Genomic DNA, 54,984 nt, shown 5'->3' on the forward strand with positions numbered 1-54,984 from the left:
ACCCCGGCGATGACCGCCATGACCGCCGCGACCCTCGACACGCTCTCGGGCGGCCGGTTCCGGCTCGGCCTGGGCGTGTCCGGCCCGCAGGTGTCCGAGGGCTGGCACGGTGTGCGGTTCACCTCGCCGCTGGGCCGCACCCGCGAGTACGCCTCGATCGTGCGGTCGGCGCTGCGGCGCGAACGGCTGAAGTTCGAGGGGGAGCACTTCACGCTGCCGCTGCCGGACGGCCCCGGCAAGGCGCTGCGGCTGACCGTCCGGCCCGCGCGCAAGCACATCCCGCTCTACCTGGCCGCGATCGGCCCGAAGAACCTGGAGCTGACCGGCGAGATCGCCGATGGCTGGCTGCCGGTGTTCTTCTCGCCCGCCCACGCGGGGGAGCAGCTGGCGCAGCTGCGGACCGGCGCCGAGCGGGCCGGCCGGACCCTCGACGGCTTCGACGTCGTCCCGACCGTGCCGCTCGTCCCGGGTGACGACTGGAAGGCGTGCGCGGACGCCGTCCGCGGCTACGCGGCGCTCTACCTCGGCGGCATGGGCAGCCGGGAGAAGAACTTCTACAACCGGCTGGCCGGCCGGATGGGCTTCGAAGCCGAAGCCGCCGACGTGCAGGAGAAGTACCTGGCCGGCGACCGCGCCGGGGCGATGGCGGCGGTGCCGCTGGAGTTCCTCGACGCGACGTCGCTGCTGGGCCCGAAGGAACGGATCGCGGAGAAGATGACCGAATTCGCCGAGGCCGGCGTGACGACCCTGTCGGTGTCGCCGTTCACCCCCGACCCGGCCGGTGCGCTGACCACCGCCGTCGAGGCGCTCGAGCTGGCGGGGGTGGCCTGACGTGGGCTGGTTCGAAGCACTCGTCCTGGGCCTGGTCCAGGGCCTGACCGAGTTCCTCCCGATCTCCTCGAGCGCGCACCTGCGGATCGTCGCGGCGCTCGTCGGCTGGGACGACCCGGGCGCGGCGTTCACCGCCGTCACCCAGATCGGCACCGAGCTGGCGGTGATCATCTACTTCGGCAAGAAGATCGGGAAGATCCTGCAGGCCTGGTTCTTCTCACTGTACAAGCGGGAGTGGCGCCAGGACCCGGACGCCCGGCTGGGCTGGCTGATCATCGTCGGCTCGCTGCCGATCGTGGTGCTCGGCCTGCTGCTGCAGGACCAGATCGACAGCGCGTTCCGCGACCTGCGGATCACCGCCAGCGTGCTCATCGTGTTCGGCCTGATCCTGCTCTACGCCGACCGGACCGGGAAGCAGGAGCGGACGCTGGACCACCTGACGGTCCCGCACGGGCTCGGCTTCGGCTTCGCCCAGGCACTGGCGCTGATCCCGGGCGTCTCCCGCTCGGGCGGCACGACCAGCGCGGGCCTGCTGCTGGGCTACACCCGCGCCGAGGCGGCGGAGTACTCGTTCCTGCTGGCGCTACCCGCGGTGTTCGGCTCGGGTGTGTACAAGCTCAAGGACATCGGCTCGGGCGGCGTGCCGGCCCAGTGGGGCCCGACGATCCTGGCGACGCTGGTCGCGTTCGGGGTCGGGTACGTGGTGATCGCGTGGCTGATGTCCTACATCAAGACGCGCAGCTTCGTGCCGTTCGTGGTCTACCGGCTGGTCCTCGGCGTGCTGCTGTTCGTGCTGATCTTCACCGGTGTGCTCGATCCGAACGCGGGCCCGGTCGGCCACTGATCGCGTCCACGTAGGGTGGGGGCCGTGAGTACGGTCATTCTGCTCCGGCACGGCAAGTCGACGGCCAACGGCTCCGGCATCCTCGCCGGGCGGTCCCCGAAGGTCAGCCTCGACGACACCGGCCGCGCCCAGGCGGAGAAGCTCGTCGAACGGCTCGACGGCGTGCCCCTTTCGGGGCTCGTCGTCTCGCCCATGCTGCGGTGCAAGCAGACCGTCGGCCCGCTCGCCTCCGCGCGCGGTCTGGACAAGGTCGTCGAGCCCGGGCTGTCCGAAGTGGACTACGGTGACTGGACCGGCAAGGAGCTCAAGCACCTGGCGAAGGAGCCGCTCTGGCGGGTCGTGCAGGCGCACGCGTCGGCCGCGGTCTTCCCCGGCGGCGAGGGGCTCGCGGCGATGCAGGCGCGGTCGGTGGCCGCGGTCCGCGCGCACGACCGGCGGATCTCCGCCGAGCACGGCGACCACGCGGTCTGGCTCCTGTGCAGCCACGGCGACGTGATCAAGTCCATCCTCGCCGACGCCCTCGGCCAGCACCTGGACGCGTTCCAGCGGATCGTCGTGGACCCCGCGTCCATCTCGGTCGTGCGCTACACCGAAACGCGGCCGTTCGTCATGCGGGTCAACGACCACGGCGGCGACCTGCGCGGGATCGTGCCGCCGGAGCCCAAGCCGAAGCGGGGCAAGAAGGCCGTTTCGGGCAGTGACGCGGTCGTGGGCGGTACCACCGGCCGGTGAGCCTGGCCACCTCCGGAAAGCGCTGACATCGGCACAGGTGGACCACGTAGGGTGGCGGGACCGAGTGTTGTACCCCCACCAGGAGCCTGCCCCGATGATTTCGCCGGACAACCCGTTCGCCGCACCCAGTGAGCTGCCCTACGCCCTGCCGCCGTTCGACCGGATCGCCGACGAGCACTACCGGCCCGCGTTCGAAGCCGGGCTGGCCGAGCACGCGGCGGAGATCGACCAGATCGCGGCGCAGGACGCCGAGCCGACCTTCGAGAACACCATCGTCGCGCTCGAGCGCGCGGGTGAGCTGCTGAGCCGGGTCGCGAGCGTGTTCTACAACCTTTCCGGCTCCAACAGCACCGACGAAATCCAGGCGATCCAGGCGGAGTTCGCGCCGAAGCTGGCCGCCCACCACGACGCGATCCACCTGAACCCGAAGCTGTTCGCCCGCATCGACGCGCTGCACGCGAAGCGGGACGAGCTCGGCCTGGACTCCGAGTCGCGGCGGCTGCTCGAGCGCCGGCACCTCGACTTCAGCCGTGCGGGCGCCGGGCTGGGCGAGGCCGAGCAGGCCCGCCTGCGCGAGCTGAACGCGCAGCTGTCCACGCTGCAGACGAAGTTCCAGCAGAACCTGCTGAAGGACACCAACGAGCTGGCCGTCGTCATCGACGACCGCGCCGAGCTGGCCGGCTTCGGCGACGGCGCGATCGCCACCGCGGCCGAAGCCGCCTCCGCCCGCGGTGAGGACGGCAAGTACGTCATCCCGCTGACGCTGCCGACGAGCCAGGCGTCGCCGCTGGAGACGTTGACCGACCGCGACGTCCGCGCACGGATCCACGCCGCGTCGATGGCGCGGGGCAACCGCGGCAACGACTTCGACAACAACGCCCTCGTCGCCGAGATCGCGCACCTGCGGGCGGAGCGGGCCGCGCTGCTCGGCTACCCGAACCACGCGGCGTACGTCATCGCCGACGAAACGGCGAAGACCGCCGAGGCCGCGGCCGGCCTGCTGGAGCGGCTGGCGCCCGCCGCCGTCGCGAACGCCCGCACCGAAGCCGCGGAACTGCAGCGGCTGCTGGAAGCCGACGTCCCCGGGGCGACGCTGCGTCCGTCGGACTGGCCGTACTACGCCGCCCAGGTCCGCCGCGAGCGCTTCGACGTCGACACCGAGGCGCTGCGGCCGTACTTCGAAGCCGACCGCGTGTACCTCGACGGCGTCTTCTTCGCCGCCACCAAGCTGTACGGCCTCACCTTCACCGAGCGCACGGACCTGCCGAAGTACCACCCGGAGGTCCGGACCTTCGAGGTGTTCGACGCCGACGGCACGCCGCTCGGGCTGTACCTGCTCGACCTCTACGCCCGGGACGCCAAGCGCGGCGGCGCGTGGATGAACACGTTCGTCGACCAGTCCGGGCTGCTGGACCGCAAGACGGTGGTGGTCAACGTCCTCAACGTCGGCAAGCCGCCGGCGGGGGAGCCGACCCTGCTCACCTTCGACGAGGTCGTCACCGCGTTCCACGAGTTCGGCCACGCGCTGCACGCCCTCGTCTCGGCGGTCCGCTACCCGACGTTCTCCGGCACCAACGTGCCGCGCGACTTCGTCGAATACCCGTCCCAGGTCAACGAGATGTGGATGCTGTGGCCCGAGGTGCTGGCCAACTACGCCAAGCACCACGAGACGGGGGAGGCCCTGCCGCAGGAGCAGGTCGACAAGCTCCTCGCCGCCCAGCAGTACGGCGAAGGCTTCGCCACCACCGAATACCTGGCGGCGTCGCTGCTCGACCAGGCCTGGCACCGCCTCGGCGTCGACGACCGCGTGGAGGAGGTGCAGCGGTTCGAGACGGACGCGCTCGTCAAGGCGGGCGTCGCGGTCGAGGCCATCCCGCCGCGCTACCGCACGACGTACTTCGCCCACGTGTTCAGCGGCGGCTACAGCGCCGGGTACTACTCGTACATCTGGAGCGAAGTCCTCGACGCCGACACGGTTCAGTGGTTCCGGGAGAGCGGGGGACTGACCCGCGACAACGGCGACCACTTCCGCCGCACGTTGTTGGGCCGGGGCGGCAGCATCGACCCGATGGACGCCTTCCGGGCTTTCCGCGGCCGCGACCCCGAGATCGAACCGCTCCTGGCCCGCCGCGGCCTCACCGGAGTCTGATCTCCTCCTCTTAGTGTATAACGACCTATACTGCGGGGCTCGGTTTTCAAAAACCCGAGCCCCGCAGTCGTTATCCCCGCCCGAAAACACAGCCAAGACGGGCGGAGGCGGCTCGACCTGCACGGGCGCGGGTTCCTGCTGGTTCAGCTGGGGCCGCATCACGCACGGGGTGACCCGAAGTTCGTGCGGGGCACGGTGAAGAACCAGTGGACGTGGTGGTTCGACGCGGGGTCGTTCGACCCGGCGTGGTTCGACCGGATCCACAGCATGAGGCTGACGAGTCACTGCTGATCGTCGCGCTCGCGAGTTCGGAGAATGCCCGCTCGGCTAGGAGACCAGCTGCAGCCAGGCTTTCGCGAGGGCGCAGTGACCGGCCGGGGTGGGGTGCACGCCGTCTTCGGACCAGTGTTCCGGTCCGGTTTCCGTGGAGCGACGGTGCTGTGGGGTTTCAAGGTGATCGTCATGCGGTCGACCGTGGCGGTGGCGGCTGGCGGGGGACGCACACGGCGCTGGCATCCCCCGCCCGAGGCGTGTCAGGCGCCCGAAATGATGTGGTCGACGAAGCCGTACGAAAGGGCTTCTTCAGCGTCGAACCAGCGGTCGCGGTCGGCGTCGGCCGTGATGCGTTCGACGCTCTGGCCGGTCTGGCGGGCGGTGATTTCGGCGATGCGGCGCTTCATCTTGCCGAAGACCTCGGCCTGGATGGCGATGTCGGTGGCGGCGCCGCCGATGCCGGCGGAGGGCTGGTGCATGACGATGCGGGTGTTGGGCAGCAGGTAGCGCTTTCCGGGGGTGCCGGAGGAGAGCAGGAACTGGCCCATGGAGGCGACGAAACCGAGGCCGTAGGTGGCGACGTCGGGTTTGACGAGCTGCATGGTGTCGTAGATGGCCATGCCGGCGGTGACGGAGCCGCCGGGGGAGTTGATGTAGAAGGTGATGTCCTTCGCCGGGTCGTCGGCGGCGAGCAGGAGGAGCTGGGCGATGAGGCGGTTGGCGACGTCGTCGTTGACCTCGGAGCCGAGGAAGACGATGCGGTCGCGCAGGAGCTGCTGGTAGACCGAGTCTTCGGGTGGGGTGCTCGGGGCCTGCTGCATGTCGGGTGCGGCGAGAAGGGTCATGGGGTGACGGTAGGGCCGCGGGGCGGGCCGGAGGTGGCGGTTTCGCTGTGAGCGTGCGGAGTTCGCTGCCGGCGATCACGCGAAAGGGCCGCCGTCCACACCGGACGGCGGCCCTTGGTGACTGCGGAGGCTCAGATGAGGCCGAGCTTCTGCACGGTGTCGCGTTCTTCGATGAGCTCGGCGACGGAGGCGTCGATGCGGGCGCGGGAGAAGTCGTCGATCTCGAGGCCCTGGACGATCTCGTACTTGCCGTTCTTGGCGGTGACGGGGAAGGACGAGATGATGCCCTCGGCGACGCCGTAGGAGCCGTCGGAGACGACGCCGGCGGAGGTCCAGTCGCCGTCCGGGGTGCCGTTGACCCAGGTGTAGACGTGGTCGATGGCGGCGGAGGCGGCCGAGGCGGCGGAGGAGAGGCCGCGGGCTTCGATGATGGCGGCGCCGCGCTTGGCGACGGTCGGGATGAAGTCGCTCTCGAGCCAGGCCTGGTCGACCTCGACGGCCTTGCCGCCGACCTCGGCGTGCTGGACCGAGGGGTACTGGGTGGCGGAGTGGTTGCCCCAGATGGCGAGCTTCTTGAGCTCGGTGACGGGGACGCCGAGCTTCTTGGAGAGCTGGGCGAGGGCGCGGTTGTGGTCGAGGCGGGTCATCGCGGTGAAGCGGTCGGCGGGCACGTCGGGGGCGTGCGAGCGGGCGATGAGGGCGTTGGTGTTGGCGGGGTTGCCGACGACGAGGACCTTGATGTCGTCGGCGGCGCCGGCGTTGATGGCTTCGCCCTGGGGCTTGAAGATGCCGCCGTTGGCCTCGAGGAGGTCGCCGCGCTCCATGCCCTTGCTGCGGGGGCGGGCGCCGACGAGGAGGGCGATGTTGGTGCCTTCGAAGGCCTGCTTGGGGTCGTCGAAGATGTCGATGCCGGCCAGGAGGGGAAACGCGCCGTCGTCGAGCTCCATGGCGGTGCCCTCGGCCGCCTTGACCGCCTGCGGGATCTCGAGGAGCCGCAGCTTCACCGGGACGTCCTGGCCGAGGAGCTGACCGGACGCGATGCGGAAGAGCAGCGCGTAGCCGATCTGGCCGGCGGCGCCGGTGACGGTCACGTTGACAGGGGCTTGGGTCATTGCGGTACTCCAGCTTGAGACGACTTTGGCTAGTGCCTTGGAGCCTATCCCTCCTCGTGGTCGCCGGTCGGGTGCGTCCAGTCACTCTCGCGTGGTCGCTTCCGGGGGTCCGGGTGGCGAAGCCCCCGGCCCGGGGCGAAGCCCCGGTTGGCGCAGATCGATCAGGTATCGGAGACGTTGGCGGCGAGGCGGTGGAGGAGGTCGGCGAGCTGGGCGATCTCGGCGTCGGACAGGCCTTTTCGCATGCGTTCGTCGTGGGCGATGGCGGCCGAGGCGAGGCGGAGGAAGAGCTGTTCGCCCTCGGGGGTGAGGGTGACCAGGTGGACGCGGCGGTTCTCGGGGTCGCGACGGCGGGTGACCAGACCGGCGGTTTCCATGCCGTTGAGGTGGTGGGTGAGGGTCGCGCCCTGGACGCCGACGGCGTCGGCGAGTTCGCGCTGGTTGGCGACGGGTCTGGTTTTGAGGGAGATCAGGATCTGCCAGACGGGCTGGGAGCCGCCGGCGGCGGCGAGGGCCTGGTCGAACGCGCGGCCCGCGGTTTTGGCGGTGCGGGCGAGGACGACGCCGATGGGGGCGGTGGCGGGTGCTGGCACGGGGTGGACCTTACCGCAGAGGTCTAAGCGTTTGACATCTAATCATTAGATATCTAACGTTGGCCGCATCGAACCGGAAGGGGGACGCGATGAGCGTCGACGAAGAGATCCACGAGTTCGGCCGGGTTTGGGCGGCCGCGGAGGAGCGCGGGGACACCGAGGTCCTGGCCGGCCTGGTCACCGACGGTTTCCGCCTGGTCGGCCCGCTCGGTTTCGTCCTGGACCGCGACCAGTGGCTGGGGCGCTACGCCGGCGGCGGGCTGGTCACCGACAAGCTGGACTGGACCGACGTCGAGGTCCGCGACTTCGGCGGCACGGCCATCGCGATCGGCGTCCACGAGCAGCTCGCGACCCACCAGGGCAACCCGGCGAACGGCAAGTTCCGCGCCACCCACGTCCTGATCCGCGACGACGACCGGTGGCGCCTGGCCGGCATCCACCTCAGCCCGATCGGCGGTCCGCGGCCGTTCGCGCCGGGAGGGGACGGGCGATGAGCGTCGCACTGAACCACACGATCGTGTGTGCCACCGACCGGGAGAAGTCGGCGGAGTTCCTCGCCGGGATCCTGGGCCGCGCACCGGGCCGCTCGTGCCGGTCCGGCTCGCGAACGGCGTCACGCTGGACTACCTGCGGGTGGACCGCGTGACGAGCCAGCACTACGCGTTCCTGGTAGGCGAGGACGACTTCGACGCCGCGTTGGCGCGGATCGAGCGGGCCGGCGGCCCGGACGGCCACAACCTGGAACTGCTGACGAGGGGGTAGCCGTGCGGCTGAGCATCGGGGTCACGGACTTCTCCTGGCCGGACAAGCTGACCGACGCGCTGGCGGGCATCGCGGTGGCCGCCGAGGACGCCGGGCTCGACACGCTGTGGGTGCCCGACCACCTGCTGCAGGCCGACCCGAACAGCACGCCGGACTCGGCGATGCTGGAGGCCTACACGACACTGGGGTTCCTGGCCGCCCGCACCGGCCGGATCGGGCTGGGGACGATGGTCTCGGCGGTGACGTTCCGGCCGCCGGCGCTGCTGATCAAGGCGGTCACGACGCTCGACGTCCTGTCCGGCGGGCGGGCCCGGTTCGGCATCGGCGCCGGGCACCACGACGGCGAGGCGCGGGCGATGGGCCTGCCGTTCCCGCCGGTGGGCGAGCGCTTCGAGCGGATGGAGGAGACCGTCCGGCTGGCGCTGCGGATGTGGGACGGCGACTCCTCGGCGTTCGAGGGCGCGCACTACCGGCTCGACCGTCCGATCGGGAACCCGCGGCCGGTGCGCCGCCCGCGCGTGCTGATCGGCGGGGCGGGTGAGCGCCGGACCCTGCGGCTCGTGGCGCGGTACGCCGACGCGTGCAACGTGTTCGACGTCCCGGACGGGGGTAAGACCGTTCGGCACAAGCTGGCCGTCCTGGCGCGACACTGCGAAGAGGCCGGGCGGCCGTACGGGGAGGTCGAGAAGACGATCAGCACGCGGCTGTCGCCCGGGGAGTCCGCTGAGTCGTTCGCGCGGCGGTGCGCGGAGTTCGCGGAGTGGGGGATCGAGCACGCGGTGGTGATCACGGCCGGGCCGTGGCGGGCGGCGGACGTGGCGACGCTGGGCCGGGTCGCCGGCTTCCTGGCGGAGTGAAACGATCAAGCCCGGACGTCGCGGGGTGATCGCGGACGGCGGACGGCGGTCCGGCGGTGCGAAATCGTTTTCCGGTCCCCTTTGTTCGTGGCCCGTGAAATGGCGGCTCGAAATTATCGGTATACCGCGTGGCGGGACGGCTACTGCGTGTTGCTCCGTTCAGCGGGGTTTCGGACCATGATCCATTCGCTACCATGGTCGGCGCCCCCGTCCCCATTGGGAATGTATTGGGAAGGATTCCGATGCTTTCTGCGGTCGTTGCTGCCGTTTTGGCGCTGTCCTCTGTGGTCACCACGCATTCGTGGAACACTCCGCCGCCGCCCGACAAAATCGTCATCGACGTCGTGAACGCCATCGGCACGGGCTGTCCGCCGAACACGTCCGCGGTGGCGGTTTCGCAGGACAACACGGCGTTCACCGTGACCTACAGCGCTTACACCGCGCTGGTCGGGGTCGGCGCCGGGCCGCTGGACGCGCGGAAGAACTGCCAGATCGGCCTGCGCGTGCACGTTCCGCAGGGGTTCACCTACGGAATCGCGCAGGCCGACTACCGCGGATTCGCGCACCTGGAACGCGGCGCGACCGGCCTGGAAAGAGCGAACTACTATTTCCAGGGCAATTCTCCGACCGCGTACGTCCAGCATCCGCTGACGGGGCCGTTCGAGGACGACTGGTATTTCACCGATTCGACGGAGGTCGGTGCGATCGTGTTCAAGCCGTGTGGTGAGGAACGCAATCTGAACATCAACACGGAATTGCGGACCGCGGCCGGGACGTCGGATCCGAAGAAGACGACGAGCTACGTCACGATGGACTCGACCGACGGCAGCATCACCACGGTGTACCACTTCGCGTGGCTGCAGTGCCCGTGACCGGGACGCGGTGAACCGGGGCGGCGCGGGCGCGCGCCGCCCCGGTGGTCACTTCTTCGCGGGGGCGCGGGGGTCGGTGGCCTGGAGGTCGAAGACGCCGCCCAGGGAGACGAGTGCTTCGTCGAGGTGGCTGAGGCTGGAGAGGACGGCGCGGGTTTCGGCTTGGTCGACGCGGTCGGACACGGGGGTGCCGTCGTCGCGCACGAGCGTGCCGGGTGTGGGGCCACCCGGTGCGTCGAGTGCTTTGCGGAGGACGTCGATGTTGGCCAGGAGCCGGCCGGTGAACTGGCGGAGGCGGTCGGTGTCGGGGCCGGCGAGCATGCCGGGCTGGGCGCGGGCGGCGACGTGGCGGGCGCGGAAGGCGATGGTTTCGAGCGTGGTGAGGACGTGCCAGCCGTAGTCGCGGCGGGCGCTGCGGAGGTTGACCGGGTGGGTGAGCGGTTCGACGGTGGTGCGGACCTGTTCGACGGCGCGGTCGAGGTCGCGGGAGAGTTCGATGATGTTGACGTTCTCCTCGCCGGCGAGCAGGTCGCGCGCGTGCTCGAGGAACTCTTCCAGTTCGTCCAGGACGGCGCCGATGTCGTCGAGCATGACCGAGCGGGTGCGGACCGGGACGATGACGACGGCGGCGAGGATGCCCGCGGCGGCGCCGACGGCGGTTTCGGCGACGCGGATCCAGAGCACGGCGAGGCTGAAGGTGCCGAGCAGGCTGTAGAGCAGGCCGAGCATGCTGGTGATGAAGAAGGCCATCACGACCTGGGAGACGCGGGCGGTGTAGACCATCCCGAACACGCAGACCAGGATCAGCGAGAGCGTCGCCGGGGTGTTGCCGCCGACCAGGAGCGCGAGCAGGACGCCGCCGACGATGCCGATGAGGGTGCCGCCGAGGCGGCGGACGCCCTTGACGAAGGTGGCGCCGGCGCTGGAGGCGCCGATGAACACGACGAAGACGGTGAGCACGGCCCAGTACCAGCGCTGGTGGGAGACGAGGGTGCCGCCGAGCACGGCGAGCCCGCCGCCGACGACGGCCTGGATGGCGCTGCGGGTGCGGTTGTCGTAGGCGAACGCGGGCGTCGGCTCGTCGTCGTCTTCGTCGTCGAGGGGGTCCACTGTGGACTCGGGCGCGGCGGCGCGCTGGGCGCGGTCGTCGGCCAGGGCGAGCTCGGCGAGGGCCTTGCGGACGCCGTCGCCGGGTGCGGCGTGCTCGTCGATGCGGCTGCCTTCGACGAGCATCCGGCTGTACTCGCCGGTCTGGCTGATCAGCGGGAGCTCGCGCGGGTCGCGTTCCATCAGGGCGCGGAAGCGGGCGAGGCGGGCGATGAGGTCGTCGCGGACGTCCGCGGCGAGCTCGTCGGAGCAGGTGCGCTGGACGGTGATGGCCAGCCACTGGACGGCGAGCTCGACTTCGATGGCGCGGCGGCGCAGCCGGTCGGCGGCGCGGGCGTCGACGACGTCGGGGGAGGCGTCTTCGATGAGCAGGACGCACTCGTGGAGCCGGGCCAGTGCGTGGCGGAGCTGTTTGCGGGTGCGCTCGCTGCCGTTGACGGCGAGGTGGGCCTCGGCGGCCCGCACGACGGCGGCGAGCCGCGCGCGGAAGGCGCGGCGCACGCGCAGGAACTCCGCCTCGGGCTTGTGGCGCAGCAGGACGAACCGGACCACGGCGTTGGCGAGGACGCCGACCCCGAGCGCCATCACCAGCTGCGGCACCTGTGCGAGGTGTGCCTGCAGGAACATCGGGAAGAAGAACAGGAAGAACCCGATCGACCCGAGCGCGGTGCCGCGGGCGCCGAAGCGCTGGGCGTAGACCGCGACGAAGATCAGCAGGACGAACACGATGCTGTCCATCGGCGGTAGCGCGGAGCCGAGGCTGGCGACGGTGATGGACGCGGCCCCGGTGAGGAACGCCAGCACGAGGGTGACGGCCTGGCCGCCGGGGGTGGGGTCGTTGACGGTGAACGCCGTCATCATGGCGGCGATGGCGCCGACCAGCATCACGGTGAGCGGGACGTGCGTGGGCAGCAGCGCGGCCACGGCGAGGACGATGCCGAGCACGGCGGAGCCGGCCAGCCGCAGCCGGACCAGGCCGGGGTCGGCCGCGGCCAGCCGGTCGAGCGCGGCGGTGCGGAAGTGGTTCATCGGGCGAGCAGCTCCCACTGGGCGAGGGTGGTGCGGCGGCCGCGGGTGGCGGTGATCCGCAGCCGGTAGCGCGGGTGGGCCGCCGGGGCGGCGAGCGCGAACGGACGGGTCTGGCGGCGCCAGCGGAACAGCTCGTCCGCGCGTTCGTCCAGGGTGGTCCAGTGCTCGCCGTCGTCGGAGCCTTCGAGGACCCACGCGCTGGGGTCGCCGCGGCGGGTGCCGGAGGTGAGCGTGTACAGCGTGACCTCGCGGGGTTCGCCGGTGACGGTGAACTCGATCGACGGCGTGGCGCTGCCGAAGGTGACCTGGGTGCGGGTGGTGTCGTCGAAGAGCGCGCCGAGGTTCTTGGCGTCCTCGCTGGTGGCGGTGCCGGTGAGGTCGGAGACCGGGTCCGGGTGGGCGGCCGGCGGCGGCGGGGCACCCCAGCCGGCCGGTTCGGTGGCGAGGTCGAAGACCAGCTCGGCGCCGCCGGCGAGGGTGGCGTGGGCGATGGTCGTCGTGTCGTGCGGTTCGCCGTCGACGGTCAGCCCGCGGACGTAGACGGTCTCGTCGGTGTTGCCGGGCGCGCGGACGACGAGCTTCCGCCCCTCGCCCAGGTGCACGGTCGCCTTCTCGAACAGCGGCGACCCGATCGCGTAGCGCGGGCTGCCGACGGCCAGCGGGTAGAACCCGAGGGCGCTGAACACCCACCACGCCGACATCTCGCCGTTGTCCTCGTCGCCGGGGTAGCCCTGGCCGAGCTCGCTGCCCAGGTAGAGCCGTCGCAGCACTTCGCGCACGACGCGCTGGGCCTTCGCGGGCGCGCCGGCGAGGTTGTAGACGTAGGGGATGTGGTGCGAGGGCTGGTTGGAGTGGCCGTACTGGCCCATGCGGACGTCGCGGGCCTCGGTCATCTCGTGGATCAGGCCGCCGTACGCGCCGGGGCGCTGCCCGGTCTCCGGGGTCGCGAAGAACTCGTCGAGCTTCGCTTCGAGGCCCGCGTTGCCGCCGTGCAGCGCGGCGAGGCCGGGGCCGTCGTGGGGTGGGGTGAAGGCGGTGTTCCAGGCGTTGGTCTCGACGAAGTCGCCGCCCCACGCGGCCGGGTCGTACCCTTCGGGACCGAACTTGCGCCGGCCGTCGCGGTGGCGGCCCTGGAAGAAGCCGATCTTCGGGTCGAAGTGGTGGACGTAGTGCTTCGCGCGCTCGCGGAAGTAGGCGGCGTAGTCCGCGTACCTCCGGGCCCGCGGGCCGTCGCTTTCCCGCGAAAGCGCCTCGGACAGGTTCGCGAGGCCGAAGTCGTTGATGCAGCCCTCGAGCGCCCAGGACAGTCCTTCGTGGACGGACACCGGGGTGTAGCCGAGGAAGATCGACTGGTCGAGGCCCTTGCGCCCGACCGAGCGGTGCGGCGGGGTGACGGTGGCGTTCTTCAGGGCGGCGTCGTAGGCGGCCTCGACGTCGAAGTTCCGGACGCCCTTGAGGTAGGCGTCGGCGAACGCGACGTCCGAGCTGGTGCCGGTCATCAGGTCCGCGTAGCCCGGTGAGGACCAGCGGGAGATCCAGCCGCCTTCGCGGTACTGCTGGACGAACCCGTCGACCATCCGGCCGCAGTACTCGGGGGTGAGCAGGGCGTACGCGGGCCAGGTGGTGCGGTAGGTGTCCCAGAAGCCGTTGTTGACGTACAGCTCGCCGTCGACGACCTTCGCGCCGGTGCGGCGCCGGGTGCTCGGCCCCCCGCGCCGCCCCCCCGGGCTGGCGTGCCGGATGCCCTTCGGGGTGTTCTCGTGGGCGACGTTCGGGTAGAGGAACAGCCGGTAGAGGTTGGAGTACAGCGTGGTGCGCTGGTCCTCGGTGGCGCCTTCGACCTCGACCCGGCCGAGCTGCTGCCGCCACAGCTCGCGGGCCTGGTCGCGGACCTGCTCGAACGTCGTCCCGGCCGGGATCTCCAGCTCGAGGTTGCGCTTGGCCTGGGCCAGGCTGATCAGCGACGTCGCGATCCGCAGCGTCGCGTCGGGACCGTCGAACTCGAAGTAGCCCGACACCCGCCGCCACGGTGGGACGCGGACCTTCGCGCCGCGCGTCGCCGGGGCATCGGTGACGCCGTAGACGAACATCCGGCGCGCGCCGGCGGACAGGCGGCTGCGGACGCGGGTGTAGCCGGTGATCACGCCGGTGTCGGCGTTCAGGCGCAGACGGCCGCGGTTGCGGACGTTGTCGAACAGGAGCCAGCCGTGCTTGTCCGGGAAGGTGAACCGCAGGATCGCCGCGTGCGACGTCGGCGCGAGGTCGGCGGTCATGCCGTTGGCGAACCGGACGCCGTAGTGGTGCGGCGAGTCGGTTTCGTCGTCGTGGGAGAAGGCCAGCGCGCGCTTGCGGCGGTCGCGTTCCACCGGGCCGGTGCCCGGTATGACGTGGAAGGTGTGCCGGTCGCCCATCCACGGGCTCGGCTGGTGGGACAGCGCGAACGCCTGCAGCGCCGGGCGGTTCTCCTCGTCGTTGTGGCGGTGGTAGGAGTAGATCCAGTTGGTGACGCCGGCGTCGGTGACCGGGGTCCAGAAGTTGAACCCGTGCGGCACCGCCGTGGCCGGGAAGTTGTTGCCGCGGGAGAAGTCGCCGCTGGAGTGCGTGCCGCGGGTGGTGCGGACGCAGTCGACGGGGTCGCGCGGCGGGTCGGGGCGTTCGGCGACGCGGACGTCGTCGAGCCAGCCGGTGATCTCCCCGGGCGCGTCGGTGCGCAGCACGATCCGGCTGATCCGGCGCCCGGCGAACGCCCCGAGCGGGCGGCGGACGGGGTTCCACTGGTCCACCCAGAGCGTCTTGTCGTCCACCGGGTCGAACCCGGCGGTGGTGCCGTCGGCGAATTCGACGTCGAGGGCGACCCGGGTGGCGTGGTAAGCGGGGATCTCGCCGTCGGCCCGGGGGAAGACCACATAGGACAGCTCGGTCCGTTCGGTGACGGGCGCGTCGAGTTCGAACAGGACGCTGCGGGGACGCGCGGTGTAGCGCAGGGCGCGGGCCCCGGTGAAGCCGACGCCGGTCTTGGCCGTGGGGGAGCGGTCCGGTCCGCTGTCGACCGTCAGCGTGGGGTCCGCCGGCTGCGGATCACCGGTTTCGAAAGACGAGAAGAACACGGCGTCGGGCATGCGCCCACCGTATCGGCCGAACGGCGTAGCGTGTGCTCGACGCGGGGGCGGTCCCGGTGGGGGGAGGTCACAGTGAGCACGCACACCGTCCGGAACGAGGGTGCCGAGCTGCGCTGCGAGCTGCGGGGCACCGGGCCGGTCCTGCTGCTGATCCCCGGCCGCGGCGGCTCCGGCGCCGGGTACGCCGGCCTCGCGCGGCGGCTCGCCGGCACGTACGCGGTGCTCACCTACGACCGCCGCGGCCCGGACGCCGACTTCGACCTGGGCCAGCAGGCCCGCGACGCGGCGGCGGTGATCCGCGCGGTGGCCCCGCGGGCGGCGGTGTTCGGCCAGGGTGGCGGCGGTTCGGTGGCGTTCGAGCTGGCGGCGCAGCTCCCGGACGTGGTGACGGAGCTGGTGGTCCACGAGGCCCCGGCGATCACCCTGCTCCCGGACGCGCCGAAGTGGCTGGCGCTGGCGCGCGAGGTCCGTGCGGCCCACGAGCGGGGCGGCCTGGACGCGGCACTGGCGTTGGCGGGGCTGTCCGCGGGCGACTTCCCGGACCGGTCATCGGCGGCGTCGTTCCTGGCGCGCGAGTTCCCGGCGGTGGTCCTGCACACCCCGGACCTCGACGCGGTCCGCCGCACCGGAATCCCGGTGACGACGGCGGCGGGCGAGGCCAGCCGCGACACGTGCTTGGAACGGTCGGCCCGCATCCAGGCGGAGCATTTGGCGTGCCGGTACGCGCGTTTCCCGGGCGGCCATCGGGGGTTCGAGTCCGACGTGGACGCCTTCGCCCCGGCACTGTGCACAACGCTGGCGCGGTTGCGGCGCTTTTGAGCTGACCGGGCGGCGGCTGATGGCTCAAGCCGGACGACTCGCCACTCCAGCTCTCCGGCGGTGGACCTCGCTCCCCGCGTACGTCCCCGGGAACCGGTCCAGGTGGGACCAGCGCTCCTCCTGGCGCAACGCAGCCGAACCCGGCCGGTCGCGATGGCAGCAGAAGAACCCCATGACGCGAAGATGCCCTCCCCACCGAACCGGCGGGGAGGGCATCCATCGAACTACCGGACTAGATCTTCGCGCACTGCCCGGCGGCCGGGCCGCGGACGGTGTTCGGCAGGTCGTAGTCCGTCGGTACCGGCGAGTTGGCCGCGCACGCCAGCGGGCCGCCGATCGTGCTCGACGTCAGCACCGGACCGTGGTTGGCCGTCAGCGCGACCGGGCCGCCCACCTGGGTCAGCTCGATCGACACTTGGCCGGACGTCCCGGTGATCGCCACCGGACCGTCCACCTTCGTGCGGTTGAGCACGACCTGGGCGGCGCCCGTGGCGGCGAGCGGGCCCTTGATCTCACCGCCACGCACGATCAGCGACGCGCCGGGCGCGACGTTGACCGGACCCGACACCGTCGCGTCCTGCAGGCACACCGTGCCGCTCGACACGGTCAGCGGGCCCGAGGAAGCCCCCGTGATCGTGCGAGTGCAGGAGGCGTCCGGCTTGCCCAGCAGCTCGAACTCGGCCAGCTGCGCCGGGGCGCCGGTGCTGGTCGCGGTCACTTCGAGCTTGTAGTAGGCGTAGTGCGCCGGGTTGGCGACCTTGAACGCGCGGGTCTGCTGCCGCCAGCTGAACGCCTGGTTGGTCTGCTGGTCGGCCACCGCCCAGGTCTTGCCGTCGTAGGAGCCCTTCAGCGTCCAGCTCTTCGGGTCGCCCGCACCGGTCTGGGACGTCAGCGTGTAGTGCGTGACGGCCTCGTCGGTCGAGTTCAGCTGGTACTGCAGGGCGCCGGTGACGGCGACCTGGGTGCGCGAGGTGTTGTCGATCAGCGCCGCGGCGTTGGAACCGTCCGAAGTGGACAGCGTGCCCTTGCCCGGCCCGGTCTCGTCGTGCAGCGGCGTCGGGACCGCGTCACCCGTGGTGATCGACTTCGGCGCATCGTTCGGGCCGGTGCCCCAGTTCGAGGGGTTCGGGCCCATGTCGAAGTCGATGACCCCGCCGCGGGCGATGACGTCCTGCGGCAGCGACGTCGAGGAGTACGCCTTGCCGTTGACCTTCACGCCCTGGACGTAGACGTTCTTCGCGCTGTTCTTCGGCGCGTTGATCACCAGGTCCTTGCCACCGGCCAGGTGGATGGTGGCCTTCTTGAACAGCGGCGACCCGATCGCGTAGTTCGGGCTGCCCATCTGCAGCGGGTAGAAGCCCAGCGAGCTGAAGATGTACCACGCGGACATCTCGCCGTTGTCCTCGTCGCCCGGGTAGCCCTGGCCGATCTCGGCGCCGTTGTAGAGCCGCGACAGCGCTTCACGGACCTTCGCCTGGGTCTTCGACGGCTGACCCGCGTAGTCGTACATGTAGAGCAGGTGGTGCGCCGGCTGGTTGGAGTGGCCGTACTGGCCCATCCGCACGTCCCGCGCCTCCCGCATCTCGTGGATCACGCCCCCGTAGGAACCCGGGTAGTTGGCGGTCTCCTGGTCGGCGAAGAACTGGTCCAGCTTGTTCGCCAGGCCCGCCTGGCCGCCGTAGAGGTTGGCCAGGCCCTTGCCGTCCTGCGGCACGGTGAACGCCATGCCCCAGCCGTCGGTCTCGGTGTAGTCCCCGCCCCACGAGCGCGGGTCGTACTGGTCCTTGGTCTTGGTGAACTTGCCGTTCGCGTCCTTGCCCTGGAAGAACCCGACGCTCGGGTCGAACAGGTTCACGTACTGCTGGGCGCGGCTGGTGAAGTACTCGTAGTTCTCCTGGTACTCCGCCTTGCGCGGGTCGTTCGGCGCGGCTTCGTCGGCCAGCTTCTTAGACAGGTTCGCGATGCCGAAGTCGTTGACGTAGCCCTCGATCGCCCACGAGAAGCCCTCGCTGGCGGTGTTGGGCGTGTAGCCGAGGAAGATGCCCTGGTCCAGACCCTTGCGGCCGACCGCCGAGTTCGGCGGCGTCACCGTGGCGTTCTTCAGCGCCGCGTCGTAGGCCGACTTGACGTCGAAGTTCTTCACGCCCTTGAGGTAGGCGTCGGCGAACGCGACGTCGGAGCTGGTGCCGGTCATCAGGTCCGCGTAGCCGGGGGAGGACCAGCGCGCGATCCAGCCGCCGTCGCGGTACTGCTGCACGAACCCGTCGACCATCTTCCCGGCCATGTCCGGCGTGAGCAGCGAGTACGCCGGCCACGTCGTGCGGTAGGTGTCCCAGAAGCCGTTGTTGACGTACATCTGGCCGTCGACCACCTTCGACCCGGTCTGGGTCGCGGTGTCCGTCCCGGTCTTCGGCGACACGGGGCTCGCGTACTTGTACGCGGGCTTGTCGGCGGTGCCGGTGTTCTCGAACTGCGAGTTCGGGTAGAGGAACAGCCGGTAGAGGTTCGAGTAGAGCGTCGTGAGCTGGTCCTTCGACGCGCCCTCGACCTCGATGACCTTCAGCTGGTCGTCCCACGCCTTCTGCGCCGCGTCGCGCACGGTGTCGAAGGTCGCGGCCGGGGCGATCTCCATCGCCAGGTTCTTCTTGGCCTGCTCGACGCTGATCAGCGACGTCGCGATCCGCATGTTCACCGTCTTGTCCGAACCGGCGTTGAAGCGCAGGTAGCCGGTGACGTTGTCGCGGCCCTGCCCGGTGAGCTTGCCGCCCGCGGTGACCGGCTTGTCGAACGTCGCGTAGACGAACATCCGGCCCGCGCCGGCGTACACGCCGGTCTCGGTGTAGCCCGAGAGCGTGCCGCTGGCCGGGTCGAGGGTGAGCCCGGCGGAGTTGTTGACGCTGTCGAAGATCAGGCTCGAGTCCGCGCCCGGGAAGGAGAACTTCATCATCGCCGCGTGGTCGGTCGGCGCGATCTCGGTCTTGATCCCGTTCTGGAACTGCACGCCGTAGTAGTGCGCCCGCGCGACCTCGTCGCTGTGCTTGAAGGCCAGCGCCCGCGCGTCGCGGTTGGCGTCGGGCACCCCGGCGGCCGCGGACGGCATCACCTGGAACGCCTGCCGGTCACCCATCCACGGGCTCGGCTCGTGGCTGACGCTGAACGCCTGCAGCTGCGGGAGGTTCTGCGCGTTGTTCTGGGTGCTGTAGTTGTAGAGCCAGCTGCCCGACCCGGCGTCGGTGACCGGGGTCCAGAAGTTGAACCCGTGCGGCACCGCGGTGGCCGGGAAGTTGTTGCCGCGGGAGAAGGTGCTGTTGGCCATCGTGCCCCGGGTGGTGACCACGTTGTCACTCGGGCGGGTGCTCGCGGGCGGGGTCGGGGTCGCCGACACCTTGACGTCGTCGAGCCAGCCCTGCAGCGAACCCGGGCCGTTCGGGTTGTCGTAGCCGACGAGGATCCGGTCGATCGTCTTGCCCTTGGCGACCTGCCCGATCGCCGAGCGCACCAGGTTCCACTGGTTGGCGTAGAGCACCTTCGAGGCGCCCTGGCCCTCCGGGGTCAGCGGGAAGCCGTACTGGTCGGTCGCGCCGAGGTTGCGCAGGTAGGTGCCGTCGGTGAAGGCGAGGTCGATCGCGACGTTGGTGCTGGGGTACTTCAGGTCGCCGGTGATGAACTGCGGCTGCACCTTGTACGACAACTCGGTCGAGGCCACGACCGGCACGTTCACGTCGAAGATCTTGTTGTAGGACCAGCCGTGCCCGGTGGCGGTCTGGCTGCCCGAGTAGCGGAACGCCTTCATGCCGGTGAAGCCGACGCGGTTCTTGTTCGTGTAGCCGCTGGTCGGGCCGGAGTCGACGAAGCTGCGCATGTTCGGCAGCGGCGGCGGGGCCGGGTCGTCGTTGGCCAGCAGCAGCTCCGACATCTGCAGGATCGGGCCGCCGTTGTTGCGCGTGACGTCGAGCCGGTAGTACTTGTACGCCGCGCTCGGGGCGGCCAGCTTGTAGTCCTTCTGCTGGAACCGCGCGGTGAACGCCTGGTCGGTCTGCTTGTCCAGGTCGGTCCAGGTGCTCGCGTCGTTCGAGCCCTGCAGCGTCCAGTCCTTGGGGTCGCGCTCGTCGAAGTCGTTGGCCGAGGAGATCGCGTAGTGCGTGATCGAGGTGGCCTCGGACAGGTTGATCTGCGCCCACGCCGTCGGGTCCCAGGACAGCCACTTGGTGTCCGTGGTGCCGTCGACGAGGTTCGCCACCACCTCGCCGCCGTCGGTGTTCTCGCTGCTGGCGCTGGTCTCGGTGACCTTGCCGCGGATGTCACCGGGGATGGCGGTGCCGTTCGCGCCGTTGACGCCGTAGGCGCGCGGCTTGCCCGCCGCGTCGGTGTCGACGGTGTCGGTCCAGGTCGGCTGGACGTCACCGGGCTCGAACGACGACGAGAAATCGGCGGGGAGGGCTTCGTCGGCGGCGGACGCCGTCGCGGGGAGGGCGACCAGGCCGGCGGCGACCACGGCGGCGGTCACCAGGAAAGCGACCGGCGGTCTGGCGCTTCGGGGCATCGTTGCTCCAAGCTCTGGAGGGTGAACTGGGGACCGACGGACGGGGGGACCGGCGGCGCCCAGAGAGCGAAACGCGCGGGTGACATCGATGTCAAGACCGGTCGGCAAACCTGGCCAGAACTGGACAACCGAGGGAACGGGAACCCGATGAGACCAGTCCGGATCTTCCTCGCACTTACCGCACTCCTGCTCGCCACCACCGGGTTCGCCCCGGTGACCGCCACCGCCACGGCGGAGTCCCCCGTCCGGCCGGTCACCACCTGCGGCGACCTCGTCCGCGGGTACGCCCTCCCGGGCGCCGCCACGCACGTCACCTCGGCGGCCGTCGTCGCCGCGACCGCCACCGACCCCGAGTACTGCGGCGTCAAGGGTTACGTCGAACCCGCCGTCCGCTTCGAATTGCGGCTGCCCACCACGACCTACGCCGGGCGCTACCTGCAGTACGGCTGCGGCGGCTTCTGCGGCCTGGTCAACCCGCCCGCCTTCGCCGACTGCGGCCTGCCCCACGGCGGCGACGTCGCGGTCGCGGCCACCGACGACGGGCACGTCGGCACGACCCCCGCCGTCGTCGACGACGGCAGCTGGGGCGCGGACGACCAGGCCGCGCGCGACGACTTCGAGTTCCGCGCACCCCACGTCGTCTCCCGCGCCTCGAAGGCGATCATCCAGGCGTTCTACGGCTCCCCGCCGCGCAAGTCCTACTTCACCGGCTGCTCCGACGGCGGCCGCGAAGGCCTGCTCCTGGCCCAGCGGTACCCGGCGGACTTCGACGGCATCGACGCCGGCGCCCCCGCGAACTACTGGGGGCCGCTGCTCGGGGAGTACCAGACGTGGCTCGCGCGGGCGAACGCCGCCGCCGACGGCAGCCCGATCCTCACCGCCGCCAAGCTGTCCGCGCTGCACGACGCCGTGCTCGCCGCCTGCGACCGCCTCGACGGGCTCACCGACGGCCAGCTCGACGACCCGCGCGCCTGCCGCTTCGACCCGGCGACGCTGACCTGCGCCGGCGCCGACACGCCGTCCTGCCTCACCCCGGCCCAGGTCGCCGCGACCCGCCGGCTCTACTCGCCGCCCACCGACGCCCACGGGACGCGGCTCTACCCCGGCGGCCAGCTGCCCGGCTCGGAGCTGTCCTGGGCGGGGTGGATCATCCCGACCCCGGAGACCGGCGGCTTCGCCTTCGCCCGCAGCCTCGCCGACAACTACCTGCGCTACCTCGGCTACCCGATCGGCGCGCCGGCCTCGACCGTCGACACCTTCTCCTTCACCCGGCGCGAGTTCGACCGGCTCACCCCGGTCGGCGTCCGCTACGACGCCCTGAACCTCGACCTCTCGGCGTTCCAGCGGCGCGGCGGCAAGCTCGTGCTGTGGCACGGCTGGGCCGACGAGGCCATCCCGCCGGCCGGCACGCTCGACTACTACCAGCGGCTCACCGGCGGCCACGCCCAGGACTGGGTCCGGCTGTTCATGGTGCCGTCGCTCTACCACTGCGGCGGCGGCACGACGCTCACCGAGTTCGACCCGCTCAAGCAGCTGGTCGCCTGGGTCGAACGCGGCACGACGCCGACCGTGGTGACCGCGACCGGCCGCGACGCCGCCGGGAACGTGACCCGGACCCGGCCGGTGTTCGCCTATCCGTGGCGCGCGGTCTACGACGGCACCGGCAGCGTCGACGACGTGGCCAGCTTCCGGCCGGCCCCGCCCACCTCACCGGTCCGGGACACCGTCCACTGGGCCGGTGAGTACCTGTACGCGATTCCCGGGCCGGTAGCGCGGTAAAACGGGTCCCGCGGGCCCGGCGCCGCCGCTAAGGTCACGCTCATGACGACGCCGGAACCCGCCGACCGAGTGCTCTCCCGCGCCTCCCTCGCCGACGGCAGCCCGACCCGCTGGTTCGACGAGCTCTACACCGCCGCCGCCCGCGGCGAGGCCGAGGTCCCGTGGACCCGCGGCGCGCCGAACGCCGACCTGGCCGACTGGGTGGAGCCCGGCGAGGGCCGCCGGGCGCTGGTGGTGGGCAGCGCCCTGGGCGACGACTCGGAGCTGCTGGCGGCGGCGGGCTGGGCGGTGACGGGCTTCGACGTCGCCCCGGCCGCGGTCGAGGCGGCCCGCGCCCGGTTCCCGGAGTCGGCGGTGGACTACGTGGTGGCCGACCTGCTGAAGCCGCCGGGGGAGTGGCACCACGCGTTCGACCTGGTCGTGGAGATCATCAACATCCAGGCGATGCCCCGCGACTTCCGCGCCGCGGCGATCACGTCCCTGGCCGGCTTCCTCGCCCCGGGCGGGACGATGCTGGTGTCGGAGGTGGCGGAGGAGAACGTGGCACCGGAACCCGGGCCGCCGTGGCCGTTCAGCCGCGCGGAGATCGAGTCGGTGGCCCAGGACGGCGTGAAGCTGGTGGGCCTGGAGACCATCCACGACGGGGCCCGCTACTGGGCCGAGTTCACGCGCTGAGGACCTGCCGTGCCCGACGGGAAACGCCGCAAAGTCGCGCGGCAGCTGAAGTACCGGTCCTCCGGACTGCCGCCGGCCGCGGACGGGCGGCCCGATCCCGGGCCGGACGACGACACCGGGGACGACGGCGGCGTCGGGGTCCGCGAGCCGCGCCGCCCGCTTCCGCCGTCCCCGCTCAGTGGCGCCGGTGCGCGGCCACTGCCGGAGCCCACCATCGCCGCGGAGCTGCCCAACCCGCCGGTGCGCTGAGCCGGACGCCTCAGCAGCCGGCCAGGAACCGCGACAGCACCCGGGTCCCGAAGTGCAGGCCCTCCACCGGGACCCGCTCGTCCACCCCGTGCGCCATCGCGCGGTACGGGAAGCCCTTCGGCAGCCACAGCGGCGCGAACCCGTAGTTGGCGATCCCCAGCTGCGCGAACGCCTTCGCGTCCGTCCCGCCGCCCAGGCAGTACGGCACCACCACCGCCTCGGGATCCTCCGCCCGCAAGGCCGACGCCATCGCGGAGAACCACGGCGAGTCCACCGGCGCCTGCACCGGCGGCTGGTGCGCCACGAACTCGCGCGTCACGCCCTCGCCGAGCAGCTCGTCCAGCGCCGCGAACAACGCCTCCTCGGTGCCCGGCAGCACCCGCACGTCCACCTGCGCGGTCGCCGTCGACGGGATCACGTTCACCTTGTAGCCCGCGTTCAGCATCGTCGGGGTGGTGCTGTTGCGGACGGTCGGCAGCACCAGCGAACCCGCCGGGCCCAACGCCGCCACCGCCGCGTCGACGGAGTCCGAAGTGGACAGATCCAGCGGCACACCCAGCGCCGCGCCGGTCCGCTCCAGGAACGCCCGCACCGCCGGGGTCAGCGACACCGGCCAGCGGTGCGCCGCGATCCGGTGCAGCGCGCCCACCAGCCGGGTGACGGCGTTCTCGGCGTTGGGCCGCGACCCGTGCCCCGCTCGGCCGCGCGCGGTCAGCTTCAGGTGCGCTGTGCCGCGTTCGGCCGTCCCCACCGGGTACAGGTGCACGTCACGGCCGTCGGCCGCCGGGACGTGGTAGGTGTAGCCGCCGGACTCGCTGATCGCCGCTTCGCAGCCTTCGAACAACTCGGGATGAGAATCGACCAGCCAGTGCGCGCCCCACTCGCCGCGGTCCTCCTCGTCGGCCACGAACGCCAGCACCAGCTCACGCCGCGGGCGCACGCCGCCCGCGAGCGCCGCGAGGACCATCGCGACGAAGTCCTTCATGTCGGTCGCGCCGCGGCCCCACAGGCAGCCGTCGCGGACCTCGCCGGCGAACGGGTGCACCGACCAGTCCGCCGCGTCCGCCGGGACGACGTCCAGGTGCCCCTGCACCAGCAGCGCCGGCAGCGAGGGGTCCGTGCCCGGCACGCGCGCGATCACGCTGGCCCGCCCGGGCGCGGCCTCGAGGATCCGCGACGGGATCCCGAGGCCGTCGAGGAACGCCGCCACGTACTCCGCCGCCGGCCGCTCCGGGTTGGCGTCGTTGTTGCCGCGGTTGGTCGTGTCGAACCGGATCAGGTCCGCGCACAGCTCGACGACGTCAGCCATAGATGCCCTGCACCGCCCCCGCCGCGATCGCCGTGACGACCTTGAAACACTTCATCGCCTCGGTCATGTCCGGCGCGTCGAACCCGACCCGGCGCGTCCCGATCTGCTCCACCGTCGGGATCACCGCCGTCGCCTGGGCCAGGTGGCTCGCGTCGAACTCCACCTCGATCCGGTGCGCCCGCACCCGCCGCTCTTCACGCCCGGCGCGCGCCATCGCGTCGGCCGCCGCGCCGGTCAGCAGCTCCGCCGTGCGCGTCGGCGGCAGGCAGATCGCCGCGTACCGGCTGACGCACTCCTTCACCTGGACCAGTTCCGCCTCCGGAGCGTAGTCACGGGCGTCGTCACACGTTTCGTCGTCACCCGAAACGAGCAGGACGGGGACGCCGTACTCCGCGGCCATCGCCGCGTTCAGCCGCCCCTCGCTCGCCGGGACGTCGTCCAGCCACACCCCGGTGATCTGGTTCTCCAGGTAGGTGTGCGACAGCACCCCGTCGAACCCGGCACCGGCGTGGTAGCCCAGGAACACCACACCGTCCACACCGGAATCGATGCCCTGCATCATCGACAGCGGCTTGTGCCGCCCGGTCAGCATCCGCGCCCGCGGGTCCAGGTCCTCCAGCAGCAGGTTCCGCTGCGACGAATGCGCTTCGTTGACCAGCACATCCGCGGCCCCGGCCTCGAACAGCCCGGCCAGGACGGCGTTGACGTCACCGGTGAACAGCCGCCGGAAGCGGTCCCACTGCGGCGAACCGGGCACGACGTCGTCGGTCCAGGTGACGCCGGTGGCGCCCTCCATGTCCGCCGAGATCATGATGCGCATGCCCGGCACTCTAGCCAGGCCGCCGCGCCCCCGGGCACACCTCCCCGATCACGCAGCGTCACCGAAACCGATCGATAACGATCGGACACCTGCCGCAGCGGCAACATATTGCGCGGTTGTGGCGGTATGTGGTTACTTCTCGTCCTTGGGGAGGCTCACAGCGAGAACGATGGGGTGGTTTTTGGTGCATGTCCAACGCAGAATCGGGCGGCTCGGCCGCGTGGGCGCGGTCGTCGCGGCCGCGGCGCTGGCGGGGATCCCGCTCGCCCTGCCCGCCCAGGCCCAGCAGGGCAAGGTGCTGCGGGTCGCGCTGACCACCGGCATCGACCACCTGAACCCGTTCACCGCCGTGCTCTCGGCGTCGACGCAGATCGGCCGGTTCACCTACGAGTTCCTCACCATCCCGGACGCGGCGAAGGCCGAGGCCTCGCCCGCGCTCGCCGAGTCCTGGACGCCGTCGGCGGACAAGCTGACCTGGACGTTCAAGATCCGCAGCGGCGTCAAGTGGAGTGACGGGCAGCCGGTCACCGCCAAGGACGCGGCGTACACGTTCAACCGGATGCTGCAGGACGAGAACGCTCGCACCGCCAACGGCAACTACGTGGCCAACTTCGAGACGGTCACCGCGCCCGACGACACCACCCTCGTCATCAAGACCAAGACCGTGCAGGTCAACATGAACCTGCTCGACGTCCCGATCGTGCCGCAGCACATCTGGGAGCCGATCAAGGACCTCAAGGACGCCTCGACCGACGACCTCAAGGTCGCCGGCGTCTCCGACGGGCCGTTCCAGATCACCGAGTACAAGCCGAACGAGTACGTCAAGTTCAAGGCCAACAAGGACTACTGGCGCGGCGCCCCGAAGGTCGACGAGCTGCAGCTGCTGCAGTTCAAGGACACCGAGGCGGCGGTCAACGCGCTCAAGCAGGGCGAAGTCGACGTCATCAACCGGCTCAACCCCAACCAGTTCGCCGCGCTGCAGGGTCAGCAGGGCATCACCACCAACGCCGCCCCGGGCCGCCGCTACGACGAGCTGTCGATCAACTTCGGTGTTACCGACAACGCCAACAATCCGATCGGCGACGGCAACCCGGTCCTCAAGGACATCAACGTCCGCAAGGCCATCACGCAGGCCGTGGACACCCAGGCGATCGTCGACAAGGTCCTCAAGGGCCTCGGCCAGGTCGGCGGCGGCGTCGTGCCCGCCGTCTACGCCGACTACCACTGGGCGCCCAGCGACAGCGAGAAGATCAAGTTCGACCTCGCCGCCGCCAACGCCACCCTCGAGCAGGCCGGCTACAAGAAGGGCCCCGACGGCGTCCGCACCGCCCCCGGCGGCGCCAAGCTGGAGCTGCGCCTGACCGGCCACTCCAACCGCAGCTACGACCAGGGCGTCGCCCAGTACGTCACCGGCTGGCTCAAGGACATCGGCATCACCGTCAAGCAGGACCTCGTCTCCGACGACGAGCTGTCCGACCGCACCGCCGTCGGCAAGTACGACCTCGCCATCGGCGGCTACGGCACCAACCCCGACCCGGACTACGCGCTCTCCCTGCACACCTGCGCCGCGCGGCCGGCCCCGGACGGCAAGGGCGGCAGCACCGACACGTTCTTCTGCGACGCCGCCTACGACGACCTCTACAAGAAGCAGCTGACCGAAACCGACGACGCCAAGCGCGCGGACTACGTCAAGCAGGCCCAGGCCCGGCTCTACAGCCAGTTCCCGACGATCGTGCTCGACTACCAGAACGCGCTCGAGGCCTACCGCTCCGACAAGTTCTCCGCCTTCACCACCCAGCCGCAGCCCAAGGGCGCGATCCTCGAGCAGACCGGCTACTGGGGCGTCTACGGCGCCACCCCGGCCGGCACGGAAGCCACCGCGGACTCCGGCAGCAGCGGCACCGTCGTGTGGATCGTCGTCGGCGCGATCGTCGTGGTGATCGTCGTCGTCGGCGGTGTGATCATCAGCCGCCGGAACAAAGCCTCGGAAGACCGCGAGTAGGAATGGCCGCCCCCGAACAAGCCGCGGTGCTCGTCGACCCCGACGAGCACCGCGGCGGGACCGGCACCGCCCGGTTCGTGCTCACCAAGATCCTCGAAGCGGTCGTCAGCGTCGTGCTGGTGGTCGTGCTGTTCTTCTTCCTCTTCCGGATGCTGCCGGGCGACCCGGTCGCGGCGATGACCCGCGACCGCGCCACCAGCCCCCAGCAGATCGCCGAGCTCCGCGAGAAGATGGGCGTCGACAAGCCCGTCCTCGTCCAGTTCGGCACCTACTTCTGGAACCTGCTGCACGGCGACCTCGGCGAGTCCCGGCTGCTCAACAACGGCCGCCCGGTCGCCGACATGATCGGCGAACGCCTCTGGCCGACCATCCTGCTCGTCGGCAGCGCGACCGTCCTCGCCGTGCTCATCGGGCTGTGGCTGGGCATCCGCGCCGCCTGGCGCCGCGACAGCTTCTTCGACCGCGCCCAGACCGGGATCGCGCTGACCCTCTGGTCGGTCCCGCAGTTCTGGCTCGGCCTGATGCTGCTCGTGGTGACCAACGGCCTGTTCCCCAGCCGCGGCATGCACTCCCCGGACGCCGCGCCCGACGTCCTCTCCCAGACCCTCGACGTCCTGCACCACCTGGTGCTGCCGTGCGTGACGCTGCTGGCGGTGTTCTACGCCCAGTACATGCTCATCATGCGGTCGTCGCTGCTGGGGGAGATGAACGCCGACTACCTCACCACCGCCCGCGCCAAGGGCCTGCGCGACGACCTCGTCCGCAAGCGGCACGCCGTTCCGAACGCCCTGCTGCCGACCACCACGCTGGTGTTCATGCAGTTCGGCCAGGTCGTCGCCGGCGCGGTCACCGTCGAGGCCGTGTTCAGCTGGCCCGGCCTCGGCCAGCTCACCTACGACGCCCTGCACGGACCCGACCTGCCGGTGCTCCAAGGCGTGTTCACCGTGCTGGCCAGCGCCGTGGTGCTGATGAACCTGCTCGCGGAGCTGCTCTACCGCGTGCTCGACCCGAGGGTGCGTACCTCATGACCACCGCCGAGACACCCCGGCAGATCGCCTGGCACCGCCGGCGCGCCGCGATCGCTCGGACCTGGCGGGAGTTCGCCGCCCAGCGCGCCGCGCTCGTCGGGCTGGTCCTGCTCGGCGCCACCGTCGTCGTCGCGCTGCTGCTGCCGCTGATCAGCGACCAGAGCGGCCTCGACGTCACCAAGGCCACCGGCGAGCCGCTCAGCCCGCCCAGCGGCGACTTCTGGCTCGGCACCGACAACTTCGGCCGCTCGGTGCTGCTCATGACCGTCTGGGGCACCCGGATCTCCCTGCTCGTCGGGTTCTCCGCGGCGCTGCTGTCGGTCGTCATCGGCACGCTGATCGGCATCGCCGCCGCGCACTTCGGCGGCTGGGTGTCGGCGGCGCTGCTGCGGTTCACCGACTTCTTCCTGGTCCTGCCTTCGCTGATCCTCGCGATCGCGCTCTCGGCGGTGCTGCCCAAGGGCGTCGGCACGATCATCCTCGCCATCGGCTTCACCGCCTGGCCCAGCACCGCCCGGCTGGTCCGGGCGCAGACGCTGACCATCGAAAGCCGCCCCTACATCGAGCGCGCCCACGCCCTCGGCGGCGGCCACCTGCACGTCATCGGCAAGCACGTCCTGCCCGGCGTGATGCCCCTGGTCCTGGCCAACACGACGCTGGTGGTCGGCAACGCCGTCATCGCCGACGCGACCCTGTCGTTCCTCGGCGTCGGCGACCCCAACTCCGTCACCTGGGGCCTGGTGCTCGAAAGCGCGCTCAACAACGGCGCCATCAGCCGCGGCGCCTGGTGGAACGTGCTCCCGCCGGGCATCGCGATCGTCCTCGTCGTCCTCTTCTTCACCCTGGTCGGCCGGGGCCTGGAGACCGTGTTCAACCCGAGGTTGAAGAAGTGACCACCCCGCTGCTGCAGCTCAAGGACCTCAACGTCACCTACGCGGTGGGCGACCAGGAGGTGCCCGCCGTCCGCGGCGTCGACCTGTCCCTCGACCCCGGCGGCACCCTCGGGGTCGCCGGCGAATCCGGCTCGGGCAAGTCCACCGTCGCGATGAGCGTGCTGCGGCTGCTGCCGCGCACGGCGAAGATCACCGGCGAGATCGTCCTCGACGGCGAAGACGTCACCGCCATGAAGTGGGGCCGCCTGCGCGCGGTCCGCTGGGCCGAGGCGTCGGTGGTCTTCCAGGGCGCCATGCACGCGCTCAACCCCGTCCGCAAGATCGGCGAGCAGATCGCCGAGCCGCTGCGGCTGCACCCGCCCGCGGCGGGGGCGCTCACCGACGCCCAGGTCGACGCCCGCGTCGCCGAGCTGCTCACCCAGGTCGACCTGCCCCCGAGCCGCGCCGGCGCCTACCCGCACGAGCTGTCGGGCGGGCAGAAGCAGCGCGTCATGATCGCCATGGCCCTGGCCTGCTCGCCCCGGCTGATCATCGCCGACGAGCCGACCACCGCCCTCGACGTCATCGTCCAGGCCCAGGTCCTCGCCCTGCTCTCGAGGCTGGTCGCCGAGCAGGACATCGGCCTGATCATGATCAGCCACGACCTGTCCGTGCTCGCCTCGACCTGCGAGCGCATCGCCGTCATGTACGACGGGCAGATCGTCGAGGAAGGCCCCAGCGCCGAGGTGATGGGAGCCCCGAAGCACGAGCACACCCGGGCGCTGGCCGCGGCGTTCCCGACCGTCGGCGACCCGGTGTCCCGCTTCGCCCCGGCGACCAGCAACCCGCTCCCGCCCGAACCCGCGGACCGCGTGGTGGGCGGCGAGCCGCTGCTGGCCGCGGAGAACCTGCGGGTGTCCTTCCGCGACCGCACCGGCAAGCGCATCGACGCCGTCGCCGGCGTCGACCTCACGGTGTCGCGCGACGAGATCGTCGCCCTGGTCGGCCAGTCCGGCTCCGGCAAGACGACGCTCGCCCGCACGCTGCTCGGCCTGCAGAAACCCGACTCCGGCGTGGTCCGCTACGCCGGCCAGCCGGTCCCGGCCTCCGGCGCGGGCCTCAAGGCCTACCGGCGGCAGGTCCAGCTGGTGCTGCAGGACCCGACGAGCGCGCTCAACCCGGCGCACACGGTGTACGAGGCCGTCGCCGAAGGCCCGCGGATCCACAAGCTCACCGACGAGCGCGCGGTCGTCCACCGGGCCCTGGAGGCCGCGGAGCTGCGGCCGGCGGAGAAGTACGCCGACCGGCTCCCGCACCAGCTCTCCGGCGGCCAGCGCCAGCGCGTCGTCATCGCCGGTGCTCTCGCACTCGAGCCGTCGGTGGTGGTGGCCGACGAACCGGTCGCGTCGCTGGACGCCTCCGTGCGCGGCGAGATCCTCGGGCTGCTGCTGCGGCTGCGGCGCGAGCTCGGCCTCGCCGCCCTGGTGATCACCCACGACCTCGGCCTGGCCTGGAACATCGCCGACCGCGTCGCCGTGATGTACCGCGGCGAGCTCGTCGAAACCGGGACGGTGGAACAGGTCCTGCTCGACCCGCGCCACGAGTACACGAAGTCCCTGCTGGCCGCCTTGCCCGGCGGTACGGCCCAGCGCCGCAGCGTAGAAACCTGACACTGCGGGAACCCCGCGCGAGCGCGGTGTGTAATCTCCGAACGGAAATGGCGACCACCACCGACCCCACACAGACGCCCTCGGCCGGACTGGCCGAGCGGCTCCGCGTGCCTTCGCGATTCCCGTACCGCACGATCGCGATGGGCACGGTCGGCAGCACCCTGCTCATGCTCGCCGCCTTCGGCGCCGGCGGCATCCTGATCAAGGACCCCGTGCTCGGCCACGGCCCGCTCTCGTGGATCCGCTACGGCCACGGGCGCATGCTCGCCAACGCCGTCCTCTACACCGGGTTCGGCCTCGTCGTGTGGGCGTGGGTCCGGCTCGGCCGCTACGTGCTGGCCGGGCGCATCGGCAGCCGCCCGATCCTGGTCGCCGCCGGGTGCTGGATGGCGCCGCTGCTCATCTCGCCGCCGCTGTTCACCCGCGACGTCTTCTCCTACCTCGGCCAGGGCGCCCAGCTGCTCTACGGGCTCGACCCGTACGCCAACGGCCCCGCCGAGCTCGACGTGCTGCCGAACGTCGTGCAGAACGTCCACCCGCTCTGGCAGACCACACCGGCGCCGTACGGGCCGCTGTTCCTGCTCATCTCCAAGGGCGTCGTCGCCACCACCGGCGACAACATGATCCTCGGCGTCATCCTCATGCGCGTCGTGCTGCTCGCCGGCCTCGCCGGGACGCTGTGGGCGCTCCCGCGGCTGGTCAAGCACCTCGGCGGCAAGCTCCCGGTCGCGCTGTGGCTCGCGGTGGCCAGCCCGATGATGGTGATCCACCTCTTCGGCGGCCCGCACAACGACCTGATGATGCTCGCGTTCCTCACCACCGGCGTCCTGGCCGCCCTGGAACGCAAGCACGTCGTCGCGGTCGTCCTGGTCACGATCGGCATGCTGATCAAGCCGACGGCGGCGATCGCGCTGCCGTTCATCGTCTGGATCTGGGCCAACCACCTGCCCGGTGAGTCCAAGGTCCGCAACTTCCTGCGCGCCGGCGCGGCCTCGGTCGGGCTGTTCCTGCCGGTGTTCGTGGCCGGCACGTGGATCTCGCTGGGCTCGCTGAACATGGGCTGGTGGTCCGGGCTCAAGGCCCCGCAGCTCATCGCGAACTGGCTGAACATCCCCACCGGCATCGGCGAGGTGTTCTACAACCTGGTCCACCTGGTGGTGGACGTCCAGGTGTCGCCGTTCGTGACGGTCGCCCGCGCGGCGGGCATGCTCGTGCTGATCGCCTTCGGCATCCGCCAGTGGTGGCTCGGCCGCGGCGGCGGCACGGAGGCGGTCTACCGGGCGGGCATCTCCCTGCTGGCGGTGGCGATCCTCATGCCGCCCACCCTGCCGTGGTACCTGACCTGGGGTTTCGTGCTCCTGTCGGCGTTCAAGTGGCAGCCCCGCCACCTGGCGCTGGTGGTGGCGGTCTCGGTGTTCGTGACGCTGGTGTACTACCCGACGGGCGAGCAGGCCCTCTACGACTGGTGGTTCATCGCGCTCGTGGTGGTGGCGAGCCTGTACTCGGCGGCGTCGCTGTTGCGGCCGGACCCGCTGGGCATCATCGACGCGTGGCGCCGCCCGGAGAAGTTCCTCCGCGACTGACGCTCACGAGCCCGTCCAGCCGCTCCACGTGTGCACCTCCGTGAGCACCACCGCGTGCTCCGGCGGCCGCTCGACGTACTGCTCGTACTTCGCCACCAGCCACGCCACCGGCTCCGCACCCGGCGCCAGCACCCGCGCCGAGCCGTCCGCGCGGGCCCACCACAGCCGTGACCAGTCCTCGTCGTAGCCGTCGGTCAGGAAGCACACCGCCGGGTTCTCCTCGATGTTGCGCAGCCGCCGCAAGGCGACGGACGACTTCGGCTTGTGGTCCACCGCGAACACCACCTGATCGCCCCGCACCGCGAACGTCACCGGCACCAGGTGCGGCACCCCCGCCGCCGACACCGTCGCCAGCCGCGCCACCCGCGCGGCGGCGAACCGGGCGCGGGCCTCCGAAGCCGGGAGCTTCACGTCAGCGCCGGGGCGTCGAACGTCAACGTCCCCAGGTCCGCGTCCAGCGTCACCGGCACCCCCAGCGGCAACGTCGGCGACGACGCCACGTGCCCGAACCCGAACTCCTCCACCATCGGCACCCCCAACGGCCCCAGCCGGTCCAGCAGCAGCGCCCGCACCTCCGCCGGGTCACCGCACGCCGCCCACGAACCCAGCACGATCCCGCGGACCCCGGCGAACCAGCCACTGCGCAGCAGCTGCGTCAGCATCCGGTCCAGCCGGTACACGCTCTCCGTGACGTCCTCCAGCAGCACCACCGCGTCCCGCGCCGACCCCTGCTCCGGCGTCCCGATCCCGGCCGCCAGCAGCGACAGGTTCCCGCCCGTCAGCACGCCCGACGCCCGGCCCGGCACCAGCACCGAACCGCCGCGCACCACCACGTTCAGCTCCGGTTCGAACAGCGACCGCCGCAGGTGCTCGACCGCGAAGTCGTCGAAGAGCACGCTCGCCGGCATCGGGGAGAACAAAGTGGACAGTCCCAAGTGGACGCCCACGGCCCGGTGCAGCGCCGTGATGTCCGACGACCCGGCCAGCACCTTCGGACCCGCTTCGCGCAACGCCGCCCAGTCCACCAGGTCCAGCATCCGCTGCACGCCGTAGCCACCGCGCGCCGCGAGCACGCACCGCACACCCGGGTCCAGCCATGCTTCGGTGAACTCCGCCGCCCGCGCCGCGTCCGAACCGGACAGGTACGGCGGCGTCCCCGGCTCGGCCCGCACGCACGGCCCGACCCGCAGCTCGACACCCCAGCCGCGCAGCACCGGCACCGCCTTCTCCAGCAGGTCCGCCGGCACCGGCCCGGCCGGCGCCACCAGCGCCACCGTGTCGCCCGCCCGCAACCGAGGCGGCCTCACCGCGACAGCTCCAGCTTCGCGACACCCGGCGTCTCGAACCCGAGCACCTGGCCGTAGAACGACAGCTCCGCCTCCAAGGCCGCGATGATCGTCGACGCCTGCCGGAACCCGTGTTGCTCGCCGGGGAACCGCTGGTAGGCGTACGGGATCCCGCGTCCTTCCAGCCCCGCGACGAACCGGTCCGCCTGCTCCGGCGGGCAGATCTTGTCCTCCAGGCCCTGCTGGAACAGGACCGGCCCGGCCAGCGCCGCCGAGTTCGCCAGCGGCGACCGTTCGACGTACCGCTGCCGCGCCGAGGGCAGCGGGCCGATCAGCCCGTCCAGGTACCGCGACTCGAAGTCGTGCGTGTCGCCTTCGGTGCCGGTCCACCCGGCCAGGTCCAGCACCGGGTACATCACCGTGCCCGCCCGGTAGGTCTTCGTCGTCGTCAGCGACGCCGCCGCGGTGAACCCGCCCGCGCTGCCGCCGCGGATCGCCAGCCGGTCGCGGTCGGCCAGCCCTGCCGACACCAGTGCGTCGGCCACCGCGACGCAGTCGGCGACGTCGACCACGCCCCACTGCTCCCGCAGCCGCTCCCGGTAGGCGCGCCCGAAGCCGGTCGACCCGCCGTAGTTCACCGCCGCCACGGCGATGCCCCGGCTGGTGAAGTACGCCAGCTCCAGGTCGACCACCGGCAGGTATTGCCCGGTCGGCCCGCCGTGGACGTGCACCAGCAACGGCGGCCGCTCGCCCTCGGGCGCCGCGAACTCCGGGTTCGCCGGCAGGTACAGCACCACCGGCACGGTCTCGCCGTCGGCGGTGGTGAAGACCCGTTCCTGCGGCACCGGCAAGTACGCCGACGGCAGCTCCGGCTGCGGCGTCATGTCCGTGACCTCGCCGTCCAGCGAAACGGACACCACCGCCGGCTCCCGCAGCGGACCACCCGCGACCCCGGCGACCTCGTCGCCCAGAACCGCCAGCGACGTCGACGACCACGCGGTCAGCTCGTCCGCGACCGGGGTCACCGAGCCGTCCGCCTCGTCGAGCACGGCCAGCCGCCCCGACACCAGCACCGCGTGCCGCCCGCCGCCGAGCGGCGCGAACCACCGCGACCCCGCCTTCCACAGCGGCCCGCCCAGCTCCCGCTCCACCGGCGCCAGGTTCACCACCGACCCGTCCAGCCCGACGCGGTGCAGGTTCCACCAGCCGTCCGGGTCCAGCAGCGCCAGCAGTGACGCCGGCGTCTCCCACTCGACCTGGCACACCGCGACGTCGGCACCGCCGGCCAGCACGCGGTGCGGCCCGAAGGACCCGTCTTCGGCGATAGGCGCCACGCACAGCTCGGTCCCGTCCCACGGCATCGCAGGGTGGTCCCAGCCGAACCACGCCGCGTGCCGCCCGTCCGGCGACAGCTTCGGCACGGTCAGGAAGTGGTGGCTCGCGGCCAGCACCCGTTCGCCACCGCCGTCGAGCGCGATCGCCACCAGGTCCCGCGCTACGTCGGTCGGGCGCGGCCCGACACCGCGCTCGCGCACCGCCCACACCTCACCCGGCCGCCCGGCCCGCAGGTCGCCGTAACGGACGCCCTGGGGCTCCGCGGGCTCGGGTGTCAGCGGCGCCACACCGGTTTCGCTGAGCGCGTAAACGCGCTGATCGGCCCAGTGCGTGAAGACCACCACACCATCGGCGACCGCCCACGGCCGCCCGCCGTATTCGTGCAGCCGGTTGCGGACGTTCCACGGCGCCGGCAGCACGTCCTCGGTGCCGCCGGGACCGGCCTTCACCAGGGCGACCCGGCCCTGCTCACCGGGCCGCGCCTCGGCCCACCACACCTCGCCCCTGACGACGTCGAGCCACTGCGGGCCGCCACCGGCGGCGGCCACCTCGGCGGCGGTGATGGGCGAGGACCAGGTTCCGTACGGGGAGATCCGAGACACCCCCAGAGGCTAGCGGCCCGCGAAGGTGGGGCGGCGGATGCCGATCATGCGCCCGTGGCCTAGGGTCGACAGTGCTATGTCTCGCGTAATCCACGTCTTCCGCCAGCCGGATCGGTTCGTCGCCGGCACCGTCGGCGAGCCCGGCGATCGCACGTTCTACCTCCAGGCTTCCGAGGACGTGCGCACCATCAGCGTCACCATCGAAAAGCAGCAGGTCGTCGTCCTCGCCGAACGCCTCAGCTCACTGCTCGAGGAGGTCGCCAGCCGCTTCGGCGCCGACGTCCCCGACGACGTCCCCGAGGACCTCGTCGACGTCGACCCCCTCACCGTGCCGGTCGAGGAGGAGTTCCGCGTCGGCACCATGGGCCTGGGCTGGGACGCCGACAGCAGCGCCGTCGTCATCGAGCTGCTCGCCATCACCGAGGGCGAGGTCGACGAAACGGTCGTGCTGGACGACACCGAGGAGGGCCCGGACGCCGTCCGCGTCTTCCTCAGCCCGGCCGCCGCCCGCGCCTTCGCCGAGCGCGCCGACCGCGTCGTCAACGCCGGCCGCAAGCCGTGCCCGCTGTGCGGGGAGCCGCTCGACCCGGCCGGGCACATCTGCCCCCGGCAGAACGGCTACCGGCGCGAGACCGAGGCGGACGAAGACTGACCATGGCCACGACCCCCGATCCGGCCGACCCGGCGTCCCGCGAGCTGGTCACCCACGGCCGCATCGACGTCGAAGGCCGCCTGGTCGACGCCTCCAACGTCACGCTCTTCTGCGCCATCGAGCTCGACGGCATCACCGGCCAGGTCGTGTACAAGCCGGTGTCGGGGGAGCGGCCGCTGTGGGACTTCCCCGACGGCACCCTCGCCGGGCGCGAGGTCGCGACCGCGATCATCAGCGACTCGGCCGGCATCGGCGCGATCCCGCCGACCGTGCTGCGCGACGGCCCGTTCGGCCCCGGCATGGTCCAGCTGTGGATCGAGACCACCGAAGACGACCTCGTCGAAGTCCTCCCGCCCGACGAGGTCCCCGACGGCTGGCGGCCGGTGCTGCACGCCCACGACCGGCTCGGCGAGCCCGCGGTGCTGGCCCACGCCGACCACGCCGGGCTGCGCGACCTCGCCGTGCTCGACATCGTCGTCAACAACACCGACCGCAAGGGCGGGCACCTGCTGCCGGGCGTCGACGGCCGCGTGTACGGCGTCGACCACGGCATCTGCCTGCACACCGACCCGAAGCTGCGAACCGTGCTGTGGGGCTGGATCGGCGAGCCCGTGCCGCCGGACACCGTCGAGAAGCTGCGCAAGCTGCGGTCGGAGCTCGACGGCGGCCTCGGCAAGACGTTGTCGGAGCACATCACCAAGTTCGAGGTCCGTGCTCTGGCCGAGCGCACCGACCTGCTGCTGACCGAGGGGATCTTCCCCGAACCGGGCGACGACTGGCGCGCCATCCCGTGGCCGCTGTTCTGATCGATCCGGCCGCCCGCGCGCGGCTGGTCGCCCGTTTCGGCGCCGAGCTGGCCGACCCGTGGTGCGACGCGCTCCCCGACCTCGTCGCGCGCCTGACCGCGAAGTGGGGACTCGAGGTCCGCGAAGCACGTCCCGGCAACTCCGGCCGCACGCTGCTGTGCACCGGCCCCGGCGGCGACCTGCAGGTCCTGAAACTCACGCCGGATCCCGAGGTCGCCCACCTGGAGTTCGCCGGGTTGCGGGCTTGGGCGGGGTGCTCCCACGCGGTGCAAGTTCTCGACGCCGACCTCGGCGCCGGCGCCATGCTGCTCGAAGGCCTGGTCCCGGGCACCGAACTGCGCGGGCGGGAGGTCCCGTGGCCGGAGATCGGTGCGCTGCTGACCGAGCTGCACAGCGTCGCACCCCCGCCCGACCTGCCGCCGCTGACCGACCGCGTGACCTTCATGTTCGACATCACCGAGCGCACCGTTCCGGGCTCTCCGGCCGCGGAGTACCTGACTCCCGAGCTCCTCGCGAGGGCCCGGAGCCGCGCCCTCGCCCTGGCCGACGGCGGGCCGGTCGCGGTCGTGCACGGCGATCTGCACCCGGGCAACGTCCTCGACGCCGGCCCCCGCCGTGGCGTGGTGGCCATCGACCCGCGCCCGAGCGTCGGCGACCCGGCCTTCGACCTCGCCGACTGGCTCTACCTGCCCCTGGCCGCCGGCGCCACGCTCGAAGACGGCATCGACGCCCTCCGCCCGCACCTGCCCGGTCTCGACGCCGAACGAGCCCTCGCGTGGTGCGCCGCCCTGGCCCCGCTGGCCGCCCACCCGCCGCTGCGCCGTCGCGAGCACACGCCGTTCACCGATGCCCTGCTGGAGATGGCGCGCTGACCGGCGTGGCATGACCCACCCGGGTCCCGATCACCACTAGGTTGCCTGGTCGTGCGCTCCCACTCGTATGACGACGTGCTCGCCGGCCCGCGCCGCAAGAAGGTGCCCGAAGTCCCCGCCGAACCCGGCCTGGTCGTCGAGGACCCGGCCAGCGGCTACTGCGGCGCGGTGGTGAAGATCGAGTACGGGAACGTCGTGCTCGAGGACGCCAAGGGCCGCCACCGCGTGTTCCCGCTCGCCCCCGCCGGGTTCCTGCTGGAAGGCAAGCCGGTCACGCTCGTGCCGTACCGCGCCCCGGCCACAGCCCCGGCCCGGCAGGTCTCCGCGTCCGGCTCGGTGAAGGTGCAGGGCCTCAAGGCCCGCGTCGCCCGCGACTCGCGCATCTGGGTGGAGGGCAAGCACGACGCCGAGCTGGTCGAACGCGTCTGGGGCCACGACCTGCGCGTCGAAGGCGTCGTCGTGGAACCCCTCGACGGCGTCGACGTCCTGGCCGAGCGGATCGCCGAGTTCGGCACCGGACCCGGCCGCCGCCTCGGCGTCCTGGTCGACCACCTCGTGCCCGGCAGCAAGGAGTCCCGGCTCGTCGAGGCCGTCCGCGACGAGAACGTGCTGGTCACCGGCCACCCCTACATCGACGTCTGGGAAGCCGTGCGGCCCGCCGCCGTCGGCATCAGGGCGTGGCCGAAGATCCCGCGCGGCACCGAGTGGAAGCAGGGGATCTGCGACGCGCTCGGCTGGGGGCAACCTTACGAGGGCTGGCAACGTGTCCTGAGCGGGGTGAGCAGTTTCCGCGACCTCGAGACCCCGCTCATCGGGGCCGTGGAGCGGCTCATCGACTTCGTCACCGAGCCGACGGAAGAGGACTGAATGTCCGAATTGTCCAAGGTCACGCGTAGGTCACGTCGAGTCACGGTGCCGGTGCGAACCGGCACGATCTGAGAGCATGAAGCCATGTCCTGGGCACTGGTCTGGTTGATCGTCGGCATCGCCCTGATGATCGCCGAAGTCGTCTCCGGCGACTTCGTGCTGATCATGCTGGGCGTCGGCGCGCTGTTCGGCGCCGGGGCCGACGTGCTCACCGGGAACCTCTTCGTCGACGTCGTCGTGTTCGCCGTCGCCTCCGTCGGCATGCTCGCGCTGGTCCGGCCCGCGCTGAAGCGCCGCTTCCTCGCCGGGCCGACCCACCACACCGGCATCGACGCGCTGATCGGCGCCCGAGCCGTCGTCGTGTCCACAGTGGACTTCGAGGCCGGGCAGGTGAAGCTGGCCGGCGACGTCTGGTCCGCGCGCAGCCTGTCGGAACACCATCCACCGATCGAGCCCGGCACGCCGGTCACGGTCGTCGAGATCTCCGGCGCCACCGCCGTCGTGTCGGCCGAGCCGTGAGCCTGGGGCTCGTCGTCGTTCCCGAAGGCCGGGCCGCGGTGATCGAACGCGGCGGGCGGTTCCGCGCCGTGCTCGGCCCCGGCCGGCACTTCGTGCTGCCGTTCGCCGACACCGTCCGGGCGCGCGTCGACCTCGGCGACCAGGTCCTGTCGGCGCCGCCGCGCGTCATCGAGGCGGGCGACGGTCGGGAGGTCCTCATCGGATTCGAGGTCGTCTTCGCCGTCACCGATCCGCGGCTGGCGACCTACGGGATCAGCAACCCGGCGATCGCGATCGAACAGCTGACGACGACGGCGCTGCGGCAGGAAGCGAGCCTGACCACGGCCGAGCGCGCCGTCACCGCACCGGCGGAGCTGCACCGTACAGTGTGGACGGTCCTGCACGACACCACGGGCCGCTGGGGAATCGAAACCCGGGAGCTGAAGCTCGAGGTGAGCCCGCCCGCGTCGCCCGGAAAACCGTCAACCGCGCAAGAATGGTACTAGGTAAGGGGAAGATCTCTTGACCACCACAGTGATCATCGTGGTCGTCTTATTGGCTCTCTTCGTGATCATCACGGTGGCCAAGGCGATCATGGTCGTGCCGCAGGCGCAGTCGGCGGTGATCGAGCGGCTGGGCCGGTTCCGCACGGTGGCCTCGCCCGGGCTGACCTTCCTGGTGCCGTTCCTGGACAAGGTGCGCGCCCGGATCGACCTGCGCGAGCAGGTCGTCTCGTTCCCGCCGCAGCCGGTGATCACCGAGGACAACCTGACGGTGTCGATCGACACCGTCGTGTACTTCCAGGTGACCGACTCCCGCGCCGCGGTGTACGAGATCTCCAACTACATCGTCGGTGTCGAGCAGCTGACCACCACCACCCTGCGCAACGTGGTCGGTGGCATGAGCCTCGAGCAGACGCTGACCTCGCGCGACTCGATCAACACGCAGCTGCGCGGCGTGCTCGACGAGGCGACCGGCCGCTGGGGCATCCGCGTCGGCCGCGTCGAGCTCAAGGCGATCGACCCGCCGCCCTCCATCCAGGACTCGATGGAGAAGCAGATGCGCGCCGACCGTGAGAAGCGCGCCATGATCCTCACCGCGGAAGGCCAGCGGGAGTCCGCGATCAAGACCGCGGAAGGCCAGAAGCAGAGCCAGATCCTCTCCGCCGAGGGTGCCCGCCAGGCCACCATCCTCGCGGCCGAGGCCGAGCGGCAGTCCCGCATCCTGCGGGCCCAGGGTGAGCGCGCCGCGCGGTACCTGCAGGCGCAGGGCCAGGCGAAGGCGATCGAGAAGGTGTTCGCCGCGATCAAGGCCGGCCGCCCGACGCCGGAGGTGCTGGCCTACCAGTACCTGCAGACGCTGCCGCAGATGGCGCAGGGCGACGCGAACAAGGTCTGGATGATCCCGAGCGACTACGGCAAGGCCCTCGAAGGCTTCGCCCGCGCGCTCGGCGCTCCCGGCGACGACGGCGTGTTCCGCTACGAGCCGCCGAAGGACGACGCCGTGCCGGACAAGGTCGACCTCGAGGACGAAGAGGTCGCCAGCTGGTTCGAGACGAAGAGCGACCCGAAGGTCGCCGAGGCCGTCGCGGCCGCGGAAGCCGTGGCGCGCCAGGAGGTTCCGGCCCTCGGCACGCCGACGGCCCCGCCCGCGCGGCCGTCGATCCCGCGTCCGGTGCAGCAGCAGCCCGAGCCCGAGGCGGACGACGAGCGCGGCACCGAGGTCGCCCCGGCCCCGCAGCAGCCGCAGCCCCTGCAGAACCCGCCCACCCCGCAGAGCGGCCAGCCGCTCCCGCAGCCGCAGCAGCCGGCCGGACCGCCCCAGGGCGGCCAGTACCAGGGCCCGCCGCCGCAGTCCCCGCCGCCGGGCCAGTTCGGCGGCCCGCAGAACCCGGGCAGCGGCCCGTTCCCGCAGCAGCCCCCGTTCGGCGGCCCGCGCCGCTGACGCGTCCGTGAAAAGGGCCCGCTCACCGGAACTCGGTGGGCGGGCCCTTTTTCACGGGTTCAGCGCTGGTAGACGGTCACGTCGTCGATGTCGGCCTTCGACCGGTCCCGCAGGAAGATCACGCACAGCACCGTGACCACCGCCGACAGGACGATGTAGCCCGAGATCGAGTACGGCGTCCCGGTGGTGTGCAGCAGCCACGTCGCCAGCAGCGGCGCCGGGCCGCCCGCGAACACCGACGCCAGCTGGTAGCCCAGGCCCGCGCCGCCGTAGCGCAGGTGCGTCGGGAAGCTTTCGCCGATCAGCGCCGCCTGCGGCCCGTACTGCAGCGCGTGCGGGATGAACGACACGACGACCGCGACGAACACCAGCGCGTGGCTGCCGTGCGCCAGGATCGTGAAGTACGGGAACGCGATCACGGCGGTGAACACCGCACCCGTCAGGTACACCCGCTTGCGCCCGACGCGGTCCGACAGCGACGAGAAGAACGGGATCAGCGCGAGCTCGCAGGCGGCGCCGACGAGGACCGCGTTGAGCACGAACGTCTTGCTGAAGTCGTGCCGCGACACGACGTAGATCAGCACGTAGCTGGTGAACAAGTAGAACGGCATCTGCTCGCTGAAGCGCACCCCGGCCGAGAGCAGGATTTCGCGCCAGTGGTGGCGGATCGCGTCGAGCACCGGCGTCCGCGCGGTCTGCCGGCTCTCGATCAGCTTCGCGAACATCGGCGTCTCGAGGATCTTCAGCCGGATCACCAGGCCGACCGCGACCAGGATGAGGCTGGCCAGGAACGGCAGCCGCCAGCCCCAGGAGTCGAACGCGGCGGGGGAGAGGGTCGCCGACAGCAGCGTCATCCCGCCCGTGCCGAGCACCAGCCCGACCGGGACGCCGATCTGCGCGAAACTGGCCAGCAGCCCACGTTTGCGCTGGTCGCCCCACTCCATCGCGAGCAGGACCGAGCCGCTCCACTCGCCACCGATGGCGATGCCCTGGACCAGCCGCAGCAGCACCAGCAGCAGCGGCGCGGCGAACCCGATCGCCGACGTCCCGGGCAGCATCCCGACGACGCCGGAGGAGATGCCCATCAGCAGCAGCGTGACGATCAGCGTGGCCTTGCGGCCGATCCGGTCGCCCCAGTGCCCGAAGATCGCGGCGCCGACCGGGCGGGCGGCGAACCCGACCGCGTAGGTCGCGAAGGACTGCATGGCGCCCGCGTAGGCACTCGACGCGGGGAAGAACAGGTGCGGGAAGACCAGCGCCGCCGCGGTGTTGTAGAGGAAGAAGTCGTACCACTCGATGGTCGTGCCGATCGCGCTCGCCAGCGCCGCACGCCGTACTTGCGTCTTCCCGGACTTGCTGTCCGGTTCCACCTTGTGAGTGACGCTGTTATCGCCCAACACCATCTCGCAACACCTCCGGTGACCGATGTCACACAACAGTGTGACGCCCGTCGACGGTTTCGGCGATCGATGGCCGCCATCTCGTCCGACCGACGGGGAACAAAGTGCAGATTCTGCAACTTTGCAGATTCGGCAAGTTCCGCTACGGTGGAGCCATGGACGCCAAAGGCCTGCGTGAGCGCAAGAAGCACGAGACGCGCATCGCGCTGAGCTGGGCGGCCATCCGGCTCACGGTTGAACGCGGCTACGACAACGTCCGGATCGAAGACATCGCCGCCGAAGCCGGGGTCTCCACCCGGACGTTCAGCAACTACTTCGGCAGCAAGGGCGAAGCCATCGTCGCCCGTCACCACGACCGGGCTCGCTCCATCGCCGAGGCGCTGCGGCAGCGCCCGGCGGGAGAGCCGATCTGGACGGCCATCACCGAGGCCGCACTGGCCGGGTTCGCCCTCGGCACTCCGATGACCGAAGGGCGGCCGCCGGAGCAGTCGTGGGTCGAAGGCCTCCGGCTGATGGTCGCGGAACCCGCTCTGCAGGGCGAGTTCCAGAAGGCGGGCGCGGCGGCCGAAGCCGAAATCGCGCTCGTCGTCGCCGAACGCACCGGCACCGACCCGGCCACGGACGTCTACCCGCGGCTCGTCGCGGGTGTCGTCGGTGCCGCGCTCAACGCCGCCACGCAGCAGTGGCTGCTGGCCGACCGGCCGCAGTCGATGGCAGACGCCCTTCGGGACGTCTTCGGCCGGCTCGCCGCCGGTCTGCCCGAACCGCGCTGACCCCGCTCCACTCCACGCCCGGCTGGGGTCGCCGGGCTGGTTCGTCATGCCCTTTTCGCTCCACACCGAGGAGTTTCGTCATGGAAGACGTCATCATCGCGGGCGCCGGGCCCAACGGCCTGATGCTCGCCTGCGAGCTCGCCCTCGCCGGCATCCGCCCGCTCGTGCTGGAGCGGCTGCCCGAGCCGACCGAGGAGAACCGCGCCAACGGCCTGGTCGGCCAGGTCGTGCGCCTGCTCGACCGCCGCGGCCTGCACGAGCGGCTCGCCGGCCCGATCGGGCCGCCCGTCCCCGCGTTCGTCTTCGGCGCGATGCGCCTGGACCTGACGCTGCCCGAGCACAACTCGCTGCACATCCTCGGTGTGCCGCAGCGGCGGGTCGCGGCGATGCTCGCCGAACGCGCCGCCGAGCTGGGGGTCGAGATCCGCCGGGGGCACGAGGTCACCGGCCTGACCCAGGACGCCGACGCCGTCACGATCGACTTCACCGGGCCGGAAGGACCGGGCCGGCTCACCTCCCGGTACCTCGTCGGCGCCGACGGCGGGCGCAGCGTCACCCGCAAGCTCGCCGGCATCGGCTTCCCCGGCGTCACCGAGGACCGCACGCTCTCCCGCACCGCGAACGCGACCGTGCCGGCGGAGTTCGTCGACCCGGCGTCCGGCGGGCTGACCGTGCCCGGCCACGGCGTGATCCCGCCGTTCTTCCACTACCGCACCGAAACCGGGCTCTTCGTGTACGCGCCGTTCCCCGCCGGGCCGCTCGTCACGACGATGGAGTGGACCGACGACGAAGAACCCGCCGACGAGCCGGCGATGACGCTCGAGGAGCAGCGCGCGAGCATCGAGCGCGTGCTGGGCTTCGACCTGCCGATCGGGCCGCCGCAGGGCGAGGGGCCGCACCTGCTGCGGCGGCTGCGCGGGCGCAACACCCGGCTGGCCGACCGGTTCCGCGAGGGCCGCGTCCTGCTGGTCGGCGACGCCGCGCACGTCCACTCCGCGATCGGTGGCCCCGGCCTGAACCTCGGGCTGCAGGACGCCGTCGCCCTCGGCTGGAAGCTCGCCGCGCAGCTGCACGGCTGGGCGCCGGCCGGCCTGCTCGACACCTACGAGAGCGAGCGCCGTCCGGTCGCCGAGCGCGTCGTCATGCACACGCAGGCCCAGTCCGCGCTGATCGCGCCCGGCGGCGACGTCACGGCGCTGCGGGAGCTGTTCGGTGAGCTGCTGCGGCTGCCGAGCACCGTGCGGCACATCGCCGACCTGATGTCCGGCGCCGACGTGCGCTACGAACCCGGCACCGAGCACCCGCTCGACGGCTGCTGGGCCCCGGACCTGGTGCTGGCCGACGGTACCCGGCTGGCCGAGCTGACCCGGACGGCCCGGCCGTTGCTGCTGGACTTCACCGGCTCGCTGGGCGGGGAGCTGCGCGGCTGGACCGAGCGCGTCGACCTCGTCGGCGGTCAGGCGGACGTGGCCGCGACCGCGTTGCTGATCCGTCCCGACGGGTACGTCGCCTGGGCGACCAGCACGGCCGAGCCCGGCGACACCGAGCGGAAGGCGCTTCGGACAGCCCTCGAACGGTGGTTCGGCACCCCAGTTGACATGTAGGAGATCTCCTACGTATTGTCGGCGGCATGACGATCACCCACGTGCAGTTCCTGACCCTGCCGGTCGCCGACCACGCCCGCGCGCGCGACTTCTACGTCGGCAAGCTCGGCTTCGAAGCGCTCGTCGACCGCCGGACACCGGAGGGCGGGCGGTTCGTGATGGTCGCTCCGAAGGGCGCGCAGACGGGCGTGGTGCTGACCGACCAGCAGGTCACCGGGGTCGAGCCCGGCCCGCGGCACTTCCAGCTGCAGACCACCGACCTCGACGCCGACGTCGCCGCGTTGCGGGCGGCCGGCGTCGAGGTCGCCGACCCGGACGAACGGCCGTGGGGGCGGGCGACGTCCTTCAAGGACCTCGACGGCCACACGCTCGGCCTGCTCCAGCCGTCGGACTTCGGCAACGTCCCGAACTGATGCCGGTCAACGACGACGTCTTCGCCGCCCTCGCCAGCCCGGCGCGGCGGGAAGTCCTGCGGCTGCTGCTGGACGGCCCGATGGCCGCCGGCGCGATCGCCGAACGCTTCGAGATGGCCCGGCCCAGCCTCTCGGAACACCTTCGGGTGCTTCGGGAGGCTGGCCTGGTCAGCGAACAGCGGCAGGGCCGCAACCGCGTCTACCGGCTGGACGCGGCCCCGCTCGAAGAAGTCGCTGACTGGCTCACACCCTACGAGCGGTTCTGGCGGAGCAAGCTCGCCAACCTGCGTGACCTGCTCGACGAGGAGGACCTGTGACCGAGGACGACCCGACCGCGATCCACGTCGACCAGTTCCTCGCCCACCCGGCCCGCAAGGTCTGGCGCGCGCTGACCGAACCGGACCTGCTGGAGCGCTGGATCAACATGCCCAACGACATCAAACCGGTGGTGGGACACCGGTTCCAGCTCCTGGCCGAACCGGTGCCCGCGGCCGGGTTCGCCGGCGGTCCGGTGGCGTGCGAGGTCCTGGAAGTCGAGCCCGAGCGCAAGCTGAGCATCCGCTGGGGTCCGCAGTGGACGGTCACCTGGCGGCTGGTACCGGAAGGCACCGGCACCCGGCTCTTCCTCAGCCACGAGGGCTTCGACCCCGACGACGAGTTCCAGCGCGTCTCCCGGCGCATCATGGGCGGCGGCTGGCGCTCCCACGTGCCGCGCGCACTGGCCCGGTTGCTCGACACCCTCGACGACCCCGCCCCGTTACGATCGGGAGGTGACCCCCGCCGCCGCTGAGCCCACCGAGTCCAAACCCCTGCGCGCCGACGCCCGGCGCAACCGGGCGCGCGTGCTGGAAGCGGCCGAGAGCGTGTTCGCCGCCAAAGGCACCGGGGCGCCCACCGAGGAGGTCGCCCGCGCGGCCGGCGTCGGCATCGGCACGGTGTTCCGGCACTTCCCGACCAAGGAAGCCCTGCTCGAGGCCGTGCTCATCGCCCGGCTGCACCGCTTCGCCGACGAGGCCGAAGCCGTCGTGGCGGCCGACTCCGCCGACCCGGGGGCGGCGTTCTTCACCTTCCTCGCCGGCTGGATCGAGATGTCCAGCGCGAAGAACGCCTACTTCGAGGCGCTCACCGCCGCCGGAGTCACCGTGCCGAAGGCGAAGTCCGAAATCGGCGGCCGCCTGCTGGGGGCGCTCGGGGTGCTGCTGTCCCGGGCCCAGGCCGCGGGCGCGGTCCGCGAAGACCTCGTCCCCGGCGAGCTGATCACGATCATCATCGGCGTGGCGAAGGCCGCCGAGTACGCCGGCCCGGACGCTCACTTGCGCGACCGGGCCGTCACGATCCTCTTCGACGGCCTCCGCCCGCGGGTGTCAGCGGGGCAGCGCGGCTGAGCCGACCGGCTCCAGCGTCGGGCGCTTCGGGGCCATGGTGTCCCCGGAGGACTCGCCCCGCACGCGTCGCCGCACCCACGGCAGCGCGTGCTCCCGCGCCCACTGCAGGTTCTGGCTACGGCGCGCGGCCGGACTGAGCGTCTCGCGCGGCGCGAGCTCCGGGCTGGCCAGCAGGTGCTCGACGCCGAGCACGCGCAGGACCTCGATGGCGACCTCGGTGTGGCCGAGCGCGTTGAGGTGCAGCCGGTCCGGCGCCCAGAAGCGGCGGTCGCACAGCTGCCGCATCGACCACAGGTCGACCAGCAGGGCGCCGTGCCGGGCGGCGATCCCGCGCACGAGCTCGTTGTAGATCGCCACCCGGCCGCGGATCGTGCGGAACAGCGGGTCCTCGACGCCGTCGACCCCGGTGAACAAGATCAGCCGCGCACCGGTGGCACGGACCCGGGCGACGGCGGTCTCGTAGCCGACGAGCAGGGCGTCGATGTCGACCTTGGGCCGCATCAGGTCGTTGCCGCCGGCGTAGAGGGAGACGAGGTCGGGCCCCATGGCCAGGCCCGCGTCGAGCTGTTCGGCGAGCACCTGCGGCAGCAGCTTGCCCCGGATGGCGAGGTTGGCGTACCGGAAGTCCGGCTCCCACGAGGCGAGCTGTTCGGCGACGCGATCGGCCCAGCCGCGCACGCCGTTCGGGGAAGCCGGATCGTCGTCGCCGACACCTTCGGTGAACGAGTCCCCCATGACCACTAAGCGCTTGCTCATGTCCGTCAGTCTAGGCAGCCGCCCGCGGCACGCCGTCCGCCCGGGGCGGAATCCCTGGCGCGCCGCCGTCCGCGGCCGGTACACGGGGAGGATGACGGCCTACGACGCGATCGCCGACTGGTACGAGACCACGTTCCTCGCCGGCCGGCGGGACGACCCCCTGGAACTCGGCTTCGTGCTGCGGGACCTGCTGGGGCCCGGCTCCGGACCGTGCCTCGAACTCGGCTGCGGCACCGGCGCCCACGCGGAGACGATCCGGAGCCTGGGCCGGACTCCGCTCGGCCTCGACGTCTCCGCCGGGATGCTGCGCCACGCGTCCGGACGGCTGCCCGTGCTGCTCGGCGACGCCGAAGCGCTCCCGGTCGCCTCCGGAGCACTGCCCGCGGTCGCGTCGGTCGTGGTGCACACCGACATGCCCGCCTACCCGGCGGTGCTGCGCGAAGCGGCGCGCGCCCTGGCCCCCGGCGGGGTGTTCGTCCACATCGGAGTGCACCCGTGCTTCTGCGGCGCGTTCGCCGATCGGTCCGACGAGCGGGCCGTCGTCCTGCGGCCCGGCTACCGCGACACCGGCTGGACGACCGCGTCGTGGACCGACCGCGGCCTGCGGGACAAGGTCGGCGCCACCCACCGCCCGCTGCCCGAGCTGCTCCACGCCGTCCTCGACGCGGGGCTGGTGTTCGAGCGGTTCGCCGAGGGCGGCGCACCCACGCCGACCGTCCTGGGCTGGCGGGCCGTCAAGCGGTGACCTGCCGGGCCCGGTGGTCGGCGACGTGCACCCGGGTCGCGCAGCGGGTCGAGCAGAAGCGCCGGCGGCCGTTGCGGGACGTGTCGACGTACGCCGTTTCGCACCCCTCCCGGCCGCAGATGCCCAAGCGGTCCGGCGCTTCGCACACCAGGTGGGCCAGCCCGCCCGCGGTGTAAGCGCGGACGCGGCCGACCGGCCCGGCGTCCTCGGCGGAGTAGTGCAGGTGGGGTGGCTTGCCGTCGTGGGTGGTGATGTACGGGCGGCACGCCGCTTCGGCCAGCAGGTCGTTGACCAGCTCCGGGCGGTCGGCGGCGTCCGCGGCGAACACCGGCCGCAGCCGGGCGGCCCACCCCGCGATCCGCGTCGCCTCGTCGTCGGTCAGCGCCGGGATGGACATGCCGTGGCGGACCATCCCGGCCAGCAGCTCGCCCGCCGACCCCGCGTTCACCACGTCGGCGGCCACGAGCGCGGCCGCGCCGCCGTAAGGGTTGAAGTGCACAAAGCCATTACAGCACGATCGGGGAATGGACGTACACCGCTGCCCCCGCTGCGGCTGGCCGCTCGCCGAGCTGCCGGCGACCGCGGCCCGGCCCGCCACCCACCGGCTCGACTACGTGCGCTGCGTCTGCGGCAGCTGGCTCGCCCGCCTCGACGGCGAGGTCGTCGGCGCCACGCGGACGCCGTGACTCACAGGTCGAGCGCGCCCGCGGCGTTGTCGTTCCACTGGTCGACGCGGCGGATGTACTCGTACAGCGCGCGGCTGCCGCGGACCCACCGGCCCTGGTCGGCGATCGCGAGGTCGTCGGCCCCGGCCCGCCGGGCCTCGGTGGCGAACCCGGACCGCAGCGAGTGGCCGGTCACCGGGTACGGCAGGCCCGCGCGGACGCCCGCCCGGGTGAGGATCTGGTTGACGCCGGTGGTGCTCAGCGCCGGCTCGCCGACGTTGCCGTGCCGGTCGACCCGGCGGAACGCGGGCCCCTCGGTGATCCCGGCGCCCGAGCGCCACGCGTGCCACGCCCGCACGGGATCGGTGTCGGGGCTCTCGCGCCGCGGGACGACCATGTCGCCGGTGCTCTTGCCGTGCCGCACGGTCACCGCCAGCCCCCGGTCGTCGACCGGTTCGACGTCGGTGACCAGCAGGTTCGCCAGATCGGAGCAGCGGGCGGCGATCGGGAACCCGATCAGCAGCATCGCCCGGTCGCGGGCGCCGGCCAGGGTGTCCGGGCACGCCCGCGACATCGCCCGCAGGTCGGTGAGGGTGACCATGGTGGCTTTGCCGCGGCCGCGCTGGATCCCCTCGCGGGCGAGCCGCTGCCGGTATCCCTTCAGTGCCCGCCACGCGGCGCGGCTGGCTTCGGAGTCGACGACCACCTTGTGGTGGCGCAGCCCGGCGAGCGCGCCGGTGAGCCGCCGTTCGATCGTCGAGGGCGCCGCCGGAGCGGCCCGCTCCGGCACTTCGGGCACGGCGCGTTCGTCCGGCCGCAGGGTCCGCCCGCGTTCGAGCCAGACGACGAACCCGGTGAGCGCGCCGATCGACGCCGACAGCGGCGGGATCCCGGCCTCGGCGGTGTAGTCCTGCCAGACCTGCCAGTCCTGGGCGTAGGCCTTGAGCGTGTTGGGCGGCCGTTGCCCATCGACGTGCCGGGCGGCGGCTTCGTCCAGCAGGGCGAGCCGATCCTGCGGGCTCAGGGCGGCGGTCACCGGTTCCAGCTCGGGCACGCGCCGAGGTTACGGGATGTCGATCTCCGCAGGCAGGTTGTGCCGCCGGTTTCGGCCAGCCGCGCGCTGCTCGAAGGCCTCGGGCACCGGCCGGTTCGGCGCGGCGCCTCGCCGGGGCGCGGCGGTCTGTGCGATCGCCCGCCCCAGCGACGTGGGCGGCGTCCAGCTCGAGCGCGTCCACCATCGGGTCCCGCATTGGCGGTCCAGGCCGAGGGCGTGCACGCGGATCCTCCTGCCTTGATCCTTCCGGCGGTGTCCACGCAGAATTCGTCCGCCGAGGTTGTCGATCCGGCCGGGTGGCGTTCGTATGAGGGGCGAGCCAGCGAAAGGAGCCGACGTGAAGCAGTACCTGCTCAGCATCTACCAGCCCGACGGACCGACCCCGCCGCCCGACGTGCTCGACGGTGTCATGAAGAAGCTCGACGCCCTCAACGCCGACCTCAAGGCGGCCGGGGCCTGGGTGTTCGCCGGTGGGCTGCACCCGCCGTCCACCGCCACCGTGCTGCGCGCCGACGACGGCGACACCCTCATCACCGATGGCCCCTTCGCCGAAGGCAAGGAACACCTCGGCGGGTTCACCATCATCACCGCGCCCGACCTCGACGCGGCGCTCGCCTGGGGCAGCCGGCTCGCCGACGCCGTCGCGCCGCTGCCGGTCGAGGTGCGGCCGTTCGCCGGATGAGCGTCGAGGACGTCTTCGCCGCGGAGTACGGCCGCGCCGTGTCGGTGCTGGTGCGCGTCTTCGGGAGCATCGACGTCGCCGAGGAAGCCGTGCAGGACGCGTTCACCGAGGCGGTCCGGCGGTGGCCGGACGCCGGGACCCCGCCCAGCCCGGCGGGCTGGATCATCACCACCGCCCGCAACCGCGCGATCGACCGGCTGCGCCGCGAGGCCGCCGGCGCGGACAAGCACGCCCAAGCGGCGTTGCTGCACGCCGAGAACGAGCCCGTTGAGGAGGGCGCCGTGCCCGACGAACGGCTCCGGCTGATCTTCACCTGCTGCCACCCCGCCCTCGCCCGCTCCACCCAGGTCGCGTTGACGCTGCGGCTGCTCGGCGGCCTGACCACCGGCGAGATCGCCGGAGCGTTCCTGGTCGCGGAACCCACGATGGCGCAGCGGATCGTCCGGGCGAAGGGCAAGATCCGCGACGCGGGCATCCCGTACCGCGTCCCGCAGGACGCCGACCTGCCCGCGCGGCTGTCGGCGGTGCTCGCCGTGCTGTACCTGATCTTCAACGAGGGCTACACGGCGAGCGCGGGGGAGGACCTCGTCCGCGACGACCTGTGCCGCGAGGCGATCCGCCTCGCCCGCGTCCTGGCCGGCCTGATGCCCGACGAGCCGGAGGTCTGGGGCCTGCTCGCGCTGATGTTGCTGATCGACGCCCGGCGCGCGACCCGCACGACCGCCTCCGGTGGAGTGGTGCTGCTGGCCGACCAGGACCGGTCGCGCTGGGACGCGGACCTGATCGCCGAGGGCCAGGGCATCGTCCGCCGGTGCCTGCGCCGCAACCAGCCGGGGCCGTACCAGATCCAGGCGGCGATCCAGGCGGTCCACAGCGACGCGCCGACGGACTGGTCCCAGGTCAAGGCGTTGTACGACCAGCTGCTGGCGATCACGCCGACGCCGGTGGTGGCGCTGAACCGGGCGGTCGCGGTCGCGGAGGTCGACGGCCCCGGCGAGGCGCTGGCCTTGGTAGACGAGCTGGACCTGGCGCGGTTCCCGCTGTTTTACGCCATCCGCGCGGACCTGCTGTGCCGCCTGGGCCGGATCGAGGAAGCCACGGCGGCTTACACGGCGGCCATCGACCTGACCCGCAACTCGGCCGAGCGAGCGCTGCTGGAGCGCAAGCGAGCCTCCGCGGTCGCCGGGTAATCAGCCCTTGGCGTACCGGGTCCGTATCGGCTCATCTGAGTTCGGATATGTGACCTTATCCCAACCCAGACAGTCGTACTGACTACTTCTGATTTAGAACAGATACGTCTAGTTCTGATCAGAAGCTTTGATAAGCTCTCGATCATGACGGAAGATGCTGGTCAGCCACGGATTTGCGAGTACCGGCGCTGTGGAGCCCCACTGCCGCCGGCGGTGGGGCGGGGGAGCCGGGCCCGGTTCTGCCAGGACGGGAAGACCTGGGGGCGGCGGAACTTGTCCTGCCGCGACGCCGAGGCCGTCCTGTCCGACGCCGAGTCGCTACGGGAAAGTGATACCGAGCTGGACGACACCGCCGTCACCGCGCTCGCCGGGCAGGTCGACCGGGTGCTCGAGCCCGCGCGCGGGCTCGTCGAGACGCTCACGACGCTGCGCCACCAGCTGGAAGCCACCACGGCGGCCGCGCTCGCCGAACGCGACGCCGCGCTGGCCGAGGCCGACGAGCACCGCCGTCAGCGCGGGCTGGCCGAAGCCGACGCCGGGCAAGCGCGCGAGATCGCGCAGGAAGCCTCCGCTGCCGCGACGGCGGCGGAGAAGGAAAAGGCCGTAGCGATCCGGGAGCGGGACGCGGCCCGCGGCGCCCAGCGCGAGGCGCTGCAGGGGCAGCAGCGCGCCGAAGGGCAGCTGGCCGCGGTGCGGGACGAGTTGGCCCGGGTCGCCGAGCGGGCCGACGCCGCCGCCGCGGTGGCCGGCGAACGCGCCGGGACGATCGCGACGCTGACCGCCGAACTCGCCGCCACCCGCACCGCCCTCGACGAGGAACGCGGTCGCAGCCAGGCCGCGGAGAGCCGCGCCGAAACGACGGCCCTCCGTCTCGAGGCAGCCGAATCGCGTGCTGATGCCGCCACCGCACGCCTCGACGCGGCGCACGAAGAGCTGACCAGGGCAGCTACTGCCCACCAAACCGCCCAGGACCAGGCACGGATGGAGACGGATCGCCTGCGCGCCCGGTTCGACGAGCGCGTCGCCGAGCTGCAGGCGGCCCACGAGCAAACCGTGCGGTCGATGCACGAGACCACCACGAATCTCGGCGCCGAACTGCGAGCCAGCACTGGCCGGGCGGACAACGCGGAACGTGCCCTGACCAGGGCGTTGGCGGTCCTGAGGGAGACGCCGGGCCTGGAGCTGCCCGAAGACGTGACGGCAATGCTTAAGTAGTTACTTGACTATTGAGTCCGGCGGCCATAACTTAAGTACATGCTTGACCATGAGCTGGACCTGGTGTTCCGCGCCCTGGGCGACCGGACGCGGCGGGCGCTGGTGGAGCGGCTCGTGCGCGGGCCGGCGTCGGTCAGCGAGCTCGCCGAGCCGTTGACGATGTCGCTCGCCGCCGTCATGCAGCACCTGCAGGTGCTCGAATCCGCCGGGATCGTGCGGTCGGAGAAGGTCGGCCGCGTCCGGACCTGCCGGATCGAGCCGGAGGTGCTGCGCGCCGGCGAGCACTGGCTGGGCCGGCAGCGCACCGCGTGGGAAAGCAGGCTCGACCGGCTCGGTGACTTCCTCGCCGAGCCGCCCGGCACGTCGGAAGGGACCACGTCATGACCGTCACCCACAGCACGTTCACGCTGGAACGCACCTACGCCGTCCCGCCGGCGCGGGTGTTCGCCGCCTGGGCGGACCCGGCCGCCAAAGCACGCTGGTTCGTCCCCGATGGGACCCACGAGCTGGACTTCCGCGTCGGCGGCGTGGAGACCGTCGGCGCCACCGGCCCGGACGGCATCGCGCTCGCCGTCACCTCGACCTACCACGACATCGTGCCGGAGCAGCGCATCGTCTATTCGACGACGCTCAGCGGCGGCAAGGCGCTGGCCACGGTGTCGATCACCACGGTCGAGCTGGCCGCCGACGGCGACGGCACCCGCCTGACCCTGACCGAGCAGGGGACCTTCCTCGACGGCGCCGAAGAACCGGCGTGGCGCGAGCAAGGCACGGGCGACTGGCTGGACCGGCTGGGCGAGGCCCTCCGATGACCGCCGCGCTCACCACGCTCGTCGAATCCCGGACCGGGGCCGTGGCGGCGAAGGACGTCGAGACGCTGGTGGCCCAGTACGCCGAGGACGTCACGCTGTTCGACGCGCTCGGCCCGCTGCGCGACACCGGCCGGGACGTCGAACGGAACCGGCTGCGGGAGTGGTTCGGCGGCTACCGGTCCACGATCGACCTGACCATCAAGGACCTCCAGGTGGTCGCGGACGGCGACGTCGGCTTCGCGCACTACCTGTTCCGGGTCCGCGGCACCATGACCGACGGCACCGAGGTGGACATGTGGGTCCGCGCCACCGTCGGGTTCCGCCGCGGCGAGGACGGCTGGAAGATCGTCCACGAGCACAGTTCCGTGCCGTTCACGCCGTCCGGTACTGCTGCGGGCTGACGCCGAACTCGCGTTTGAACGCCGCGCTCAACGCGAACGCGCTGCCGTAGCCGACCTGGCGGGCGACCGACGCGATCGTCGACTCCGGTTGCTGGCGCAGCAGATCCGCCGCCAAAGCCAGCCGCCAGCCGGTCAGGTACGCCATCGGGGTTTCGCCGACTGTCGTGGCGAAGCGGCGGGCCAGCGCAGCCCGGGAGACTCCGGTGTTGGCGGCGAGCTTCGCGACCGTCCACGGCTCGTCCGGCTGGTGCTGCAGCAACCGCAGTGCCTGCCCGACGACGGGGTCCTCGTGGGCGCGGTACCAGGCGGGCGCGCTGGTGTCGGGCCGGTCGAACCACGCGCGCAGCGCCGCGATCAGCAGCACGTCGAGCAGCCGGTCGAGGACGGCTTCCTGCCCGGGCACGTCCCGGCCGATTTCGCCGGCCAGCAGCCCGACCAGCGGTGTGGGCCAGTCGGCCGCCCGCAGCACGATCAACGCCGGCAACGCGGCGAGGAGCTTCTTGCTGATCTCCCCTTCCATCCCGTAGGTGCCGGTGAGCAGCACGACCGGGCC

General features: G+C 71.8%; 55 protein-coding genes (2 of these 55 running past the window's edge). 39 read left to right on the forward strand and 16 right to left on the reverse strand.

The window, feature by feature from the left end:
- The 5 genes from ACIRSS_RS44785 to ACIRSS_RS44805 all read left to right on the forward strand — a co-directional run.
- Positions 1-831, forward strand: the 3' portion of a protein-coding gene (locus tag ACIRSS_RS44785; RefSeq protein ID WP_400906910.1) for an LLM class F420-dependent oxidoreductase. 207 nt of this gene lie to the left of the window's left edge; 831 of the gene's 1,038 nt are visible here — the last part of the coding sequence; its start codon lies off the left edge, out of view; the stop codon is at positions 829-831.
- Between the two features lies 1 nt (position 832).
- Positions 833-1,675: an undecaprenyl-diphosphate phosphatase gene (locus tag ACIRSS_RS44790; protein ID WP_400906913.1), complete on the forward strand. Its 843-nt coding sequence runs from the start codon at positions 833-835 to the stop codon at positions 1,673-1,675.
- A gap of 24 nt (positions 1,676-1,699) precedes the next feature.
- On the forward strand, positions 1,700-2,407 hold the full coding sequence (locus ACIRSS_RS44795) for a histidine phosphatase family protein (protein WP_400906916.1): 708 nt from the start codon (positions 1,700-1,702) through the stop codon (positions 2,405-2,407).
- 94 nt (positions 2,408-2,501) lie between these two features.
- Positions 2,502-4,556: a M3 family metallopeptidase gene (locus ACIRSS_RS44800; protein WP_400906919.1), complete on the forward strand. Its 2,055-nt coding sequence runs from the start codon at positions 2,502-2,504 to the stop codon at positions 4,554-4,556.
- A gap of 147 nt (positions 4,557-4,703) precedes the next feature.
- Entirely contained in the window at positions 4,704-4,847 is a 144-nt protein-coding gene (locus tag ACIRSS_RS44805; RefSeq protein WP_400907805.1) for a DUF6294 family protein, read from the forward strand.
- Positions 4,848-5,089: 242 nt separating this feature from the next.
- Here the strand turns inward: ACIRSS_RS44805 and ACIRSS_RS44810 are convergent, their stop codons facing one another.
- From ACIRSS_RS44810 to ACIRSS_RS44820, 3 genes are all read right to left on the reverse strand, one after another.
- Positions 5,090-5,674 carry a ClpP family protease gene (locus tag ACIRSS_RS44810; RefSeq protein ID WP_400906922.1) on the reverse strand — a complete coding sequence of 195 codons (585 nt, stop codon included), beginning with the start codon at positions 5,672-5,674 and terminating at the stop codon, positions 5,090-5,092.
- 131 nt (positions 5,675-5,805) lie between these two features.
- Positions 5,806-6,786: a malate dehydrogenase gene (locus tag ACIRSS_RS44815; RefSeq protein WP_400906924.1), complete on the reverse strand. Its 981-nt coding sequence runs from the start codon at positions 6,784-6,786 to the stop codon at positions 5,806-5,808.
- Positions 6,787-6,947: 161 nt separating this feature from the next.
- Complete coding sequence (locus tag ACIRSS_RS44820) at positions 6,948-7,379, reverse strand: MarR family winged helix-turn-helix transcriptional regulator (RefSeq protein ID WP_400906927.1); 432 nt, start codon at positions 7,377-7,379, stop codon at positions 6,948-6,950.
- A gap of 89 nt (positions 7,380-7,468) precedes the next feature.
- On the opposite strand from ACIRSS_RS44820, the gene ACIRSS_RS44825 reads away from it, so the two are divergent.
- The 4 genes from ACIRSS_RS44825 (at position 7,469) to ACIRSS_RS44840 (ending at position 9,870) form a co-directional block, all read left to right on the forward strand.
- Positions 7,469-7,873 carry a nuclear transport factor 2 family protein gene (locus ACIRSS_RS44825; RefSeq protein ID WP_400906930.1) on the forward strand — a complete coding sequence of 135 codons (405 nt, stop codon included), beginning with the start codon at positions 7,469-7,471 and terminating at the stop codon, positions 7,871-7,873.
- A gap of 94 nt (positions 7,874-7,967) precedes the next feature.
- Positions 7,968-8,141 carry a hypothetical protein gene (locus ACIRSS_RS44830; protein ID WP_400906933.1) on the forward strand — a complete coding sequence of 58 codons (174 nt, stop codon included), beginning with the start codon at positions 7,968-7,970 and terminating at the stop codon, positions 8,139-8,141.
- A gap of 2 nt (positions 8,142-8,143) precedes the next feature.
- Positions 8,144-8,998 carry an LLM class F420-dependent oxidoreductase gene (locus ACIRSS_RS44835; protein WP_400906935.1) on the forward strand — a complete coding sequence of 285 codons (855 nt, stop codon included), beginning with the start codon at positions 8,144-8,146 and terminating at the stop codon, positions 8,996-8,998.
- 242 nt (positions 8,999-9,240) lie between these two features.
- Entirely contained in the window at positions 9,241-9,870 is a 630-nt protein-coding gene (locus ACIRSS_RS44840; RefSeq protein WP_400907808.1) for a DUF4360 domain-containing protein, read from the forward strand.
- Positions 9,871-9,918: 48 nt separating this feature from the next.
- On the opposite strand, the gene ACIRSS_RS44845 is transcribed toward ACIRSS_RS44840, so the two are convergent.
- Both ACIRSS_RS44845 and ACIRSS_RS44850 read right to left on the reverse strand, forming a co-directional pair.
- Complete coding sequence (locus ACIRSS_RS44845; RefSeq protein WP_400906938.1) at positions 9,919-12,006, reverse strand: FUSC family protein; 2,088 nt, start codon at positions 12,004-12,006, stop codon at positions 9,919-9,921.
- Entirely contained in the window at positions 12,003-15,125 is a 3,123-nt protein-coding gene (locus ACIRSS_RS44850) for a GH92 family glycosyl hydrolase (RefSeq protein ID WP_400906941.1), read from the reverse strand. Before ACIRSS_RS44850 ends, ACIRSS_RS44845 begins: the two co-directional genes overlap by 4 nt.
- Before the next feature lie 72 nt (positions 15,126-15,197).
- Between ACIRSS_RS44850 and ACIRSS_RS44855 the strand changes: the two genes are divergently transcribed.
- Entirely contained in the window at positions 15,198-15,944 is a 747-nt protein-coding gene (locus ACIRSS_RS44855) for an alpha/beta fold hydrolase (protein ID WP_400906944.1), read from the forward strand.
- A 232-nt stretch (positions 15,945-16,176) separates the two neighbouring features.
- On the opposite strand, the gene ACIRSS_RS44860 is transcribed toward ACIRSS_RS44855, so the two are convergent.
- Positions 16,177-20,487, reverse strand: a complete 4,311-nt coding sequence (locus ACIRSS_RS44860; RefSeq protein ID WP_400906947.1) for a GH92 family glycosyl hydrolase — start codon at positions 20,485-20,487, stop codon at positions 16,177-16,179.
- 147 nt (positions 20,488-20,634) lie between these two features.
- Between ACIRSS_RS44860 and ACIRSS_RS44865 the strand changes: the two genes are divergently transcribed.
- The 3 genes from ACIRSS_RS44865 to ACIRSS_RS44875 are packed head-to-tail and all read left to right on the forward strand — an operon-like array spanning position 20,635 to position 23,190.
- Positions 20,635-22,266, forward strand: coding sequence for a tannase/feruloyl esterase family alpha/beta hydrolase (locus ACIRSS_RS44865; protein ID WP_400906950.1), 1,632 nt, complete (start codon positions 20,635-20,637; stop codon positions 22,264-22,266).
- A gap of 42 nt (positions 22,267-22,308) precedes the next feature.
- Positions 22,309-22,941: a class I SAM-dependent methyltransferase gene (locus ACIRSS_RS44870; protein WP_400906953.1), complete on the forward strand. Its 633-nt coding sequence runs from the start codon at positions 22,309-22,311 to the stop codon at positions 22,939-22,941.
- A gap of 9 nt (positions 22,942-22,950) precedes the next feature.
- Positions 22,951-23,190: a hypothetical protein gene (locus ACIRSS_RS44875; protein WP_400906957.1), complete on the forward strand. Its 240-nt coding sequence runs from the start codon at positions 22,951-22,953 to the stop codon at positions 23,188-23,190.
- 10 nt (positions 23,191-23,200) lie between these two features.
- Here the strand turns inward: ACIRSS_RS44875 and ACIRSS_RS44880 are convergent, their stop codons facing one another.
- Positions 23,201-24,499 carry a M20/M25/M40 family metallo-hydrolase gene (locus ACIRSS_RS44880; RefSeq protein WP_400906960.1) on the reverse strand — a complete coding sequence of 433 codons (1,299 nt, stop codon included), beginning with the start codon at positions 24,497-24,499 and terminating at the stop codon, positions 23,201-23,203.
- Positions 24,492-25,319, reverse strand: a complete 828-nt coding sequence (locus tag ACIRSS_RS44885; RefSeq protein ID WP_400906962.1) for a M55 family metallopeptidase — start codon at positions 25,317-25,319, stop codon at positions 24,492-24,494. Before ACIRSS_RS44885 ends, ACIRSS_RS44880 begins: the two co-directional genes overlap by 8 nt.
- 169 nt (positions 25,320-25,488) lie before the next feature.
- On the opposite strand from ACIRSS_RS44885, the gene ACIRSS_RS44890 reads away from it, so the two are divergent.
- Genes ACIRSS_RS44890 through mptB form a run of 5 tightly spaced genes read left to right on the forward strand, consistent with a single transcriptional unit; the run spans position 25,489 to position 32,474 of the window.
- Positions 25,489-27,321 carry an ABC transporter substrate-binding protein gene (locus tag ACIRSS_RS44890; RefSeq protein ID WP_400906965.1) on the forward strand — a complete coding sequence of 611 codons (1,833 nt, stop codon included), beginning with the start codon at positions 25,489-25,491 and terminating at the stop codon, positions 27,319-27,321.
- A 2-nt stretch (positions 27,322-27,323) separates the two neighbouring features.
- On the forward strand, positions 27,324-28,349 hold the full coding sequence (locus tag ACIRSS_RS44895) for an ABC transporter permease (RefSeq protein WP_400906968.1): 1,026 nt from the start codon (positions 27,324-27,326) through the stop codon (positions 28,347-28,349).
- Complete coding sequence (locus ACIRSS_RS44900) at positions 28,346-29,242, forward strand: ABC transporter permease (protein ID WP_400906971.1); 897 nt, start codon at positions 28,346-28,348, stop codon at positions 29,240-29,242. Before ACIRSS_RS44895 ends, ACIRSS_RS44900 begins: the two co-directional genes overlap by 4 nt.
- Positions 29,239-30,891 (forward strand): nickel ABC transporter ATP-binding protein NikE, encoded by a 1,653-nt coding sequence (nikE, locus tag ACIRSS_RS44905; RefSeq protein WP_400906974.1) that lies wholly within the window; start codon positions 29,239-29,241, stop codon positions 30,889-30,891. Before ACIRSS_RS44900 ends, nikE begins: the two co-directional genes overlap by 4 nt.
- A gap of 47 nt (positions 30,892-30,938) precedes the next feature.
- Positions 30,939-32,474 (forward strand): polyprenol phosphomannose-dependent alpha 1,6 mannosyltransferase MptB, encoded by a 1,536-nt coding sequence (mptB, locus tag ACIRSS_RS44910; RefSeq protein WP_400906977.1) that lies wholly within the window; start codon positions 30,939-30,941, stop codon positions 32,472-32,474.
- Positions 32,475-32,477: 3 nt separating this feature from the next.
- On the opposite strand, the gene ACIRSS_RS44915 is transcribed toward mptB, so the two are convergent.
- From ACIRSS_RS44915 to ACIRSS_RS44925, 3 genes are read right to left on the reverse strand one after another with little or no spacing between them, the layout of a single operon-like run.
- Complete coding sequence (locus tag ACIRSS_RS44915; protein ID WP_400906979.1) at positions 32,478-32,885, reverse strand: TIGR03668 family PPOX class F420-dependent oxidoreductase; 408 nt, start codon at positions 32,883-32,885, stop codon at positions 32,478-32,480.
- Positions 32,882-33,781 (reverse strand): LD-carboxypeptidase, encoded by a 900-nt coding sequence (locus tag ACIRSS_RS44920; RefSeq protein WP_400906981.1) that lies wholly within the window; start codon positions 33,779-33,781, stop codon positions 32,882-32,884. Before ACIRSS_RS44920 ends, ACIRSS_RS44915 begins: the two co-directional genes overlap by 4 nt.
- A complete protein-coding gene (locus ACIRSS_RS44925) occupies positions 33,778-35,697 on the reverse strand; it encodes a prolyl oligopeptidase family serine peptidase (RefSeq protein WP_400906983.1) in 1,920 nt (639 codons plus the stop codon). Before ACIRSS_RS44925 ends, ACIRSS_RS44920 begins: the two co-directional genes overlap by 4 nt.
- Positions 35,698-35,773: 76 nt before the next feature.
- On the opposite strand from ACIRSS_RS44925, the gene ACIRSS_RS44930 reads away from it, so the two are divergent.
- From ACIRSS_RS44930 to ACIRSS_RS44960, 7 genes are all read left to right on the forward strand, one after another.
- Positions 35,774-36,349: a DUF3090 domain-containing protein gene (locus ACIRSS_RS44930; RefSeq protein ID WP_400906985.1), complete on the forward strand. Its 576-nt coding sequence runs from the start codon at positions 35,774-35,776 to the stop codon at positions 36,347-36,349.
- Positions 36,350-36,351: 2 nt separating this feature from the next.
- Positions 36,352-37,155 (forward strand): SCO1664 family protein, encoded by an 804-nt coding sequence (locus tag ACIRSS_RS44935; RefSeq protein ID WP_400906987.1) that lies wholly within the window; start codon positions 36,352-36,354, stop codon positions 37,153-37,155.
- Positions 37,140-38,027, forward strand: coding sequence for an aminoglycoside phosphotransferase family protein (locus ACIRSS_RS44940; protein WP_400906990.1), 888 nt, complete (start codon positions 37,140-37,142; stop codon positions 38,025-38,027). The genes ACIRSS_RS44935 and ACIRSS_RS44940 overlap by 16 nt, the downstream gene beginning before the upstream one ends.
- 51 nt (positions 38,028-38,078) lie before the next feature.
- Positions 38,079-38,894 (forward strand): DUF3097 domain-containing protein, encoded by an 816-nt coding sequence (locus ACIRSS_RS44945; RefSeq protein WP_400906993.1) that lies wholly within the window; start codon positions 38,079-38,081, stop codon positions 38,892-38,894.
- An 84-nt stretch (positions 38,895-38,978) separates the two neighbouring features.
- Complete coding sequence (locus ACIRSS_RS44950; protein ID WP_400906996.1) at positions 38,979-39,413, forward strand: NfeD family protein; 435 nt, start codon at positions 38,979-38,981, stop codon at positions 39,411-39,413.
- The gene (locus tag ACIRSS_RS44955) at positions 39,410-39,898 is read left to right on the forward strand and encodes an SPFH domain-containing protein (RefSeq protein ID WP_400906998.1); all 489 of its coding nucleotides are present in this window, start codon (positions 39,410-39,412) and stop codon (positions 39,896-39,898) included. The genes ACIRSS_RS44950 and ACIRSS_RS44955 overlap by 4 nt, the downstream gene beginning before the upstream one ends.
- Positions 39,899-39,986: 88 nt before the next feature.
- Positions 39,987-41,336, forward strand: a complete 1,350-nt coding sequence (locus ACIRSS_RS44960; RefSeq protein ID WP_400907810.1) for an SPFH domain-containing protein — start codon at positions 39,987-39,989, stop codon at positions 41,334-41,336.
- Positions 41,337-41,395: 59 nt separating this feature from the next.
- Here ACIRSS_RS44960 and ACIRSS_RS44965 read toward each other — a convergent pair whose 3' ends face one another.
- Positions 41,396-42,739, reverse strand: a complete 1,344-nt coding sequence (locus ACIRSS_RS44965; protein ID WP_400907001.1) for an MFS transporter — start codon at positions 42,737-42,739, stop codon at positions 41,396-41,398.
- Positions 42,740-42,891: 152 nt separating this feature from the next.
- Here ACIRSS_RS44965 and ACIRSS_RS44970 point away from each other — a divergent pair, with 152 nt between their 5' ends.
- From ACIRSS_RS44970 to ACIRSS_RS44995, 6 genes are all read left to right on the forward strand, one after another.
- Positions 42,892-43,509: a TetR family transcriptional regulator gene (locus ACIRSS_RS44970; RefSeq protein ID WP_400907004.1), complete on the forward strand. Its 618-nt coding sequence runs from the start codon at positions 42,892-42,894 to the stop codon at positions 43,507-43,509.
- A gap of 80 nt (positions 43,510-43,589) precedes the next feature.
- A complete protein-coding gene (locus ACIRSS_RS44975) occupies positions 43,590-45,113 on the forward strand; it encodes an FAD-dependent monooxygenase (protein ID WP_400907007.1) in 1,524 nt (507 codons plus the stop codon).
- Between the two features lie 26 nt (positions 45,114-45,139).
- The gene (locus ACIRSS_RS44980) at positions 45,140-45,526 is read left to right on the forward strand and encodes a VOC family protein (protein ID WP_400907009.1); all 387 of its coding nucleotides are present in this window, start codon (positions 45,140-45,142) and stop codon (positions 45,524-45,526) included.
- Positions 45,526-45,843 (forward strand): metalloregulator ArsR/SmtB family transcription factor, encoded by a 318-nt coding sequence (locus tag ACIRSS_RS44985; protein ID WP_400907012.1) that lies wholly within the window; start codon positions 45,526-45,528, stop codon positions 45,841-45,843. Before ACIRSS_RS44980 ends, ACIRSS_RS44985 begins: the two co-directional genes overlap by 1 nt.
- On the forward strand, positions 45,840-46,316 hold the full coding sequence (locus ACIRSS_RS44990; RefSeq protein ID WP_400907013.1) for an SRPBCC domain-containing protein: 477 nt from the start codon (positions 45,840-45,842) through the stop codon (positions 46,314-46,316). The genes ACIRSS_RS44985 and ACIRSS_RS44990 overlap by 4 nt, the downstream gene beginning before the upstream one ends.
- On the forward strand, positions 46,297-46,911 hold the full coding sequence (locus tag ACIRSS_RS44995) for a TetR/AcrR family transcriptional regulator (protein ID WP_400907015.1): 615 nt from the start codon (positions 46,297-46,299) through the stop codon (positions 46,909-46,911). Before ACIRSS_RS44990 ends, ACIRSS_RS44995 begins: the two co-directional genes overlap by 20 nt.
- Here ACIRSS_RS44995 and ACIRSS_RS45000 read toward each other — a convergent pair.
- Complete coding sequence (locus ACIRSS_RS45000) at positions 46,891-47,667, reverse strand: SGNH/GDSL hydrolase family protein (RefSeq protein ID WP_400907018.1); 777 nt, start codon at positions 47,665-47,667, stop codon at positions 46,891-46,893. The genes ACIRSS_RS44995 and ACIRSS_RS45000 overlap by 21 nt on opposite strands.
- A gap of 91 nt (positions 47,668-47,758) precedes the next feature.
- Between ACIRSS_RS45000 and ACIRSS_RS45005 the strand changes: the two genes are divergently transcribed.
- Positions 47,759-48,412 carry a class I SAM-dependent methyltransferase gene (locus ACIRSS_RS45005; RefSeq protein ID WP_400907021.1) on the forward strand — a complete coding sequence of 218 codons (654 nt, stop codon included), beginning with the start codon at positions 47,759-47,761 and terminating at the stop codon, positions 48,410-48,412.
- Here the strand turns inward: ACIRSS_RS45005 and ACIRSS_RS45010 are convergent.
- The gene (locus ACIRSS_RS45010; protein WP_400907024.1) at positions 48,402-48,911 is read right to left on the reverse strand and encodes a CGNR zinc finger domain-containing protein; all 510 of its coding nucleotides are present in this window, start codon (positions 48,909-48,911) and stop codon (positions 48,402-48,404) included. The genes ACIRSS_RS45005 and ACIRSS_RS45010 overlap by 11 nt on opposite strands.
- Before the next feature lie 25 nt (positions 48,912-48,936).
- On the opposite strand from ACIRSS_RS45010, the gene ACIRSS_RS45015 reads away from it, so the two are divergent.
- Positions 48,937-49,098: a hypothetical protein gene (locus ACIRSS_RS45015; protein ID WP_400907027.1), complete on the forward strand. Its 162-nt coding sequence runs from the start codon at positions 48,937-48,939 to the stop codon at positions 49,096-49,098.
- A gap of 1 nt (position 49,099) precedes the next feature.
- On the opposite strand, the gene ACIRSS_RS45020 is transcribed toward ACIRSS_RS45015, so the two are convergent.
- Positions 49,100-50,131 carry a site-specific integrase gene (locus ACIRSS_RS45020; RefSeq protein ID WP_400907028.1) on the reverse strand — a complete coding sequence of 344 codons (1,032 nt, stop codon included), beginning with the start codon at positions 50,129-50,131 and terminating at the stop codon, positions 49,100-49,102.
- A gap of 337 nt (positions 50,132-50,468) precedes the next feature.
- Between ACIRSS_RS45020 and ACIRSS_RS45025 the strand changes: the two genes are divergently transcribed.
- From ACIRSS_RS45025 to ACIRSS_RS45050, 6 genes are all read left to right on the forward strand, one after another.
- Positions 50,469-50,813 (forward strand): YciI family protein, encoded by a 345-nt coding sequence (locus ACIRSS_RS45025; RefSeq protein WP_400907031.1) that lies wholly within the window; start codon positions 50,469-50,471, stop codon positions 50,811-50,813.
- Complete coding sequence (locus tag ACIRSS_RS45030) at positions 50,810-52,003, forward strand: RNA polymerase sigma factor (protein ID WP_400907034.1); 1,194 nt, start codon at positions 50,810-50,812, stop codon at positions 52,001-52,003. The genes ACIRSS_RS45025 and ACIRSS_RS45030 overlap by 4 nt, the downstream gene beginning before the upstream one ends.
- Positions 52,004-52,147: 144 nt before the next feature.
- Positions 52,148-53,218 carry a hypothetical protein gene (locus tag ACIRSS_RS45035; protein ID WP_400907037.1) on the forward strand — a complete coding sequence of 357 codons (1,071 nt, stop codon included), beginning with the start codon at positions 52,148-52,150 and terminating at the stop codon, positions 53,216-53,218.
- Between the two features lie 39 nt (positions 53,219-53,257).
- On the forward strand, positions 53,258-53,602 hold the full coding sequence (locus ACIRSS_RS45040) for an ArsR/SmtB family transcription factor (protein WP_400907040.1): 345 nt from the start codon (positions 53,258-53,260) through the stop codon (positions 53,600-53,602).
- Positions 53,599-54,030: an SRPBCC domain-containing protein gene (locus tag ACIRSS_RS45045; protein WP_400907043.1), complete on the forward strand. Its 432-nt coding sequence runs from the start codon at positions 53,599-53,601 to the stop codon at positions 54,028-54,030. The genes ACIRSS_RS45040 and ACIRSS_RS45045 overlap by 4 nt, the downstream gene beginning before the upstream one ends.
- Entirely contained in the window at positions 54,027-54,431 is a 405-nt protein-coding gene (locus ACIRSS_RS45050) for a YybH family protein (protein ID WP_400907046.1), read from the forward strand. Before ACIRSS_RS45045 ends, ACIRSS_RS45050 begins: the two co-directional genes overlap by 4 nt.
- Here the strand turns inward: ACIRSS_RS45050 and ACIRSS_RS45055 are convergent.
- Positions 54,403-54,984: the 3' portion of an AraC family transcriptional regulator gene (locus ACIRSS_RS45055; RefSeq protein ID WP_400907049.1), read on the reverse strand. It continues 345 nt past the right edge of the window; the window shows 582 of its 927 coding nt (coding positions 346-927); its start codon lies off the right edge, out of view; it ends in the stop codon at positions 54,403-54,405. The two genes, ACIRSS_RS45050 and ACIRSS_RS45055, sit on opposite strands and share 29 nt — an antisense overlap.

The organism is Amycolatopsis sp. NPDC101161 (assembly GCF_044768185.1).
Lineage (GTDB): Bacteria > Actinomycetota > Actinomycetes > Mycobacteriales > Pseudonocardiaceae > Amycolatopsis.

Excerpts from the sequence above, each read along its gene's own strand:
- ACIRSS_RS44800 (WP_400906919.1), top strand. The coding sequence starts at position 2,502 with ATGATTTCGCCGGACAACCCGTTCGCCGCACCCAGTGAGCTGCCCTAC.
- ACIRSS_RS44810 (WP_400906922.1), bottom strand. The coding sequence starts at position 5,674 with ATGACCCTTCTCGCCGCACCCGACATGCAGCAGGCCCCGAGCACCCCA.
- ACIRSS_RS44815 (WP_400906924.1), bottom strand. The coding sequence starts at position 6,786 with ATGACCCAAGCCCCTGTCAACGTGACCGTCACCGGCGCCGCCGGCCAG.
- ACIRSS_RS44825 (WP_400906930.1), top strand. The coding sequence starts at position 7,469 with ATGAGCGTCGACGAAGAGATCCACGAGTTCGGCCGGGTTTGGGCGGCC.
- ACIRSS_RS44840 (WP_400907808.1), top strand. The coding sequence starts at position 9,241 with ATGCTTTCTGCGGTCGTTGCTGCCGTTTTGGCGCTGTCCTCTGTGGTC.
- ACIRSS_RS44845 (WP_400906938.1), bottom strand. The coding sequence starts at position 12,006 with ATGAACCACTTCCGCACCGCCGCGCTCGACCGGCTGGCCGCGGCCGAC.
- ACIRSS_RS44850 (WP_400906941.1), bottom strand. The coding sequence starts at position 15,125 with ATGCCCGACGCCGTGTTCTTCTCGTCTTTCGAAACCGGTGATCCGCAG.
- ACIRSS_RS44860 (WP_400906947.1), bottom strand. The coding sequence starts at position 20,487 with ATGCCCCGAAGCGCCAGACCGCCGGTCGCTTTCCTGGTGACCGCCGCC.
- ACIRSS_RS44865 (WP_400906950.1), top strand. The coding sequence starts at position 20,635 with ATGAGACCAGTCCGGATCTTCCTCGCACTTACCGCACTCCTGCTCGCC.
- ACIRSS_RS44870 (WP_400906953.1), top strand. The coding sequence starts at position 22,309 with ATGACGACGCCGGAACCCGCCGACCGAGTGCTCTCCCGCGCCTCCCTC.
- ACIRSS_RS44880 (WP_400906960.1), bottom strand. The coding sequence starts at position 24,499 with ATGGCTGACGTCGTCGAGCTGTGCGCGGACCTGATCCGGTTCGACACG.
- ACIRSS_RS44885 (WP_400906962.1), bottom strand. The coding sequence starts at position 25,319 with ATGCGCATCATGATCTCGGCGGACATGGAGGGCGCCACCGGCGTCACC.
- ACIRSS_RS44890 (WP_400906965.1), top strand. The coding sequence starts at position 25,489 with ATGGGGTGGTTTTTGGTGCATGTCCAACGCAGAATCGGGCGGCTCGGC.
- ACIRSS_RS44895 (WP_400906968.1), top strand. The coding sequence starts at position 27,324 with ATGGCCGCCCCCGAACAAGCCGCGGTGCTCGTCGACCCCGACGAGCAC.
- ACIRSS_RS44900 (WP_400906971.1), top strand. The coding sequence starts at position 28,346 with ATGACCACCGCCGAGACACCCCGGCAGATCGCCTGGCACCGCCGGCGC.
- mptB (WP_400906977.1), top strand. The coding sequence starts at position 30,939 with ATGGCGACCACCACCGACCCCACACAGACGCCCTCGGCCGGACTGGCC.
- ACIRSS_RS44930 (WP_400906985.1), top strand. The coding sequence starts at position 35,774 with ATGTCTCGCGTAATCCACGTCTTCCGCCAGCCGGATCGGTTCGTCGCC.
- ACIRSS_RS44935 (WP_400906987.1), top strand. The coding sequence starts at position 36,352 with ATGGCCACGACCCCCGATCCGGCCGACCCGGCGTCCCGCGAGCTGGTC.
- ACIRSS_RS44950 (WP_400906996.1), top strand. The coding sequence starts at position 38,979 with ATGTCCTGGGCACTGGTCTGGTTGATCGTCGGCATCGCCCTGATGATC.
- ACIRSS_RS44960 (WP_400907810.1), top strand. The coding sequence starts at position 39,987 with ATGGTCGTGCCGCAGGCGCAGTCGGCGGTGATCGAGCGGCTGGGCCGG.
- ACIRSS_RS44965 (WP_400907001.1), bottom strand. The coding sequence starts at position 42,739 with ATGGTGTTGGGCGATAACAGCGTCACTCACAAGGTGGAACCGGACAGC.
- ACIRSS_RS44970 (WP_400907004.1), top strand. The coding sequence starts at position 42,892 with ATGGACGCCAAAGGCCTGCGTGAGCGCAAGAAGCACGAGACGCGCATC.
- ACIRSS_RS44975 (WP_400907007.1), top strand. The coding sequence starts at position 43,590 with ATGGAAGACGTCATCATCGCGGGCGCCGGGCCCAACGGCCTGATGCTC.
- ACIRSS_RS44980 (WP_400907009.1), top strand. The coding sequence starts at position 45,140 with ATGACGATCACCCACGTGCAGTTCCTGACCCTGCCGGTCGCCGACCAC.
- ACIRSS_RS44985 (WP_400907012.1), top strand. The coding sequence starts at position 45,526 with ATGCCGGTCAACGACGACGTCTTCGCCGCCCTCGCCAGCCCGGCGCGG.
- ACIRSS_RS45000 (WP_400907018.1), bottom strand. The coding sequence starts at position 47,667 with ATGAGCAAGCGCTTAGTGGTCATGGGGGACTCGTTCACCGAAGGTGTC.
- ACIRSS_RS45005 (WP_400907021.1), top strand. The coding sequence starts at position 47,759 with ATGACGGCCTACGACGCGATCGCCGACTGGTACGAGACCACGTTCCTC.
- ACIRSS_RS45015 (WP_400907027.1), top strand. The coding sequence starts at position 48,937 with ATGGACGTACACCGCTGCCCCCGCTGCGGCTGGCCGCTCGCCGAGCTG.
- ACIRSS_RS45030 (WP_400907034.1), top strand. The coding sequence starts at position 50,810 with ATGAGCGTCGAGGACGTCTTCGCCGCGGAGTACGGCCGCGCCGTGTCG.
- ACIRSS_RS45035 (WP_400907037.1), top strand. The coding sequence starts at position 52,148 with ATGACGGAAGATGCTGGTCAGCCACGGATTTGCGAGTACCGGCGCTGT.
- ACIRSS_RS45040 (WP_400907040.1), top strand. The coding sequence starts at position 53,258 with ATGCTTGACCATGAGCTGGACCTGGTGTTCCGCGCCCTGGGCGACCGG.
- ACIRSS_RS45045 (WP_400907043.1), top strand. The coding sequence starts at position 53,599 with ATGACCGTCACCCACAGCACGTTCACGCTGGAACGCACCTACGCCGTC.
- ACIRSS_RS45050 (WP_400907046.1), top strand. The coding sequence starts at position 54,027 with ATGACCGCCGCGCTCACCACGCTCGTCGAATCCCGGACCGGGGCCGTG.